General features: G+C 67.6%; 57 protein-coding genes (2 of these 57 running past the window's edge). 33 read left to right on the top strand and 24 right to left on the bottom strand.

Features of this window, described 5'->3' with window-relative positions:
- On the bottom strand, nt 1–377 hold the 5' portion of the coding sequence (dut, locus tag WDM91_05495) for a dUTP diphosphatase (GenBank protein ID MEI9994025.1). It extends 82 nt beyond the left edge of the window; only the first 377 of its 459 coding nucleotides appear in the window; it begins with the start codon at nt 375–377; its stop codon lies off the left edge, out of view.
- Between the two features lie 181 nt (nt 378–558).
- Nucleotides 559–1,758 (bottom strand): bifunctional phosphopantothenoylcysteine decarboxylase/phosphopantothenate--cysteine ligase CoaBC, encoded by a 1,200-nt coding sequence (gene coaBC, locus WDM91_05490; protein ID MEI9994024.1) that lies wholly within the window; start codon nt 1,756–1,758, stop codon nt 559–561.
- A 105-nt stretch (nt 1,759–1,863) separates the two neighbouring features.
- Here coaBC and WDM91_05485 point away from each other — a divergent pair, with 105 nt between their 5' ends.
- The 3 genes from WDM91_05485 (at nt 1,864) to WDM91_05475 (ending at nt 5,734) form a co-directional block, all read left to right on the top strand.
- Nucleotides 1,864–3,729, top strand: coding sequence for an AMP-binding protein (locus tag WDM91_05485; GenBank protein ID MEI9994023.1), 1,866 nt, complete (start codon nt 1,864–1,866; stop codon nt 3,727–3,729).
- 114 nt (nt 3,730–3,843) lie between these two features.
- Nucleotides 3,844–4,782, top strand: coding sequence for an alpha/beta hydrolase (locus tag WDM91_05480; GenBank protein ID MEI9994022.1), 939 nt, complete (start codon nt 3,844–3,846; stop codon nt 4,780–4,782).
- Nucleotides 4,783–4,792: 10 nt separating this feature from the next.
- Nucleotides 4,793–5,734 carry an alpha/beta hydrolase gene (locus WDM91_05475; GenBank protein MEI9994021.1) on the top strand — a complete coding sequence of 314 codons (942 nt, stop codon included), beginning with the start codon at nt 4,793–4,795 and terminating at the stop codon, nt 5,732–5,734.
- Nucleotides 5,735–5,863: 129 nt separating this feature from the next.
- On the opposite strand, the gene WDM91_05470 is transcribed toward WDM91_05475, so the two are convergent.
- Genes WDM91_05470 through WDM91_05460 form a run of 3 tightly spaced genes read right to left on the bottom strand, consistent with a single transcriptional unit; the run spans nt 5,864 to nt 10,102 of the window.
- The gene (locus WDM91_05470; protein MEI9994020.1) at nt 5,864–7,534 is read right to left on the bottom strand and encodes an FAD-binding oxidoreductase; all 1,671 of its coding nucleotides are present in this window, start codon (nt 7,532–7,534) and stop codon (nt 5,864–5,866) included.
- A 4-nt stretch (nt 7,535–7,538) separates the two neighbouring features.
- Nucleotides 7,539–8,477, bottom strand: coding sequence for a diacylglycerol kinase family protein (locus WDM91_05465; GenBank protein MEI9994019.1), 939 nt, complete (start codon nt 8,475–8,477; stop codon nt 7,539–7,541).
- On the bottom strand, nt 8,474–10,102 hold the full coding sequence (locus WDM91_05460; protein MEI9994018.1) for a glycerol-3-phosphate dehydrogenase/oxidase: 1,629 nt from the start codon (nt 10,100–10,102) through the stop codon (nt 8,474–8,476). The genes WDM91_05465 and WDM91_05460 overlap by 4 nt, the downstream gene beginning before the upstream one ends.
- A gap of 79 nt (nt 10,103–10,181) precedes the next feature.
- On the opposite strand from WDM91_05460, the gene WDM91_05455 reads away from it, so the two are divergent.
- Nucleotides 10,182–11,096, top strand: coding sequence for an alpha/beta hydrolase (locus tag WDM91_05455; protein ID MEI9994017.1), 915 nt, complete (start codon nt 10,182–10,184; stop codon nt 11,094–11,096).
- A gap of 129 nt (nt 11,097–11,225) precedes the next feature.
- Here WDM91_05455 and rpmG read toward each other — a convergent pair whose 3' ends face one another.
- The 11 genes from rpmG to WDM91_05400 all read right to left on the bottom strand — a co-directional run bounded on the left by rpmG (nt 11,226) and on the right by WDM91_05400 (nt 23,977).
- The gene (gene rpmG, locus WDM91_05450; GenBank protein ID MEI9994016.1) at nt 11,226–11,393 is read right to left on the bottom strand and encodes a 50S ribosomal protein L33; all 168 of its coding nucleotides are present in this window, start codon (nt 11,391–11,393) and stop codon (nt 11,226–11,228) included.
- Between the two features lie 60 nt (nt 11,394–11,453).
- Nucleotides 11,454–12,602, bottom strand: coding sequence for an MFS transporter (locus tag WDM91_05445; GenBank protein ID MEI9994015.1), 1,149 nt, complete (start codon nt 12,600–12,602; stop codon nt 11,454–11,456).
- Nucleotides 12,602–13,300, bottom strand: coding sequence for a hypothetical protein (locus tag WDM91_05440; protein MEI9994014.1), 699 nt, complete (start codon nt 13,298–13,300; stop codon nt 12,602–12,604). The genes WDM91_05445 and WDM91_05440 overlap by 1 nt, the downstream gene beginning before the upstream one ends.
- Nucleotides 13,301–13,372: 72 nt before the next feature.
- Nucleotides 13,373–15,586, bottom strand: a complete 2,214-nt coding sequence (gene rnr / locus WDM91_05435; GenBank protein MEI9994013.1) for a ribonuclease R — start codon at nt 15,584–15,586, stop codon at nt 13,373–13,375.
- 3 nt (nt 15,587–15,589) lie between these two features.
- Nucleotides 15,590–18,229 (bottom strand): type I DNA topoisomerase, encoded by a 2,640-nt coding sequence (gene topA, locus WDM91_05430; protein MEI9994012.1) that lies wholly within the window; start codon nt 18,227–18,229, stop codon nt 15,590–15,592.
- A gap of 447 nt (nt 18,230–18,676) precedes the next feature.
- Entirely contained in the window at nt 18,677–19,777 is a 1,101-nt protein-coding gene (dprA, locus tag WDM91_05425) for a DNA-processing protein DprA (protein MEI9994011.1), read from the bottom strand.
- A complete protein-coding gene (gene plsY / locus WDM91_05420) occupies nt 19,774–20,391 on the bottom strand; it encodes a glycerol-3-phosphate 1-O-acyltransferase PlsY (protein ID MEI9994010.1) in 618 nt (205 codons plus the stop codon). The genes dprA and plsY overlap by 4 nt, the downstream gene beginning before the upstream one ends.
- A gap of 247 nt (nt 20,392–20,638) precedes the next feature.
- Nucleotides 20,639–21,937: a dihydroorotase gene (pyrC, locus tag WDM91_05415; GenBank protein ID MEI9994009.1), complete on the bottom strand. Its 1,299-nt coding sequence runs from the start codon at nt 21,935–21,937 to the stop codon at nt 20,639–20,641.
- Nucleotides 21,934–22,905: an aspartate carbamoyltransferase catalytic subunit gene (locus tag WDM91_05410; GenBank protein ID MEI9994008.1), complete on the bottom strand. Its 972-nt coding sequence runs from the start codon at nt 22,903–22,905 to the stop codon at nt 21,934–21,936. Before WDM91_05410 ends, pyrC begins: the two co-directional genes overlap by 4 nt.
- Nucleotides 22,906–22,982: 77 nt before the next feature.
- Entirely contained in the window at nt 22,983–23,447 is a 465-nt protein-coding gene (gene ruvX / locus WDM91_05405; protein ID MEI9994007.1) for a Holliday junction resolvase RuvX, read from the bottom strand.
- Nucleotides 23,448–23,608: 161 nt separating this feature from the next.
- Nucleotides 23,609–23,977: a VOC family protein gene (locus WDM91_05400; GenBank protein ID MEI9994006.1), complete on the bottom strand. Its 369-nt coding sequence runs from the start codon at nt 23,975–23,977 to the stop codon at nt 23,609–23,611.
- A gap of 93 nt (nt 23,978–24,070) precedes the next feature.
- On the opposite strand from WDM91_05400, the gene gatC reads away from it, so the two are divergent.
- The 4 genes from gatC (at nt 24,071) to WDM91_05380 (ending at nt 28,208) form a co-directional block, all read left to right on the top strand.
- Complete coding sequence (gatC, locus tag WDM91_05395; GenBank protein MEI9994005.1) at nt 24,071–24,358, top strand: Asp-tRNA(Asn)/Glu-tRNA(Gln) amidotransferase subunit GatC; 288 nt, start codon at nt 24,071–24,073, stop codon at nt 24,356–24,358.
- Nucleotides 24,358–25,851 (top strand): Asp-tRNA(Asn)/Glu-tRNA(Gln) amidotransferase subunit GatA, encoded by a 1,494-nt coding sequence (gene gatA, locus WDM91_05390; GenBank protein ID MEI9994004.1) that lies wholly within the window; start codon nt 24,358–24,360, stop codon nt 25,849–25,851. The genes gatC and gatA overlap by 1 nt, the downstream gene beginning before the upstream one ends.
- Complete coding sequence (gene gatB / locus WDM91_05385; GenBank protein MEI9994003.1) at nt 25,848–27,365, top strand: Asp-tRNA(Asn)/Glu-tRNA(Gln) amidotransferase subunit GatB; 1,518 nt, start codon at nt 25,848–25,850, stop codon at nt 27,363–27,365. The genes gatA and gatB overlap by 4 nt, the downstream gene beginning before the upstream one ends.
- Before the next feature lie 570 nt (nt 27,366–27,935).
- Nucleotides 27,936–28,208 carry a hypothetical protein gene (locus tag WDM91_05380; protein MEI9994002.1) on the top strand — a complete coding sequence of 91 codons (273 nt, stop codon included), beginning with the start codon at nt 27,936–27,938 and terminating at the stop codon, nt 28,206–28,208.
- Between the two features lie 125 nt (nt 28,209–28,333).
- Here the strand turns inward: WDM91_05380 and WDM91_05375 are convergent, their stop codons facing one another.
- Nucleotides 28,334–30,454: a transglycosylase SLT domain-containing protein gene (locus WDM91_05375; protein MEI9994001.1), complete on the bottom strand. Its 2,121-nt coding sequence runs from the start codon at nt 30,452–30,454 to the stop codon at nt 28,334–28,336.
- A gap of 170 nt (nt 30,455–30,624) precedes the next feature.
- On the opposite strand from WDM91_05375, the gene dapA reads away from it, so the two are divergent.
- The 4 genes from dapA to WDM91_05355 all read left to right on the top strand — a co-directional run bounded on the left by dapA (nt 30,625) and on the right by WDM91_05355 (nt 33,283).
- The gene (gene dapA, locus WDM91_05370) at nt 30,625–31,515 is read left to right on the top strand and encodes a 4-hydroxy-tetrahydrodipicolinate synthase (GenBank protein MEI9994000.1); all 891 of its coding nucleotides are present in this window, start codon (nt 30,625–30,627) and stop codon (nt 31,513–31,515) included.
- 184 nt (nt 31,516–31,699) lie between these two features.
- Complete coding sequence (smpB, locus tag WDM91_05365) at nt 31,700–32,173, top strand: SsrA-binding protein SmpB (GenBank protein MEI9993999.1); 474 nt, start codon at nt 31,700–31,702, stop codon at nt 32,171–32,173.
- 4 nt (nt 32,174–32,177) lie between these two features.
- Complete coding sequence (locus WDM91_05360) at nt 32,178–32,588, top strand: hypothetical protein (protein ID MEI9993998.1); 411 nt, start codon at nt 32,178–32,180, stop codon at nt 32,586–32,588.
- Nucleotides 32,589–32,611: 23 nt separating this feature from the next.
- Nucleotides 32,612–33,283, top strand: coding sequence for a sulfite oxidase-like oxidoreductase (locus tag WDM91_05355; GenBank protein MEI9993997.1), 672 nt, complete (start codon nt 32,612–32,614; stop codon nt 33,281–33,283).
- Between the two features lie 154 nt (nt 33,284–33,437).
- Here WDM91_05355 and WDM91_05350 read toward each other — a convergent pair whose 3' ends face one another.
- The 5 genes from WDM91_05350 to WDM91_05330 all read right to left on the bottom strand — a co-directional run bounded on the left by WDM91_05350 (nt 33,438) and on the right by WDM91_05330 (nt 37,279).
- Nucleotides 33,438–34,076, bottom strand: a complete 639-nt coding sequence (locus WDM91_05350) for a uracil-DNA glycosylase (protein MEI9993996.1) — start codon at nt 34,074–34,076, stop codon at nt 33,438–33,440.
- A gap of 43 nt (nt 34,077–34,119) precedes the next feature.
- Nucleotides 34,120–34,701, bottom strand: a complete 582-nt coding sequence (locus WDM91_05345; GenBank protein MEI9993995.1) for a hypothetical protein — start codon at nt 34,699–34,701, stop codon at nt 34,120–34,122.
- Nucleotides 34,698–35,894 carry a M48 family metalloprotease gene (locus WDM91_05340; protein ID MEI9993994.1) on the bottom strand — a complete coding sequence of 399 codons (1,197 nt, stop codon included), beginning with the start codon at nt 35,892–35,894 and terminating at the stop codon, nt 34,698–34,700. The genes WDM91_05345 and WDM91_05340 overlap by 4 nt, the downstream gene beginning before the upstream one ends.
- Complete coding sequence (locus tag WDM91_05335; protein ID MEI9993993.1) at nt 35,891–36,592, bottom strand: hypothetical protein; 702 nt, start codon at nt 36,590–36,592, stop codon at nt 35,891–35,893. Before WDM91_05335 ends, WDM91_05340 begins: the two co-directional genes overlap by 4 nt.
- Before the next feature lie 105 nt (nt 36,593–36,697).
- Entirely contained in the window at nt 36,698–37,279 is a 582-nt protein-coding gene (locus tag WDM91_05330) for an NYN domain-containing protein (GenBank protein MEI9993992.1), read from the bottom strand.
- A gap of 101 nt (nt 37,280–37,380) precedes the next feature.
- On the opposite strand from WDM91_05330, the gene folK reads away from it, so the two are divergent.
- On the top strand, nt 37,381–37,872 hold the full coding sequence (gene folK, locus WDM91_05325; GenBank protein MEI9993991.1) for a 2-amino-4-hydroxy-6-hydroxymethyldihydropteridine diphosphokinase: 492 nt from the start codon (nt 37,381–37,383) through the stop codon (nt 37,870–37,872).
- Here folK and WDM91_05320 read toward each other — a convergent pair.
- A complete protein-coding gene (locus tag WDM91_05320; protein ID MEI9993990.1) occupies nt 37,856–38,416 on the bottom strand; it encodes a hypothetical protein in 561 nt (186 codons plus the stop codon). The two genes, folK and WDM91_05320, sit on opposite strands and share 17 nt — an antisense overlap.
- A gap of 161 nt (nt 38,417–38,577) precedes the next feature.
- Between WDM91_05320 and WDM91_05315 the strand changes: the two genes are divergently transcribed.
- The 18 genes from WDM91_05315 (at nt 38,578) to parC (ending at nt 53,680) form a co-directional block, all read left to right on the top strand.
- Nucleotides 38,578–39,096 (top strand): hypothetical protein, encoded by a 519-nt coding sequence (locus WDM91_05315; GenBank protein ID MEI9993989.1) that lies wholly within the window; start codon nt 38,578–38,580, stop codon nt 39,094–39,096.
- Nucleotides 39,097–39,148: 52 nt separating this feature from the next.
- Nucleotides 39,149–39,565, top strand: a complete 417-nt coding sequence (locus WDM91_05310; protein ID MEI9993988.1) for a PaaI family thioesterase — start codon at nt 39,149–39,151, stop codon at nt 39,563–39,565.
- 124 nt (nt 39,566–39,689) lie between these two features.
- Nucleotides 39,690–39,857: a hypothetical protein gene (locus WDM91_05305; GenBank protein MEI9993987.1), complete on the top strand. Its 168-nt coding sequence runs from the start codon at nt 39,690–39,692 to the stop codon at nt 39,855–39,857.
- A 121-nt stretch (nt 39,858–39,978) separates the two neighbouring features.
- Nucleotides 39,979–40,359 (top strand): DNA-directed RNA polymerase subunit omega, encoded by a 381-nt coding sequence (gene rpoZ / locus WDM91_05300; protein MEI9993986.1) that lies wholly within the window; start codon nt 39,979–39,981, stop codon nt 40,357–40,359.
- Between the two features lie 180 nt (nt 40,360–40,539).
- Entirely contained in the window at nt 40,540–42,786 is a 2,247-nt protein-coding gene (locus tag WDM91_05295; protein MEI9993985.1) for a bifunctional (p)ppGpp synthetase/guanosine-3',5'-bis(diphosphate) 3'-pyrophosphohydrolase, read from the top strand.
- A gap of 80 nt (nt 42,787–42,866) precedes the next feature.
- On the top strand, nt 42,867–43,364 hold the full coding sequence (locus tag WDM91_05290; GenBank protein ID MEI9993984.1) for a hypothetical protein: 498 nt from the start codon (nt 42,867–42,869) through the stop codon (nt 43,362–43,364).
- Nucleotides 43,365–43,548: 184 nt separating this feature from the next.
- The gene (gene pyrE / locus WDM91_05285) at nt 43,549–44,133 is read left to right on the top strand and encodes an orotate phosphoribosyltransferase (GenBank protein ID MEI9993983.1); all 585 of its coding nucleotides are present in this window, start codon (nt 43,549–43,551) and stop codon (nt 44,131–44,133) included.
- Entirely contained in the window at nt 44,133–44,564 is a 432-nt protein-coding gene (locus WDM91_05280; protein ID MEI9993982.1) for an SgcJ/EcaC family oxidoreductase, read from the top strand. The genes pyrE and WDM91_05280 overlap by 1 nt, the downstream gene beginning before the upstream one ends.
- A 263-nt stretch (nt 44,565–44,827) precedes the next feature.
- On the top strand, nt 44,828–45,439 hold the full coding sequence (locus WDM91_05275; protein MEI9993981.1) for a hypothetical protein: 612 nt from the start codon (nt 44,828–44,830) through the stop codon (nt 45,437–45,439).
- Nucleotides 45,440–45,580: 141 nt separating this feature from the next.
- The gene (locus tag WDM91_05270) at nt 45,581–45,895 is read left to right on the top strand and encodes a hypothetical protein (protein ID MEI9993980.1); all 315 of its coding nucleotides are present in this window, start codon (nt 45,581–45,583) and stop codon (nt 45,893–45,895) included.
- Entirely contained in the window at nt 45,892–46,620 is a 729-nt protein-coding gene (locus WDM91_05265; GenBank protein MEI9993979.1) for a pyridoxine 5'-phosphate synthase, read from the top strand. The genes WDM91_05270 and WDM91_05265 overlap by 4 nt, the downstream gene beginning before the upstream one ends.
- 2 nt (nt 46,621–46,622) lie before the next feature.
- Nucleotides 46,623–47,372, top strand: coding sequence for a hypothetical protein (locus WDM91_05260; protein MEI9993978.1), 750 nt, complete (start codon nt 46,623–46,625; stop codon nt 47,370–47,372).
- The gene (gene acpS / locus WDM91_05255) at nt 47,369–47,770 is read left to right on the top strand and encodes a holo-ACP synthase (GenBank protein ID MEI9993977.1); all 402 of its coding nucleotides are present in this window, start codon (nt 47,369–47,371) and stop codon (nt 47,768–47,770) included. The genes WDM91_05260 and acpS overlap by 4 nt, the downstream gene beginning before the upstream one ends.
- A 55-nt stretch (nt 47,771–47,825) precedes the next feature.
- Entirely contained in the window at nt 47,826–48,695 is an 870-nt protein-coding gene (lepB, locus tag WDM91_05250) for a signal peptidase I (GenBank protein MEI9993976.1), read from the top strand.
- On the top strand, nt 48,616–49,353 hold the full coding sequence (rnc, locus tag WDM91_05245; protein ID MEI9993975.1) for a ribonuclease III: 738 nt from the start codon (nt 48,616–48,618) through the stop codon (nt 49,351–49,353). Before lepB ends, rnc begins: the two co-directional genes overlap by 80 nt.
- Entirely contained in the window at nt 49,350–50,270 is a 921-nt protein-coding gene (gene era, locus WDM91_05240; protein MEI9993974.1) for a GTPase Era, read from the top strand. The genes rnc and era overlap by 4 nt, the downstream gene beginning before the upstream one ends.
- A gap of 228 nt (nt 50,271–50,498) precedes the next feature.
- Nucleotides 50,499–51,236, top strand: a complete 738-nt coding sequence (gene recO / locus WDM91_05235) for a DNA repair protein RecO (protein ID MEI9993973.1) — start codon at nt 50,499–50,501, stop codon at nt 51,234–51,236.
- Between the two features lie 206 nt (nt 51,237–51,442).
- Nucleotides 51,443–53,680, top strand: a complete 2,238-nt coding sequence (parC, locus tag WDM91_05230; GenBank protein MEI9993972.1) for a DNA topoisomerase IV subunit A — start codon at nt 51,443–51,445, stop codon at nt 53,678–53,680.
- Nucleotides 53,681–53,719: 39 nt separating this feature from the next.
- Here parC and WDM91_05225 read toward each other — a convergent pair whose 3' ends face one another.
- Nucleotides 53,720–54,646 (bottom strand): toll/interleukin-1 receptor domain-containing protein, encoded by a 927-nt coding sequence (locus WDM91_05225; GenBank protein MEI9993971.1) that lies wholly within the window; start codon nt 54,644–54,646, stop codon nt 53,720–53,722.
- A 112-nt stretch (nt 54,647–54,758) separates the two neighbouring features.
- Between WDM91_05225 and WDM91_05220 the strand changes: the two genes are divergently transcribed.
- Together WDM91_05220 and WDM91_05215 are read left to right on the top strand one after the other, a co-directional pair.
- Entirely contained in the window at nt 54,759–55,580 is an 822-nt protein-coding gene (locus tag WDM91_05220) for an enoyl-CoA hydratase-related protein (GenBank protein ID MEI9993970.1), read from the top strand.
- 99 nt (nt 55,581–55,679) lie between these two features.
- On the top strand, nt 55,680–55,998 hold the 5' end (the start) of the coding sequence (locus WDM91_05215) for an MFS transporter (GenBank protein MEI9993969.1). It continues 1,001 nt past the right edge of the window; the window shows 319 of its 1,320 coding nt (coding positions 1–319); its start codon is at nt 55,680–55,682; the stop codon falls past the right edge of the window.

Here is a 55,998-nt window from a genome sequence, read left to right as displayed (position 1 = left end):
TTCAGTTCGGCGATCTCGTGCCGCGCGATCACGACCTGCGCGATCTTCATCCCGCGCGTGACGGTGAACGGCGCTTCGCCGTGATTGACCAGGATGGCCTTGATCTCGCCGCGATAATCGCTGTCGACCGTGCCCGGCGCATTGAGCAGCGTGACGCCGTGGTTGAGCGCCAGCCCCGAGCGTGGCCGCACCTGCGCCTCGAATCCCGGCGGCACGGCGATGGCGATCCCGCACGGCACGGTGACGCGCGCGCCGCGGTCGAGCGTGAGGTCGGCTGGAATGGCGGCGAGCAGGTCGAAGCCGGCCGAGCCGGCGGTCGCATAGGCGGGCAGGGGCAGGTCCTGGGCGTGGGGCAGGCGGAGAATGGAGATTTTCACGGTTTTCCTCCCCCGTGGTTGCGGGCTTGGTGGCGGCAGCGTGCCAAGGGGACCGCATCGCGAAGCGATGTGATGGAGGGGAGAGCCGCCAGCGCCGGCCCCCTCCGTCTCGGCGCTGCGCGCCGAGCCACCTCCCCCGCAACCACGGGAGAGGAAAATACCGGAGCAGCTCCTCTCGCCATCACGCCACCTCCTTCAACGCCCGCGCGATCCGCGCCGCGAGCCGCGTGCCGACTTCGGTCTTCGGCATCTGCGGCCAGTCCTCGACCCCATCGCGCGTCACGATGTGCACCGTGTTCCTGTCGCCGCCCATGATGCCGGTGCCGGGCGACACGTCGTTCGCCACGATCCAGTCACAGCCCTTCTTCGCGAGCTTGGCCTGCGCATGCGCGATGACGTTCTCCGTCTCCGCCGCAAAGCCGATCAGCAGGTTCGGCCGCTGCGCATGGCGCGCCAGCGTCGCCAGCACGTCGGGATTCTCGACCAGCCGCAGCGTCGGCGCGGCCGCGTCCTGCTCCTTCTTGATCTTGTTGTTGGCCGCGACCTCGGGCCGCCAGTCCGCCACCGCCGCCGTCATCACCGCGACATCGGCGGGCAGGGCGCTCTCGCAGGCCGCGAGCATCTCGCGCGCCGTGGTCACCTTCAGCAGCTTCACGCCGGACGGCGGCGCGATCTCGACCGGTCCGGAGACCAGCGTGGTCTCCGCGCCCAGCCGCGCCAGCGCATCGGCGATCGCGTAGCCCTGCTTGCCCGACGAGCGGTTGGCGAGGAAGCGCACCGGATCGAGCGGTTCCTGCGTCGGTCCCGCCGTCACGAGGGCACGCAGGCCCTTCAAGGCACCGTCGCCGAAGAACGTCTCGACCGCCGCGGCGATTTCGGCGGGCTCCGCCATGCGGCCCGGACCATACTCGCCGCACGCCATGTCGCCGTCATTCGGGCCGACGAACCGCACGCCGTCCGCCTGGAGCCGCGCAAGGTTCCGCTGCGTGGCCGCGTGCTGCCACATGCGCACATTCATCGCCGGCGCCATCAGCACTGGCTTGTCGGTCGCGAGCAGCGCCGTCGAGGCGAGATCGTTCGCCAGGCCATTCGCCGCTTTCGCCATCAGATCCGCCGTCGCGGGCGCGACCACGACGAGATCGGCCGAACGCGACAGCTCGATATGACCCATCTCCGCTTCGTCCGTCAGGCTGAAGAGATCGCCGAAGGCCTTCTCGCCGCTCAGTGACGCAACGGAAAGCGGGGTGATGAATTCCGCTGCTGCTGCGGTCATGATCGCGCGCGTGCCGATTCCGCGCGATTTCAGCGCCCGGATGAGCTCAAGGCTCTTGTAGGCGGCGATCCCGCCGCCAATGATGAGCAACACGCTTTTGCCGCGCATGCGGAGACCTCGAACGATAAGCCTGGAATTATACCGGGACTCGCCGGGAAATATAATGAATTACGGACGCGATGTGTAGTTCGCGCCGTGCAGGGAGCCAAGGCCATGAATGTACAGGTGAAATCGACCGATCTGCCGCCGTTCCGGCCGCTGCCTCAGAAAGCGCCCGATATCGCGGTCCGGCGCGGCTCCGACGGCACGGTGTACATCGACTCGAACCACAAGCTCGGCACGCTGCACCGCTCCATCGCGCATCTCTTCGAGGCGCGCGCGAAGAAGCACCCCGCGCGCAATTTCATCGGCGAGCGCATTCCGCTCGAAGGCGGCAAGACCGGCGACTGGCGCTTCATCACCTATGGCGAAGCCTTCGCGCGGGCGAGCGCGATCGCGCAGGCGCTGCTCTCGCGCGGCATGAATGCCGACACGCCGCTGATGATTCTCTCGGGCAATTCCATCGCGCACGCCACGATGATGCTGGGCGCGATGCTCGCGGGCGTGCCCGTCGCGCCGGTGTCCGTCGCCTATTCGCTGATGTCCGGCGATCATTCCAAGCTCAGGCACGTCTTCGCGGTCGCCGAACCGAAGATGATCTTCGCGGAGCAGGGGCCGGTCTACGCCCGCGCGCTGGCCGCGCTGCCGCTGGACGGCGTCGAGATCGTCACGGTCATGCCGATCCCCGGCGCCACCGCCTATGACGATCTCATCCGCACCAATCCGGGGCCCGACGTCGCGGCGGCGCTGGACAGGATCGACCACGACACGACCGCGAAATACCTCTTCACCTCCGGCTCGACCGGCATGCCCAAGGGCGTGGTGCAGACCCATCGCATGATGTGCGCCGTGATCGCGGCGCAGGAAGCCCTGCGCACCGAGCCGCTCGATCCCGAGGAGATCCCGCAAAGCCTCGAATGGATGCCGTGGAACCATATCTCCGCCGGCAATATCGGCTTCAACGGCCAGCTCAATGCAGGCGGCACCATCTATCTCGATGCCGGCAAGCCGCTGCCCGGGATGTTCGACGAGACCATACGCAATCTGCGCGACATCACCCCGCTCGGCATCGGCACCGCGCCCATCGCCTTCGGCTGGCTGTGCGATGCGATGGAGCGGGACGAAAGCCTGCGCGACCACGTCTTCGCCAAGCTGCGCATGGCGGGCTATGGCGGCGCGACGCTCAGCCAGGACATCTATGAGCGCTTCCAGGCCCTCGCCATCGCCGCCGTCGGCAACCGCATCCCGATGACCACGATGTACGGCGCGACCGAAACGCAGGGCGTCACCGTGGTGCACTGGATCACCGAGCGCGTCGGGCTGGTCGGCCTGCCGCTCCCCGGCATCACGCTCAAGCTCGTGCCCAACGGCACCAAGCTCGAAGTGCGCGTGAAGGGACCCACCGTCACGCCCGGCTATCACAAGCGGCCGGACCTCACGAAAGCGGCCTTCGACGAGGAAGGCTTCTACAGCCTCGGCGACGCCGCCAAGTTCATCGACGACGCCGATCCCGCCCAAGGTCTCGTCTTCGACGGCCGCGTGACGGAGGACTTCAAGCTCGACAGCGGCACCTGGGTGAGCGCCGGCACGTTGCGGGCACAGGCCGTCGGCGCGGCGTCGCCCTTCGTCTTCGACTGCGTGGTCTGCGGCCAGGACAAGCCGTTCGTCGGCCTGCTGGTCTGGCCGACGCTTGCCGCGGCGAAGGAGTTGACGGGCAAGTCCGACCCGGCCGAGATCGTGAAGGATCCGGAACTTCGCGCCCTCATCCGGGACAAGTTCGCCGAGCACAACAAGGCCTCGGGCGGCTCCTCCAGCCGCATCAGGCGCGTGATCCTGATGGCCGAGCCGCCTTCGGTCGACGGGCACGAGATCACCGACAAGGGCTATGTGAACCAGCGCGCCACGATGGATCGCCGCCGCGCCCTGGTCGACAAGCTGTTCGCCACGACACCCGATCCGGAGGTTATCGAAATCCCCTGACCGCAGGCGCTGTCGCGGCGTCCTTTCTGCCGTGCGAACGCTTATGCGCGGCGCCATCTTGCGCCCGCCGCGCCGATGCCCTCACACTGCCGGGCAACCCCGCACCGGACTCCCATGCCGCTCGATCCCATCGTCAAAGGCTTCCTCGATCAGATGAAGATGGCCGGCGGGCCGAAGATGCAGGACGCCGGCGCCGAAGCCGGCCGGCTGCAGTTCAACGCGCTGATGCAGATGGTCGGCCCCAAGGACGTCCCGGTCGGCAAGACCGAGAACCTCGTGGTGCCGAGCCAGACCGGCGGTGTTCCGATCCGCGTCTACACGCCCGTCGCGGCCGGCCGCGATCCGATGCCGGCGCTCGTCTATTTCCACGGCGGCGGCTTCGTGATCGGCAATATCGAGAGCCATGACGGGCTCTGCCGCATGCTCGCCAATGAGGGCGGCCTGCGCGTCATCTCCGTCGAGTACCGCCTCGCGCCGGAGCACAAATATCCCGCCGCGCTCGACGACGCGTTCGCCGCGCTGGTCTGGGTCGCGGCGCATGCCGCCGAGATCGGGGTCGACGCCAACCGCATCGCGGTGGGCGGCGACAGCGCCGGCGGCGCGCTGGCGGCGGAAGTCGCCCAGCTCGCCAAGGCCAAGGGCGGCCTCGCGCTCGCCGCCCAGATGCTGCTCTTTCCCGTCACCCAGATCGGCGAGGAGACCGCCTCGCTGCGCGAATTCGCCGTCGGCTATTTCCTCGAGAAGGACACGCTCGACTGGTTCTATGCGAGCTATCTGCCGACCGACGCCGACCGGCACGACCCCAGCGTCTCGCCGCTGCGCGCCAAGGATCTCTCCGGCCTGCCGCCGGCCTATATCATGCTGGGCGGCTTCGATCCGCTGCATGACGAAGGCCTGCAATATGCCGACAAGCTGCGCGCCGCCGGCGTGAAGGTCACGGTCGCCGACCACAGCGACATGGTGCATTGCTTCGTCTATCTCCAGGCCGTGCTGCCCCAGGCCCATGACGCGCTCGCCGCCGCCGCGAAGACGGTGGCGAGCCTGCTGAAGTAGAGGAGTTCCCATGTCGCTCGACGTCCATGTCCGCAACCTCCTCGACCAGATGGCTTCGCTGAAGCTGCCGAAATTCTCCGAGATCGGGCCGCAGGCGGCGCGCGCCGCGATGCGCGCCAGCATCTTCCGCGGCGGCGACACCCAGATCGGCAAGAGCGAGGATCGCAAGATCCCGGGCCCCGCCGGCGAGATCGCCGTGCGCATCTACACCCCGCTCGGTGCGAAGGACGGCGAGACGCTTGCGGCGCTCGTCTTCTATCATGGCGGCGGTTTCGTGATCGGCGACCTCGACACCCATGACGATCTGTGCCGCTGTCTCGCGAATGGCAGCGGCACGCGCGTCGTCTCCGTCGACTACCGCCTCGCGCCCGAGCATCCGTTTCCCGCCGCGGTCGACGATTGCTTCGCCGTGACGCGCTACGTCGCCGCCCATGCCGCCGCGTTCGGCATCGATCCCGCGCGCCTCGCGGTGGGCGGCGACAGCGCGGGCGGCAATCTCGCCGCCGTCGTCGCACAGCTCGCGAAGATCGCGGGCGGCCCCGCCATCGCCTACCAGCTCCTGATCTATCCGGTGACCCAGCTCGGCGCCGCCGACACGCCGTCGATGCGCGAGAACGGCAAGGGCTATTTCCTCGAGAAGGAGGGGATGGACTGGTTCACCCGCTGCTACGCGCCGGACAAGGCGCATCGCACCGATCCGCGCCTCTCGCCGCTGCTCTGCACCGACCTGTCCGGCCTGCCGCCGGCCTATGTGGTCACCGCCGGCTTCGATCCCCTGCGCGACGAGGGCAAGGACTACGCCGACAAGCTCGACGCGGCGGGCGTCAGCGTGACCTATGTGAACTATCCCGGCATGGTGCACGGCTTCTTCAGCATGCGCAGCCTGATCCCCAAAGCCCGCGAAGCGGTCGCGGCGGCGGCGGCGGCGGTGAAAGAGGGTGTGACGGCCTAGGAGTCCTCTCCCGCGAGCGGGAGAGGACGCAAAATCTTACGTTTAGCGGAGCGGAGCGTTAGATTTTGCTTGGTGAGGGGTACCGGCACAGAACTCCAAAACTGTCATCCCACCCACCGCGCTCGCCGTCTACGGCACCAGCTTCCCCGGATTCATCACGCCCTTCGGGTCCAGCGCCATCTTCACCGCGCGCAGCACGTCGATCCCGAGCGCACCTTTCTCCGCCGCGATCCAGGGCAGGTGGTCCTCGCCCACGCCGTGATGATGGCTGATCGTGCCGCCATTGCCGACGATCGCATCCGAGGCCGCCGCCTTGATCGCACGCCACTGCGCGACCTCGCGCTCCAGCGCGCGCGGGAAGATATAGGTGAAATAGAGGCTCGCGCCGTCGGGATAGGCGTGGCTGACATGGCATTGCACCACGCCATGCGCGCCCTCGCGCGGCGCTGTCTCGCGGATGGATTTCTCCAGCGCGTCGCGCACCGCGACATAGAGGCCGTCGAGCTTGGTCCAGCTCGTCGCGGTCTCCAGCGTGTCGACGCCGACGCCGCGCTCCATCAGCGGGTCGCGCAGGTAGGGGCCGTGGAAGCGGCCCGCCTTCCAGCGGCGCCCCTGGCCCTCGCCGAGCGCCAGCGCGCGATGGCGCTTCGCCAGCGCGTCGAACGCCCTCCGGGCGCGCCCGACCGTCGCCGCATCGCCCTCGAAGCCCGCGATCAGCGCGCAGGCCTTATCGTCGAAGCCGCGGCTGTCGAGGAAGATCTGCGCCAGCCGGTCGCGCAGGCCGCGCCGCTTTCCGGTTGCGCCATAGGCCCGGTAGAACCGCGTCTCCGCCGCGTCCGACAGGCGCAGCATCGTCGCCGGCACGCCGTCCTGCACCGCGGTGCGGATCGCCGCCACGCCGCTCGCGAAATCGCGGAACAGATAGCCGCGATAATCGCTCGCCGCCGGCACCGGCCGCACGCGGATCGTCGCCTCGGTCACCACGCCGAACACGCCCTCGGAGCCCAGCGCGAGGTCGAGCAATTGCGGTCCCGCCGACGACGCGGGAAACCCGCCGACCTGGAGCGTGCCGCGCGGCGTCGCGAGGCGCGCGCCCACCAGCCAGTCGGCGGCGCGGCCATAGCCGCGCGAGCCCTGGCCCGCGCCGCGATGCGCGATCCAGCCGCCCAGCGTCGAGAACTCGAAGGACTGCGGAAAATGGCCGAGCGTGAAGCCCTGCGCCGCCAGCGCCTTCTCCAGCGCCGGGCCGTAGATTCCCGCCTCCGCCGTCGCGGTCCGCGAGACGGCATCGATCTCGACGATGCGGTCCATGTCCGACAGGTCGAGCGTCACGACCGCGGCGAACGGCCCCTTGGCCGCCGTCACGCCGCCGACCACGCTCGTCCCGCCGCCATAGGGCACGACCGCGATGCCATGCTCGGCCGCGGCGCTCAGCACGCCCGCGACCTCCTCGGCGCTGCGCGGATAGAGCACCGCATCCGGCGCCTGCGAAAGATCGCCGGCCCGCAGCCGCAGGATGTCGTGATAGCTTTTCCCGAGCGCATGGAAGGCCCGCTCGTAATCGTCGCCGCGCACGCGTTCGGCACCGAGAAGGCCGGTGAAGCGCGCCCGCGCGTCGGCCGTCAGCCGCGACGCCGGCAGTGCGATGCTCTCCAGCGGCCGCGCCGGCGTCGCGAGCAGCGACGGCATGCCCAGCTCGCCCGCCAGCCAGGTCCATAGCGGCTCGCGTCCGGCGAGGTCGTCGCTGTGCGACGCCCAGCCCCAGCCGTTCCAGCGGATCTTCGTGCGGTCGAGGGTCATGGCGTCAGCATCGCAAATTGAGGGCCCGCGGCAGGATTTCGAAGGTCGCGGGCAGGCGGCCGACCGCTTCGCCGTCCGCCTCGATCAGGACCGGCCGGCCCAGCGTCTCGGCCACCGGCGCGACGACGACCCGGCTGCCGCGCAGCACGCGGACATGCGGCTCGTGCACATGGTCGCCGCTATAGATCAGCTTCATCTTCGCCAGCGATTGTCCCTTGGGCGCGCCGCCCATGATCACCACGTCGAACAGCCCGTCGTCGATCCGCGCCTCCGGCGCCACCATCATGCCGCCGCCGAAATAGCGTCCATTGGCGACGGCGACGGTGGCGATCGTCGCGATCTCGTCATGCTGCCCGTCGACCAGGATGCGCAGCGGCAGGTTGCGGTAGCGCAGCATCGCCGCCGCGCTGTGGAAGGCGAAGGCGAACGGCCCGCCGAACAGCTTGGCGATCCGGGCCCGGTTCACCGAATCCACGATCACGCCGGACAGGCCGAAGGAGGCGATGTTGATGAAATGGCGCTCCGTCGGCGCGCCGCGCGCGGTCAGGCAGGATATCCGGCCTACGTCGCAGGGCCGGACCGCGGCGGTCTTCAGCCGCGCCACCGCCGCCTCGGCGCCGGCCTCGATCCCGAAGCTCTTGCGGAAATCCCCGCCCGTGCCGCTGGTGACGAACGCGAAGACCGCGTCGGGCGCGATCGCGCCCTGCGCGTCGAACATGCCGTTGACGGCTTCGCTGATCGTGCCGTCGCCGCCCACCGCGACGATCTCCTGATGGCCTTCGCACAGCGCCTGGCGCACCAGCGCGGCGGCCTCGCCGGGCGCACGCGTGAAGGCGACCGTCATCTGCGGATACACCGAGGCCAGCATGCGCGCGATGCTCGTCCAGCTGCGTCTCGTGCGTCCATTGCCGGAGCGCGGATTGACGACCACGAAGGCGCTCATGCCGCCTCGCGCGTCGCGAAGGCGGGCGCGAGGCCGGCGATCTCGCTTTGCTGCCGCTCCGCGCTCCAGCCGAGCTCGGCGGCCATGAGCTGCGCCACGGCGTCCAGCGTCTCGCGCGACGGCGCGCCGATCTGCCCGATGCAGGTCCGCCGCATCACCACGTCGGCCAGCGTCAGCGCCATTTCCTCGCGCATGGCGAACACGACCTGCGCCCCGATATCGCCCGCCGTGCCGATGGCGGCGCGCAGCTCCGGACGGTTGTTCGCCGCCGCCAGCATGTCGCCGAGCCGCGTCCCATACATATGTGCGAGATGCTCGATGGTGGGCAGGTCGCCATGTTCGGCGCGCTGGGCCCGCAGGAAATCGGCGAAGCGCCCGACATCGCCGCCCGCGGTCGGCTCCTCGTCGGTCTCGCAATCGGCGGCTCTCGCGCCCAGCTTCTCGACGATGGTATCGACGACACCCTGTGCCAGGTCGCGCGAGGTCGTCCACTTGCCGCCGATGGCCGAGAACAAGCCGTCCATGCCGTCGCTCGCGCCGTGATCGACCAGTTCCGCCCGCCGGCTCGCGCCATAGGTATCGCCCGAGCCGTCGTCGACCAGCGGTCGAAGACCGGCATAGAAATGCTCGACCTTGGCGCGCGTCAGCTTCGCGCCGGGCAGGTTCGCGTTGATGAAGGCGAAGAAGCCGTCGATATCCTTCTCGCTCACGCCCACCGCGTCCGGCGCGCTCCGGAACGCGGTATCGGTCGTGCCCAGCAGCGTGTGGCCGTGCCAGGGCAGCACGAAGAAATGCCCGCCGCCCGCCGCGACGGTCAGCGCGTTCGTCCGTGTCATCGCCGGCACCAGCACATGGATGCCCTTGGAGCGCAGCAGCTTGTGCGATGCCGGCTTGCCCAGCGCGCGTTCGAGGAAGATGTCCGCCCACGGTCCCGCCGCGACCAGCGTGACCTTGGCCCGGATGTCGAACCGCGCCCCGCCGAACACGTCGCGCACCGTGCAGCCTTGCACGCGCCCCTCGCGCACCATGATCGTCACCGCCTCGACATAGTTCGCGATGGCCGCGCCCTCCGCATCGGCCGCGATCAGGCATTCGAGCGCCAGACGTTCCGGCGCATACATCTGTGCGTCGTAATATTTGAACGCGCCCTCGAAGCCGGGCCCGTCCAGCACCGGCTCGGCCGCGATCGCCTTGCGCTTGTTCAGCCAGGAATGGTTCGGCAGCGCCTGGTCCGGATCGTCCAGCCAGCCCTTGTCGAAGGACAGGATGTCATACAGCGTCAATCCCGCGGCCAGCGTCGCGCGCGCCTTGAAGCCGCTATTGTAGAACGGCACGAGAAACGGCAGCGGATGGACGAGATGCGGCGCGATGCGCTGCCAGATGCGCCGCTCCTTCAGCGACTCCCGCACCAGGCCGAGCTCGAAATTGCGCAGATAGCGCAATCCGCCATGCACCAGCTTGGAATTGTGCGCGCTGGTGGCGTTTGCGAAATCGTTCTTCTCCACCAGCGCGACCGTCAGGCCGCGCAGCGCCGCGTCCCGCGCGACGCAGGCGCCGGTCACGCCGCCGCCCACGATCAGCAGGTCGAAGGTCTCGTTGGACAGTCGTTCGAGGGCGCGCCGCATGGGGTCAAACTCCGGCCCGCCCCGCCACTTGTCAAGGAAGCCCGCGCCGTTAAGCTTGCCGAAAAATGGGGAGCAAATCATGGCCCGGATCCGCGCCAACGGCATCGAGCTCGAATACGCCGACACGGGGCCGCGGGAGGGCGTTCCGCTCCTTTTCATCAGCGGCTTCGGCAGCCAGCTGACCGCCTGGCCGGAGCAATTCCACGAAGGTCTCGAAGCCGCCGGCCTGCGCGTCATCCGCTTCGACAACCGCGACGTCGGGCTCAGCCAGAAATGGCATGGCATCCTGCCCGACCTGCGCGCGGTGGGGCAGGCGATGCGCGAGGGCCGCAAGCCCGACGTGCCCTATGCGCTGAGCGACATGGCGGCGGACGCCGCCGCGCTGCTCGGCGCGCTGGGCATCGAGAGCGCCCATATCGCGGGCGCCTCGATGGGCGGGATGATCGCGCAACTCGTCGCGCTCGAGCATCCGGCCCAGGCGCGCTCGCTGATCTCGATCTTCTCCACCACCTCCGACCCGTCGCTGCCGCCGTCGACGCCCGAAGCGCTGGCCGCGCTGACGACTCCGGCGCCCGCGACCGACCGCGAGACGGTCATCGCCCATTCGCTCAAGGGCCGCCGCGCCTATGCCTCGACCGCCTGGCCGTTCGACGAGGATCGCCTGGGCAAGCTCGCCGGCTTCAACTACGACCGCAGCTTCTATCCCGAGGGCAGTGCCCGCCAATACGCCGCGATCGGCGCCAGCGCGCCGCGCACCGAACGGCTGAAGTCCTTGACGCTGCCCGCGCTCGTCCTGCACGGCACGGCGGACACGCTGATCCCGGTCGCGGCGGGCCGGCACACGGCGCAAAGCATTCCGGGGGCGGAGTATCGCGAGATCGAAGGCTGGGGCCACGACATGCCGCTGCCGGTGATCCCGATCGTGGTCGGGTTCATGACCGATTTCATCGCGCGGGTGGAAGCGGTGCGCGGCGTGAAGGCGGCCGCGGAGTAGTGCGTGCTTCGAGGCTCCGCCTTCGGCGGAGCACTTCAGCAGGACGAGAGCGGAAAATAATCGCGACCGAAAACCATCGTCATGCCGAGGTGCCCGGCGAAGCCGGGCCTCCAAGCACGACGACTCGAATTACTTGATCTTGCCTTCGTTGAACTCGACATGCTTGCGCAGGACCGGATCGTATTTCCGGATCTTGAACTTCTCGGTCATCGTGCGCGTGTTCTTCTTCGTCACGTAGTAGAACCCCGTGCCGCCGCCCGAGTTGAGCTTGATCTTTGCCGTGGTGGGCTTCGCCATGGGGCGGACTCCTGAAAACCTGTTCGAAGGGCCGGGAATTTAGCTTTCGCGGGGCCAAAGTCAAGCCGCGCGCGCTCGCCTAAACCCCAGGAATCCCACATAAATCAGGCTGATCGCCGCGAGGACCACCATCAGCCCGTGCGGATTCCACGCATCCAGCGCGACTCCCTCCACCGGCGGCCCGCTCAGCAAGCCGACCGCGTAGAGCATCACATAGGCGGCATTGGCGCTCGCCAGCTCCGGCCCCTTGAAGCGCTCGCCGACCAGGGTCAGGCCGACCGTGTAGACCCCCATGATCAGGCCGCCCCACAGGAACAGCAGAACATAGGTCGCGGCCGGCATCCCGATCACGAACGGCGTCAGCACCGCGCCGAAGATCCCGGCGGCGCTGCAGACGATCAACAGGGTACGCCGGTCGAAACGGTCGGCCAGCATGCCGAGCGGATACTGGAACGCCATGCTGCCCAGGGACGAGGCCGTGATCGCCAGCGCGGCATGTGCCTCGCTGAAGCCCGAGCGCACGGCGTAGACCGGAAACAGCCCGAACAGCCCGGCATCGAGCATGCCGAACACCAGGGCGGCCGACAGGATGGCCGGCGCGGCGCGCAGCGCGCCGAACACGCCCGCGCCCTTCTCCTCCTCCAGCCGCGGCGCCGCCTTGCGGGCGATGAGAACCGGCACGATGGCCAGCAGCAGCATCGCCGATCCCGCGGCGAACGGCGCGATGCCGCGCGTGCCCATGACATAGAGGATCGCCGGTCCGATCCCGAACCCGCCCGAAATCGCGATGCCGTAGAGCGCGACATAGCGGCCGCGGCTGCGCTCGTCGGCCAGCTGGTTGATCCAGAATTCCGACGCCACGAACAAGCCGTTCAGCCCAACGCTCAAGATGAAACGCAGCGGAAACCACAGCCATAGTGCGGGCGCGAGATAGAGCCCGAGCAGCGCCGCCGACGAAACCACCAGCGAGGCGCAGAGATAGGGCGCGGTGCCGAAGCGGCGGATCAGCCGCGGCACGTTCGGCGTGATGGCGAAGGCCGCCAGGCCGGCGGTCGCGAGGTTCAGTCCGTTCACGCTGCCGGGAAACCCACGCCGCTCCAGGATCAGCGACAGCAGCGGCAGGGTCAGCCCGATGCCGAGCGCGAACGCCGTGCAGGTCGACAAGATGGCGACCAGCCCCAACCGCTTCTCGCGCTCCGACACCTCCATCAGAGATGCACGCGCGAGGCTTTGCCGCGCGTATAGCGGTAGAACGGCACGGGCCGGTCGTGCTCGCCGCCGATCCGCGCCTCGATCTCGTCCAGCACGGTGCGGGTGATGCTCGGCAAGTCGAGTGCGCGCGCTTCCGCTATGGTGAGCCAGGTGGGCGTCAGCAATTCTTCGGTCTCCGCGCCGTCGAGCTGGTGCCCGATCGCGCCGGCATCGGCCATGAAGAAGCGGGCATCGAAACGCCGCGTGCGGTTGGGCGGCGTCACCGCGCGCGCGATCATCTCCAGCGCGTCGAGCCGCGGCATGATCTTGTGCGCAAAGAACTTCTTCCACGCCGGCGCACGGGTGCGCGGCATCTTTTCGGCGCGCTCGCCCAGCAGGATGCCGGTCTCCTCGAAGGTCTCGCGGATCGCCGCCAGCGCCAGGCCGCGCGCGCGCACCGGCCCGATCCCCAGTCCGGCCCGCGCCGCGACCTCGGGCTTGAGTTCGCTCGCGATGGCGATGCGCATGTCGCCGGGATCGAGGCGCCCGCCGGGGAAGACGAATTTGTTGGCCATGAACGCCATATCGCCGTGACGCTGTCCCATCAGGATCCGCGCGCCGCCGCTCCCGCGCCGCACCAGCACCAGCGTCGCCGCATCCTTGGGACGCAGCACCCGCTCGATGAGCTGCTCGTTGTCGGAATCGAAGACGGACATGAGGAGAGTTTACGGCACTTCGCTCAGATGTCATGGCCCGCGAATGCGAGCCATGACAACCACGTGCGGAACCTACCGCCGCCCGCGCTTCGGCCGCGTCTGCGTCTTGACGCGCGGCTTGTTTCCCCCCGGTGGCGCTTCGGCAAGATCGAAGCGCAGTCCGCCGGTCAGTGGCGCCGCCTCCGCCAGCCGCACCGCGACGATGTCGCCGAGCTTATAGGCCGTGCGCGTCCTGTCGCCGACCAGCGCATGCGCCTTCTCGTCATGCTTGAAGAATTCGGTGCCCAGCGCCCGCACCGGCAGAAGTCCCTCCGCGCCGCTCTCGGCCAGCCGCACGAACAAGCCGAAGCGCGTGACGCCCGTGATCCGCGCATCGAAGATCGCGCCGACGCGATCCTCCATATAGGCGGCGACATAGCGGTCGGTGGAATCGCGCTCCGCCGCCATGGCGCGGCGCTCGGTCATCGAGATGTGCTCGGCGATCTCGCCCAGGCGGCCCATCTCGCGGTCGGTCAGCCCGTCGTCGCCGAAATGGTGCGCCCGCACCAGCGCGCGATGCACGACCAGGTCGGCATAGCGCCGGATCGGCGAGGTGAAATGCGCATAGCGCGCCAGGTTCAGGCCGAAATGCCCGACATTGACCGGCGCATAGACCGCCTGCGCCTGGGTGCGCAGCACGACGTCGTTCATCACCGCCTCATGCGCGCCGCCCTTGGCCTGGCCGAGGATGCGGTTGAACACGCCGGGCTTGAGCACCTGGCCCTTGGCGAAATTGATCCCGATGGTGCGCAGGAAATCGCCGAACCCGAACAGCTTCTCCTTCGAGGGCTGCTCGTGCACCCGGTAGATCAGCGGCGTCTTCTTCTGTTCGAGGGCTTCCGCCGCCGCGACATTGGCGAGCACCATGAACTCTTCGATCAGCTTCATCGATTCCAGCCGCTCGCGATAGGCGATGGAGGCCACCTTGCCGTCGGCGCCCAGGATGATCCGCCGTTCGGGCAGGTCGAGGTCGAGCGGATCGCGCTGCCGGCGCTCCTGCGTCAGAACCTGGTAGCAGTCCCAGACATCCTTCAGCGTCGCCTTCGCGACGGCGGACATGTCCGGATCCGGCTTGCCGTCGAACGCCAGCTGGGCCCGGCGATAGGTCAGCCGCGCCGCCGACCGCATCACGCCGCGAAGGAACTCATGCCGCCGCTTCTTTCCGCTCTTGTCGAACACCATGCGCACCGCCAGGCAGGCGCGGTCGACGCCTTCCTTCAGCGAGCACAGATCGGCCGACAGATGTTCGGGCAGCATCGGGACGACGCGGTCGGGAAAATAGGCCGAGTTGCCGCGCTTGTAGGCCTCGCGGTCGAGCGCCGAGCCGGGCGTCACGTAATGCGCGACGTCGGCGATCGCGACCAGGGCGACATAGCCGCCGGGATTCTTGGGATCGTCGTCCGGCCCGGCCCACACCGCGTCGTCGTGATCGCGCGCATCGTCGGGATCGATGGTGAGCAGCGGGATGGCGCGCAGGTCGGTGCGGCCGCGCAGTTCCGGCGGCGCCGCCCGCTCCGCCTCCTCGACGACTTCCTTGGGAAACTCGGTCGGGATGCCATGCGCGTGGATCGCGATCAGGCTCACCGTCCGGGGCGCGTTCATGCTGCCCAGCCGCTCGACCACCTTGGCGCGCGGGAAGCCCTGGGCGCGGCCGGCCAGCGGCTCGGCGACGACGAGCTCGTTGTTCTCCGCCCCGCCGCGGTCGCGCTCGTCGACCGCGAACTCGGTGCGGCTCTTGCGGTCGATCGGCGCCAGCCGCAAGCCGCTCGGCGTCGCGGTCAGCACGCCCAGCACCTTGTGCGCGCTGGCGCCCAGCCGCTTGATGACGCGCGCTTCATAGCCGCCGTCCTCGCGCGTCAGTCGCGCCAGCACGCGCTCGCCGCGGCCCAGCGCCGCTCCGCTCGCATTGCGCTCCGGCACCACGATGATGCGCGGCGGCTCGTCGTTCGAGTCCCATTTCTGTGGTCGCGCCAGCAATTCGCCGTCGGCGTCCTGGCCGGTGATCTCGAGCACCGTCACGTCGGGGATGGCGCCCGGCGGGGCATAGCCGCGCCGCCGGTTGCCCGCGATGGAGCCGTCCTCCTCGAGCTCCTTGAGGATGCGCTTGAGCGCGATGCGATCGGAACCCTTGACGCCCAGCACGCGCGCCAGGTCGCGCTTGGTCGCGTTCGGCGTCGCGCTCAAAAGCTCAAGCACGCGCGCCTTGTCGAGACGAGGCGCGTTGGAGGACTGTGGTTTCTTCGCCAAGGTCTACTCGCCGGCCACCGGTTCGGGCTTCTTCTTTGCCGCCGGCTTCTTCTTGGGCGCGGCCGCGGCTTTCTCGGTCTTTGGCTCGCTCTTCGCCTTCGCGGCCTTCTTCGGCTTTGCCGCCGCTTTTGCCTTGGGCGCCTTCTTCTTTTTTCCGCCGCCCTTGGCCGCGCGATCGGCGATCAGCGCCAGCGCCTGCTCCAGCGTGATGGCCTCGGCATTGTCCGCGTCCGGCACCGTCGCATTGACCGAGCCGTCGGTGACGTAGGGTCCATAGCGGCCCTTCATCAGCTTGATCGGCGTGCCTGACGGGTCGGCGCCCAGCTCCTTGAGCGCCTGCGGCCCGCGCCGGCCGCGCGGATTGTTCTTCTTCTCGGCGATCAGGTCGACCGCGCGGTTGAGCCCGACGGTGAAGACGTCCTCCGCCGATTCCAGCGAGGCATAGGTCCCGTCGCTCGCCACATAGGGCCCGAAGCGTCCGAAATTCGCGGTGATCGGCTTGCCGGTCTCGGGATGGATGCCGACTTCGCGCGGCAGCGCCAAAAGCTTGCGCGCATAGTCGAGATCGACGGTCTCCATGTCGGTCCCCTTGGGGATGCCCGAGCGCTTGGGCTTCTCGCCCTCGCCGAGCTGGACATAGGGTCCGAAGCGGCCGCTGCGCAGCGAGATCTTCTCGCCCGTCGCCGGATCCTCGCCCAGCTCGCGCGGCTGCTGCGCCGCGGCGTCGGCATTGTTCTGGCCGAGCTGCCGCGTGAAGCGGCATTCGGGATAGTTCGAGCAGCCGACGAACGCGCCGAAGCGGCCCAGCTTCAGGCTCAGCTCGCCCTTGCCGCAGGTCGGGCAGACGCGCGGGTTCGAGCCGTCGGCATTGGCGGGGAAGATGTGCGGCCCCAGGATGTCGTTCATCGCATCGATGACGTGGCTGATCTTGAGGTCTTTGGTCCCGCCGACCGCCGCCGAGAAGTCGCGCCAGAAGTCGCGCAGCAGCTGCTTCCAGTTCAGCTTGCCGTCGGAGACCTCGTCGAGCTGTTCCTCGAGATCGGCGGTGAAGCCGTACTCGACATAGCGCGGGAAATACTGCTCCAGGAACACCGTGACGAGCCGGCCCTTGTCGTCGGGCGTGAAGCGCCCGCGGTCCAGCCGCACATAGTTGCGGTCGCGCAGCACCGAGAGGATCGAGGCATAGGTGGACGGCCGGCCGATGCCGAGCTCCTCCAGCTTGCGCACCAGGCTCGCCTCGGAATAGCGCGGCGGCGGTTCGGTGAAGTGCTGCGCCGGCGCGACGTTCTCGACCTTCGCGGCCTCGCCCGCCACGACCTTGGGCAGGCGCGAACCGTCTTCGTCGGACTCGTCGTCCTTGCCTTCCTGGTAGAGGGTCAGGAAGCCGTCGAACAGCGTCACCGTGCCGGTGGCGCGCAGCACGATCTTCTTGTCGACGCTGGCCACGTCCACCGTGGTGCGCTCGAGCTCGGCGCTCTCCATCTGGCTCGCGATGGCGCGCTTCCAGATCAGCTCGTAGAGCTTCGCCGCGTCGGCGTCGATGTACCTGGAAACCTCTTCCGGCGTGCGCTCGAACAGCGTCGGGCGGATCGCCTCATGCGCTTCCTGTGCGTTCTTGGCCTTTGAGGTGTAAAGCCGCGGCGCGCCCGGGACGTATTTCTGGCCGTAGCGCGAGCCGATCACCGACCGCGCTTCCGTCACGGCCTCCGGCACCATGGTGATGCCGTCGGTCCGCATATAGGTGATGAGACCCACGGTCTCGCCGCCGACATCGGCGCCTTCATAAAGGCTCTGCGCGATCTGCATCGTACGCTTGGCGCCGAAGCCGAGCTTGCGCGAGGCTTCCTGCTGCAGCGTCGAGGTGATGAAGGGCGGGGCAGGGTGCCGCTTGACCGGCTTGCTCTCGACGCTCTCGATCGCAAAGCGCTGCGCGTTGATCGCCGCGACCGCCGCCGAGGCCTCGGCTTCGGTCTTGAGCGAGAGCTTGTCGAGCTTCTCGCCGTTCAGCGTGGTAAGCCGCGCCTTGAACCCGCCATTCGGCACGCTCACATCGGCGTCGATGCTCCAATATTCCTGGGCCCGGAAGGCCTCGATCTCGATCTCGCGGTCGACCACCAGCCGGAGCGCGACCGACTGCACCCGTCCCGCCGAGCGGGCGCCGGGCAGCTTGCGCCAGAGCACCGGCGACAGGGTGAAGCCGACCAGGTAATCGAGCGCACGGCGCGCCATATAGGCGTCGACCAGCTCTTCGTTGATCTGCCGCGGATGGGCGATCGCCTCGAGGATCGCGGACTTGGTCACCGCGTTGAACGCGACCCGCTCGATCTTGACGTGCCCCAGCGCCTTGCGCTGCTTGAGGACCTCCAGCACATGCCAGGAGATCGCCTCGCCCTCGCGGTCCGGATCGGTGGCGAGGATCAGCTTGTCGGCGCCCTTCACGGCGTCGGCGATGTCCTTGATCCGCTTGGCGGCGCGCTCGTCGACTTCCCAGATCATCGAGAAATCGTCGTCCGGCTTGACCGAGCCGTCCTTGGAGGGGAGATCGCGGATATGCCCGAAGCTGGCCAGGACCTTGTAGTCCGAGCCGAGATACTTGTTGATCGATTTGACCTTGCCGGGGGATTCGACGACGACGACGTTCATGCGGGTTGGGATACTCTATCCAAGGTTCCGGCGCGGCATGGCGGTCTGCCGGCTCTCGAAAACGCGCCAAACCGGGAACAGACCCGGGCAGGCGGCGGGACCTTGATAGGACGAAGCGATGAGTGTCAACGCCGGATCGCTGCTTCGGCCGCCACTAATGGTTGTATAATATCGATCGATGGCCGTATGTTTAACCCTAGGTTGCAAATCTGCAATGACCGTTCTAGCCTTCCTTTCGCTCAGGGATCGCTCAAGGCCAATGGCTTCCTATGCTCGCGCCGGCCGGAATATGACAGGCGTCCCCCTGTCCCCTCTGACCCCCGCGGAAACCGCGCAGTATACGCGTGATCTCCTTGAATCCCTTCGGAAAATCGCATTGGGACAGGGGCAGGGCGTGCTCGCCCATCTGCTGAGTCTTGCCGCCATGGAGGCCAAACATCTGGCCGATCAGGCCCAGGAAACCTGATTGCCCGGATGCCGGGCGATTCGGCCCGCGAGTTCCAGTTCGAGCAAAATAATCTGGACGGCCCCCGGCGGCGCGGCGCAAAGCCGGACGATTTCGTCGACCGGAACCGGGGCCGGGCCCAGCGCCTCCTCGACTTGGCCGCGCAGCCGGTCGGCCTCCGCGTCGTCCGATAGGACGGGCGGAACGGGCCCGTCGCGGCCCGGCTCGCGGAAATCATGTCCCAGCATCGGCCGCAGCGCCGCCAGCACGTCGTCGGCGCTCTCGGTCAGCGTCGCGCCCTCGCGGATCAGCCGGTTGGTGCCGCGCGCCCGCGGATCGAGCGGCGAGCCCGGCACCGCGAAGATCTCGCGGTTCTGCTCCAGCGCATAATTCGCCGTGATCAGCGAGCCGGATCCTTCTGCCGCCTCGACCACCACGACGCCGCGCGACAGGCCGGAGATTATGCGGTTGCGCCGCGGGAAGTGCCGTGCCTGCGGCGCCTGGCCGAGCGGCATCTCCGACACGATGCAGCCTTGGGTGCGGATGCGCTCGTAGAGCGCGGCGTTTTCCGGCGGATAGATATTGTCGACGCCGCCCGCCACGACGGCACAGGTGCCGCGGTTCAGCGCGCCCTCATGCGCTGCCGCGTCGATCCCGCGCGCCAGACCGGACACGACGACCAGCCCGCCTTCGGCGAGATCGTGCGCCAGCGTGTTCGCGAGTTTGCGTCCCAGCGCCGAAGCGTTGCGCGCGCCCACCACCGCGATCATCTCGCGCTCCAGCAGTGTCGCATGTCCCAGCACGGACAGCAGCGGCGGCACCGGCTCGGCGGCGCGCAGCCCGCGGGGGAACGCCGCTTCGCAACTCGCGATCATCCGTCCGCCCAGCTTCGCCAGCGCCGCGATCTCGCGCGCGGCCTCGTCGTCGCCGGGAATACGCAGCGTATCGCCGCCGCCGCGCTTGACCAGGCGCGGCACCTCCTTCAGCGCCGCGCTCGCGCTTCCGAAGCGCGCGACAAGCTGCGCGAATGTGACCGGCCCCACATTCTGGGTGCGCGCCAGGCGCAGCCAGGCGCGGCGTTCGGAGTCGGAAAGGGCCGTCACGAGGTCGCGGGGCTCTTTCTGCCACCGATACGCGGCTCCTCGCCGCGCAACAGGCGGCGGATGTTTTCGTGATGTATGACGATGACGAGCACCGCGAGCGCCACGGTCAGCACCGTTTCATGCAGGCGGTGGAACAGGAACATGTAGATCGGCGTGACGACGGCCGCGACCAGCGCCGACAGCGAGGAGATGCGGGACAGCGCCAGCACCGCGCCCCAGCTCGCAAAGCCCAGCAAGGCGATCGGCCAGTAGATCGCCAGCAGGATGCCGAGCGACACCGCCACGCCCTTGCCGCCCTTGAAGCCCAGCCAGACCGGAAAGAGATGGCCGAGGAATGCGCCCAGCGCTGCCAACAGCGCTGCATCCAAGCCCCAGTAGTGCTGCGCGATCAGCACCGGCGCCGCGCCCTTCAGCGCGTCGAACAGCAACGTCAGCGCCGCCGCCGCATAATTGCCGGTGCGCAGCACATTGGTCGCCCCGATGCTGCCGGAGCCGATCTTGCGCACGTCGCCGGCACCGAGGAGCTGCGCGAAGATCAGCCCGAACGGCACCGAGCCGAACAGGTATCCGATGGCGGCCGCGGGCAGCATGGAGGACAAGGTCAATTCGGGCATCGGTTTCCTGCCTGCGAGGACATAGCGCACATTACGTCACTCCGGCGGCTTCGGGAATGCGCGACGATTTCCCTTTTCCTCCCTCGAGGTTACGACGGAGATGCCGGGCGAAGCGAGGCGGAGGGGGCCGCGCCGAACGTTCACCAGCGCGGCTGGTGATATTTCCGCGCGGCCCCTTCCGTCGCGCCGCTGCGCGGCGCGCCACCTCCCCCGTAACCACGAGGGAGGATAAAGGGAGAGCCGCTTGCTACTGCGCCCGCCGATTGAACACGCAAACCCCGCCCACGAACGTCTTCACCGCCCGCCCGTGGAATCGCCGCCCCTCGAACGGCGTGTTCTGCGCCCGCGAGCGCAGATCGCCATGCCGCAGCGTGAAGGGCTCGTCCGGATCGATCAGCACCAGGTCCGCCGGCGCACCCTTGGCCAGGGTCCCGGCGTTCAACCCCAGCAGCTTCGCCGGCGTCGCCGTCAACGCTTTGAGCAGATGACTCAGATGCGCCCGTCCGTCGTGGTGCAGCCCCAGCGCCACCGGCAGCAGCGTCTCCAGCCCCACGGCCCCGAACGCGGCCTGCGCGAAGGTCTGCCGCTTGGTGTCGGCGGCCTGCGGATCGTGGCTCGAGACGATCACGTCGATCAGCCCCGACGCCACGCCTTCGACCATCGCGGCCCGGTCGGCCTCCGAGCGCAGCGGCGGCTTGACCTTCACGAAGGTGCGGTAGGAACCGATGTCGAGCTCGTTGAGCGCCAGATGATGCGCCGCGACCCCGCAGGTCACGGCCACGCCGCGCCCCTTGGCCGCGGCGATGATGTCCAGCGCGGCGAGGGTCGAGATCTGGCCGAAGTGGTAGCGCGCCCCCGTCATCTCGACGAGCCTGATGTCGCGCTCGACGATGATCGCCTCGGCCGCGGCGGGCGCCGCGGGCAGGCCCAGCCGCATGGCGAACTCGCCCTCGGTCGCGGCGGCGCCCTCTGTGAGGTCGGGATCCTCCGCATGGCCCACGATCAGCGCGCCGAAGGTCGAGGCATAGGCGAGCGCCCGGCGCAGCACGCGGGTATTCGCGATGGTGCGGTCGCCGTCGGTGAAGGCCACCGCGCCCGCTTCCTGCAGCAGGCCGATCTCGGTCATAACCTGGCCGTGCAGGCCCTTGGTCAGCGCCGCCATCGGCGCGACGCGGACCTTCGCGGTGCCTGCGGCGCGGCGCAGGATGAAGTCGACCAGCGAAGGCTCGTCGATCACCGGATCGGTGTTGGGCATCACCACGATGGTCGTGATCCCGCCCGCCAGCGCCGCATGGCTCGCCGATTCCAGTGTCTCGCGATACTCGGTCCCCGGCTCGCCGGTGAACACCCGCGCGTCGATCAGGCCCGGCGCCAGCACCAGGCCCTTGCAATCGATCACTTCGGGGTCGTTGGGCTCGGCGTCGTTGAACAGGCGCGGCCCGATATCGGCGATGCGGCCGTTCTCGACCAGCAGCCCGCCCTTGACGTCGAGACCGCTCGCCGGATCGATCAGCCGCGCGTTGCGGAAGGCGGTCCTGCGGGTCATGGCGCGTTGCGTCCTTCGCGCGGCAGTCCGCGGGAGAGCGCGTCCAGCACCGCCATGCGGATCGCGACGCCCATCTCGACCTGTTCCTGGATCAGGCTGATCTCGATGTCGTCGGCGACGGCCGAGTCGATCTCGACGCCGCGGTTCATCGGCCCCGGATGCATCACCAGCGCGCCGGGCTTGGCCGCCTTCAGCTTCTCATGGTCCAGCCCGTAGAAGCGGAAATATTCCCGCGTCGAGGGCACGAAGGCGCCCGACATCCGCTCGAGCTGCAGCCGCAGCATCATCACGATGTCCGCGCCCTTCAGGCCCTGCGCCATGTCGTGGAAGATCTCGACGCCGAAGCGGTCGGCATCGCCGGGCAGCAGGGTGCGCGGCGCGACCAGCCGGACCCGGGCGCCCATCTTGAGCAGCAGGTGGATGTTCGAGCGCGCCACCCGCGAATGCAGGACGTCGCCGCAGATCGCCACGATCAGCCCTTCGAAGGTGCCGCGCCGCCGCCGTATCGTCAGCGCGTCGAGCAGCGCCTGGGTCGGATGCTCATGGCTGCCGTCGCCCGCATTGACCACGCAGCAATCGAGCTTGCGCGCCAGCAGCTCCGCCGCGCCGGAATCTTGGTGCCGCACCACCAGCATGTCGGGCCGCATCGCGTTCAGCGTCGTCGCGGTGTCGATCAGGGTCTCGCCCTTCGACACCGACGAGGTCTTGACGCTCATGTTCATGACGTCGGCGCCCAGCCGCTTGCCGGCGAGCTCGAACGAGCTCTGGGTGCGGGTCGAGGCTTCGAAGAACAGGTTGATGAGGGTGCGGCCCTTGAGCAGGTCCGTCTTCTTGCTGGCACTGCGGCTGAGCAGGACATAGCGCTCGGCCAGGTCGAGCAGCGCGGTGATCTCGTCCACCGATAGCGTTTCGATGCCAAGCAGATGGCTGGATTTGAGGAGAGGGTCGGCGGCGGCCGGGCTGGTCATCAAAGCGTGGGTATAGGCAAGGCGGAGGGAAGGGGCAAGGCACCCGACACAATTTCACCTCCCCGGAGGGAGGTGGATCACATCCGCCGCAACCGCTCCAGCGCCCCCTGGAGGATGTAGGCCGCCGCCATCTTGTCCACGACTTCGCCGCGCCGTTTGCGCGAGGCGTCGGCATCGAGCAGCGTCCGCGTCACCGCCGCGGTCGACAGCCGCTCGTCCCACAGAAGGACCGGCAGCGGCGAGCGTGCCGCGAAATTGCGCGCGAAGGCCCGCGCCGATTGCGCCGACGGCCCGTCGCTGCCGTCCATGTTGAGCGGCAGCCCGACGACAAGCCCGCCGGCGCCCTGCGCCGCGAGGATCGCCTCGAGCTTCGGCGCATCGGCGGAGAACTTCCCGCGCTTGAGCGTCTCCATCGGCGTCGCCACGGTGAGTCGCGTGTCGGACAGCGCAATGCCGATCGTCTTCTCGCCGAGGTCGAGCCCCAGCAGGCGCAGGCCCGTGGGAAGGGCGGTCTTCAATTCTTCGATCGAGACAACCGCCATCGTTTCACCTCCCCCTTGCGGGGAGGTCGAAAAATCGCGGAGCGATTTTTCGGGTGGGGGATCGCGCAGAACGCGCACAAATGGAGGGGCCGCCCCCCCACCCGGAGCGCTGACGCGCTCCGACCTTCCCGCAAGGGGGAGGTGAAGAAATAGTGTTCATCCTAAACACGCTGCCCGATCTCGATCCGGTTGCCCGCCGGATCGCGCACGAAGACGCGCGCCAGCCCCTCGGCGACGCTCTCTTCTTCGATCGTCACGCCTTGCGCCAGCACTGCTGCCTTCGCCGCGGCGAGGTCGGCGGTCAGGAAGCAAATATGGCGCTTGCTCCGCGGACTCGCCTCGGGGTCCACCCCGACATGCATCTGCAGCGCGCCGACCTGGAACCACGCGCCGCCGCGCGCTTTCAGCTCCGCCGGCTTCTCCAATTCGGGGAAGCCGAACACCTCGCGATAGAATGCCAGGCAGACGGTTTCCAGGGCACGCGGCACCGCGATCTGGACGTGGTCGATCCCGATGATACCGAGCGGCATGGCAGGACCTCGCTGGTTGCGGCCTTGTCTCGCTTGCCAGCCTGCCCCCCGGTTGCTAGCAAACAGGCTGATTTCCCAGATTTAGGCCGCCCCATGTCCGTGGACAAGGACACCGTTCGACGCATTGCCAAGCTGAGCCGCCTCGCGCTGCCCGAAGAGCGCTGCGAACCCATGGCCGCCGAGCTCGACGGCATCTTCAAATGGGTCGAGCAGCTCAATGAAGTGGATGTCGACGGCATCGCGCCGCTGACCAGCGTGGTCGCGCAGCGCCTGAAGATGCGCGACGACGTGGTGACCGAAGGCGGCGCGGCTGCCGCGCTGATGGCCAACGCGCCGGATGGCGAAGACGGCTTCTTCGTGGTTCCGAAGGTGGTCGAGTGATGTCCCTGCCGTCCAGCCTCACCGATTTCTCTCTCGCCCAGGCGCGCGACACCGTCCAGGCGAAGACGGTCTCATCCAAGGAGCTGACGGCCGCCTTCGTGAAGGCCGTCGCCGACGCCAAGCCGCTGAATGCCTTCGTGACCGAGACGCCGGAGAAGGCGCTTGCGATGGCGCAGGCCTCCGATGCGCGCATCGCCGCCGGCACGGCGCGTGCGCTCGAAGGCCTGCCGCTCGCGATCAAGGACCTCTTCTGCACCAAGGGCGTGCGCACCACCGCGGGCAGCAACATCCTGGGCAATTTCATCCCGCCCTATGAATCCACGGTCTCGCAGAATCTCTGGGACGCCGGCGCGGTGATGCTCGGCAAGACCAACATGGACGAGTTCGCGATGGGCTCGTCGAACGAGACCTCGGCCTTCGGTCCGGTGTTCAACCCCTGGCGCGCCCGCAACTCGAACGCCAACCTCGTGCCCGGCGGCTCGTCGGGCGGCTCGGCCGCGGCGGTCTCCGGCAATCTGTGTCTCGCCGCGACCGGCACCGACACCGGCGGCTCGATCCGCCAGCCCGCCGCCGTCACCGGAACGGTCGGCCTGAAGCCGACCTATGGCCGCTGCTCGCGCTACGGCATCGTCGCCTTCGCCTCCTCGCTCGACCAGGCCGGCCCGATGACCCGCACCGTCCGCGACGCCGCGATCCTGCTGAAGCACATGGCCAGCGTCGATCCGCGCGATTCGACCTCGGTGGACATTCCGGTTCCCGACTACGAGGCCGGCCTCGAATCCGGGGTGAAGGGCCTGCGCGTCGGCATTCCCAAGGAATACCGGATCGACGGCGCGCCGCCGGAGATCGAGGCGCTGTGGCAGAAGGGCGCCGAATGGCTGAAGGCCCAGGGCGCCGAGATCGTCGAGGTCTCGCTGCCCCACACCAGATACGCGCTCCCCACTTATTATATAGTGGCGCCGGCGGAAGCCTCCTCGAACCTCGCCCGCTATGACGGGGTCCGCTTCGGCCACCGCGCCAAGGGTGCCCGCGACATCACCGACCTCTATGAGAAGAGCCGGGCCGAGGGTTTCGGCAAGGAAGTCCAGCGCCGCATCCTGATCGGCACCTATGTGCTGTCGAGCGGCTATTACGACGCCTACTATGCAAGGGCCCAGAAGCTGCGCACCCTGATCCTGCGCGACTTCACGCAGGCCTATGAGAAATGCGACGTGCTGCTGACGCCCGCGACCCCGGGCCCGGCCTTCGGGGTGGGCGAGAAGACCGCCGATCCGGTGTCGATGTATCTCAACGACGTCTTCACCGTCACCGTGAACCTCGCCGGGCTGCCCGGCATCGCCGTCCCGGCCGGCCTCACCGCCGGCGGCCTGCCGCTCGGGCTGCAGCTCATCGGCAAGGCGTTCGACGAGGCGACCATCCTGCGCGCCGCGCGCGCCATCGAGATCGCGTCGGGCTTCGACGCCAAACCTGCAAAGTGGTGGAGCGCGGCATGAGCGCACCGGCGACGCGTTCGGCGAAGACGATCAAGGGCACGACCGGCGATTGGGAGATCGTGATCGGCATGGAGGTCCATGCCCAGATCCTCTCCGAATCCAAGCTGTTCTCCGGCGCCGCGACCGCGTTCGGGGCGGCGCCCAACAGCCAGGTCAGCTTCGTCGACGCCGGCATGCCCGGCATGCTGCCCGTCATCAACCGCAAATGCGTCGAGCAGGCGGTGCGCACCGGCCTCGGCCTCAAGGCGCAGATCAACCTGACCTCGGTGTTCGACCGGAAGAACTATTTCTATCCCGACCTGCCGCAGGGCTATCAGATCTCGCAGTACAAGAGCCCCATCGTCGGCGAGGGCGAGGTCACCATCGATCTCAAGGACGGCGAGAGCATCCCCGTCGGCATCGAGCGCCTGCACATGGAGCAGGATGCCGGCAAGAGCCTGCACGACCAGCATCCCGACCATTCCTATGTCGACCTCAACCGCTCCGGCGTGGCGCTGATGGAGATCGTGACCAAGCCGCATATGCGCTCGGCGGAGGAGGCCGCCGCCTTCCTGCGCAAGCTGCGCGCCATCGTGCGCTACCTGGGCACCTGCGACGGCAATATGGACGAAGGTTCCATGCGCGCCGACGTCAACGTCTCCGTCTGCCGCATCGGCGGCTATGAGAAGTTCCGCGCCACCGGCGACTTCAAGCATCTGGGCACGCGCTGCGAGATCAAGAACGTCAACTCGATGCGCTTCGTGGCGCTGGCCGTGGAGTACGAGGCCCGCCGTCAGGTCGATATCCTCGAGGACGGCGGCAGGATCGACCAGGAGACCCGGCTCTACGACTCGCGCGCCAACGAGACGCGCTCGATGCGCTCGAAGGAAGAAGCGCATGATTACCGCTATTTTCCCGATCCCGACCTGCTGCCGCTGGTCCTCGAACAGGCCTGGGTCGACGCGATCGCCGGATCCTTGCCCGAATTGCCCGATGAGAAGAAGGCGCGCCTGATAAAGGCGGGCCTTTCCGCCTATGACGCCTCGGTCCTGGTCGCCGAAAAGGAGAGTGCCGATTATTTCGAGGCGATGACGGCGGTCGGCGCCGAGCCCAAGGCCGCCGCCAACTGGCTCAACAACGAATATTTCGGCCGTCTCAACAAGGCGGGCCTTGGCGTCGCCGACGGTCCGGTCTCCGCGCAGGCCAACGCCGCCATCGTGAAGATGGTGGCGGCCAATACGATCTCCGGAAAGATCGCGAAGGATCTTCTCGACATCGTGTGGAGCGAAGGCGGCGATCCGGAACGCATCGTCGAGGCGCGCGGCCTCAAGCAGGTCACCGACACGTCGGCGATCGAGGCCGCGATCGATGCCGTGATCGCCGCGAACCCCGACAAGGTCGAAGAGGTGAAGGCGAAGCCGAAGCTCGCCGCGTGGTTCGTCGGTCAGGTGATGAAGCAGACGGGCGGAAAAGCGAATCCGGGCGTCGTCAACGCGCTCCTCAAGACGCGACTCGGATTGCCCGACGAGGGGTGATTCGCACAATTTCGCGAAATCCGACTCTCGCGGCGCAAAATCCGCAAGGATTGATCCGTATACAGAGTGATCAATCTAATGCAATGAAATCAAGGGTTTTGTGAACTTTGCGTGAAGTCGCGATTTTGCGCAAACCCCGCCCGTATTGCATTTGAAATTGCAACCCACTCATATTGCTTACGTTTTGGGGGTGATCTCGAATCATCCGACCCGAACGAAACGTTAGAGGAGTTGTTCTCATGCCAGCCAAGAAGAAAGCCAAGAAGGCCCCCGTCGCGAAGAAGAAGGCCAAGAAGGCGAAGAAGAAGAAGTAAGCTGTTCGCGGTTGCCGCCGCTTGACGCGGCGGGCAGACAACCGACGATCATATTCTGGCCGCGGCCACCCGATGCGAAAGCATCACCAGGTGCCGCGGCCAAGCTTTTTCCGGCGGGGGCTCGCGCAGGCGCTCCGGCCTAGGTTCTTAACCGTACATTAAAATCAAGGTTAACCCCGTTAACCCTGCCTTAGTCTCTCCTCCGTCACGATCGCCCCGCGCAAAACGGGATGACCAGCGCAACGAGGAGAGTGTCATGGCGTGCATAGATGTCGATGCCTTGGCGCAGTTCGAGACGGAGGCCAAGAGCGGCCGTCCGGACGCGATGTACAATCTGGGCCTGGCCTACTCGACGGGACAGGGCGTCGGCGTCGACTTCGTCGCCGCGCACAAATGGTTCAACCTGGCGGCCTTGCGGGGCAGCGACGAGGCCAAATCCTGGCGCGCGTCGATCGCCAAGGAGATGAACACCGGCCAGATCGCCGAAGCCCAGCGCCTCGCCCGCGAGTGGCTGTCGATCTTCCGGTGACCCACGAACTGTCATCCCGGCCCAGCGCTGCGTCGGCAGCGCACCGAGCCGGGACCCATTGCGACCGTGACGCCATAGGTCCCGGATCGCTCCGCTGCGCTACGCGTCCGGGATGACAATCGGGGCTAAGGCCCCAGCACCCCGACCTGCACCGCGCCCGGCGCATAGAGATCCTGCAGGATGCGCGTCTGCACATCGCGCCCCGCCAGCCGTCCGCGATAGATCTGCGCGTTCTCCAGCACCCGCATCACATAGTTCCGCGTCTCGCTGAACGGGATCATCTCGATCCAGTCGATGGGATCGACTCCGGCCGTGCGCGGATCGCCGTTCGCCGCCAGCCATTTGCGCACATTGTTGGGGCCGGCATTGTAGGACGCGATCGACAGCACCAGGGACCCGTTCCAGGTCCCCAGATAGGTCGCGAACTCCACCATGCCGAGCTGGATGTTGTAGTTGGGGTCCGTCGTGAGGTCGTTGGGCCGGTAGAGCAGCCCGGCGCGGTTGGCATCGGTCCGTGCCGAGCCCGGCATGAGCTGCATCAAGCCGCGCGCGCCGGCCTTGCTGACGGCATCGGGATCGAACTCGGTCTCCTGCCGGATCAGCCCAAGCACGAGCGCCGGCTCCGGTCCCGTGCCGGGACCCGGATAGGCCGGAATCGGAATGACCGGGTGGGTGTAGGGAAGAAACGTCGTGCCCGTATAGCTCGCGGTCTTCGCCACCCGGACCGCGATCTCGCGGAAGCCGAGCTCGGTCAGCGTCTGCGCCAGCACCTTGACCCGCTTGGGCTCGGGATGCAGCTCTTCCTCGCGCGCCGCGAAGACGCGCAGGAAATTCTCCTGCCCCAGATCCGCCAGCGCCCGGATCGGCCGGTTCAGCTCGTCGCGGGCGAAGTCGTCGACCGCATCGCGCGCGTCGACCTGCAGGTCGCCCACATGCAGAACCGGCGTCGCGTCGATCCGCGCCAGCGCCACCTGGCCGTAGAAGCTCTCCGGCGCCTGCGCCGCCAGCCGGTACTGCGCGACCGCCTCCGTCTTGCTGCCCATCGCCTCGTAGCAGCGCCCCTTCCAGTAGCGCGCCCGCGCCAGGCTGATCGGCCGCGACACGCCGGCCTCGAGCGCCTTGAAATGGCCCAGCGCCCGGGTCGGGCTGTCCATGCGGCGCAGGGCGATCCACCCGGCGAGGAATTCGGATTCGGAGAACTCCGTCCCGCTCGTCAGCCCCGTGTCGTCGATCACCGCATAGGCCGCGCGATACGAACCGCTCGCCACCAGGCCGCGCACGGTGAGGTTGGCTTCGCTCCACCAGCGCGTGGGATGCGCCGCCGCGAAGCTCTTCATGCCCGTGCGGTTCAGGAGCGAAGCCGCCGCCGCATTGTCGCCCGCCCGCCGCGCCGCCCTTGCGCGGTCGAACAACAGGTCGGGATCGCTCGCCACGCTCGCGGGCAGGGCGGCGGCCAGCCGCTCGCCGATCGTCCGATTGGTGCGCAGGGCCAGCCGCGCGCGCCCCAGCGCCTGCACGTCGTCCTCCACGCGCGACAGCTCGCGCTGCGCCCCCGCGACGTCGTCGCGCGAGATCAGGTTGGCCAGCCGCGCGCGGTCGACGTCCGGCGTCAGCAACCCGCCATCCTTGCGCACGATGGCGAGTTCCTGGTCGGGCTGGAACGCGCCGCTGATCCAGCCGCGCTGCACCATCGCGCGTCCGGCACCGGCCTTGCCCAGCGCGATCATCGCATCGCCCAGCCGCACCATGCCCAGCCCGGTGACCGGCGTGCGGTCGCCGAACCATGCGAGCGCCGCGCCCGGCGCCATCGCGGGATCCATCGCGACCTCCGCCCGCGCCAGCAGCGTGTCGCGCAGCGGCCAGGCCGGATTGTTCTTGAGGAACTGGTCGATCTCCGCGAAGGACGCGCCCGAATTCTTGTCCAGGATATAGCGCCAGGTGATCAGCCGGGTGGCCGTCGCGTCATGGCCTTGCCCGGCGAGCGCCCGCGCCGCGCCCCAGTCGCCGCGATCCGCCGCGTCGAATGCCCGCGTGTAGAGGTCGTGATCGGCGGCGCTCAGCGCGCGCACCGGGCTCGGCCGCCGCTCGCGGTCGAGCGTGAAGCCCGCATCGCTCGAACCGTCCGGGATCGGCTGCATCATGACGACCCCGCCCTGTTGGGTCAGCCCGCTCGGCAGGGTGGTCTGCGCGAAGGCCGCGGCGCTCGTGGTCGCAAGCAGGAACAGGGCGGCGCGCTTGTATGTCATGGGCAAATCACTCGAGGGCGGGTGAATCAGGGACCAGCCCTATGGCGAAGTCGAGGCCGGGGAGAGAATTTTGACAAAGTTTCACCTCCCCCGGCGGGAGAGGTGAATCAGCTTCCGAGTTTTCGTCCGGCCCTGTAGTTTGCGCCACCCAACCCTCAAAGCAGGCCGCCATGGCGTTCGCGCGCGACAGAATCAAAGGCTCCATTCCCGCCCTCATCACCCCCATGAAGGATGGCAAGGTGGACGAGGCGGCGTTCCGCAAGCTCGTCTCCTGGCAGATCGCGCAGGGCAGCCACGGCCTCGTCCCCTGCGGCACGACAGGCGAATCGCCCACGCTCAGCCATGACGAGCACATGCGGGTGATCGAGATCTGCGTCGAGGAAGCCAATGGCCGCGTCCCCGTCATCGCCGGCGCCGGCTCGAACGCGACCGCCGAGGCGATCTCGCTGACCAGATTCGCCAAGAAGGTCGGCGCCGACGCGGTGCTCTCGGTCACCGGCTATTACAACAAGCCGACCCAGGAGGGCCTCTACCGCCACTACGCGGCGATCGCCGAGGCGGTGGACATCCCGATCCTGCTCTACAACATCCCCGGCCGTGCCATCGTGGAGATCAGCGTCGACACCATGGCCCGCCTGGCCAAGCTGCCGACCGTGATCGGCGTCAAGGACGCCACGGCAAACCTGATGCGCCCGTCGCGCGAGCGTCTGGCCTGCGGCAAGGATTGGCGCCTGATCTCCGGCGAGGACGGCACCGCGCTGGGCTATATGGCGCATGGCGGCCATGGCTGCATCTCGGTGACCGCGAACATCGCACCCCGGCTGTGCGCACAGTTCCAGGAGGCTTGCATGCGGGGTGCTTTCGCGGAGGCCCTGGCGATCCAGGACACGCTGATGCCGGTCCATGACGCGATGTTCGTCGAGGCCAGCCCCGCGCCGGTGAAGTTCGCCGCCTCGCTGCTCGGCCTGTGCGGCGACGAGGTCCGCCTCCCGCTGGTCGCCGCGACCGACAATGCGCGCGCCGTGGTCCGCAAGGCGCTGAGCGGAGCGGGATTGGTGTAACCGCGTCCACCGTCTCCGCGCCGCCACCTCCGCTGTCATGGCCCGCCGGAGAGCGGGCCATCCAGGTGACGGCGGCACCGGCATTGAAGAACGGAACGGCGCTCCTTATTTCGCGACGGGAGTATGTTATCACCTGGATGGCCCGCTGTTGCGGGCCATGACAATCGAAGAAACACCTGTTCCCATGCCCAAGAAAAAAGACGACGGCACCAAGATCGTCGCGGACAACCGCAAGGCGCGCTATGCCTATGCCATCGACGAGACCATCGAGGCCGGCATCATGCTGGTCGGCTCGGAGGTCAAGTCGCTGCGCTCGGGCAAGTCGACGATCTCGGAATCCTACGCCTTCGCCAAGGACGGCGAGCTCTTCCTCGTCAACGCCTATATCCCCGAATACACCCAGGCCAGCCGCTTCAACCACGAGCCCAAGCGCCAGCGCAAGCTCCTGGTCCACAAGCGCGAAGGCGCCCGGCTCGCCGCCGCGATCCAGCGCGAGGGCATGACGCTCATCCCCTTGCGCCTGTATTTCAATCCCAAGGGCATCGCCAAGCTCGAGCTCGGCGTCGCCAAGGGCAAGAAGCTGCACGACAAGCGCGAGACCGAGAAGCAGCGCGACTGGCAGCGCGACAAGGCCCGCCTGATGCGCGACAAGGGCTGAAGCGATGGAGCGATGGCTGCGCACGCTCGGCCGGGTCGCCGGCTACGGCACGACCCAGGCGGCGGTCGCCACGCTGCTTCTGCTCGGCCTGATCGCCTCGCGCAATCCCATGCGGCCGGCGCCGACTACCCTGGTCAGCTTTGCGATGATCGCGGCGATCGGCGCCGCCGCCGGCCTCGGCTACGACACCGCGGCACGGCCCTGGCCCGCCGCCGCGAAGCTCTTCGCGCTCTACGCCCTCGCCGTCGTGCTCGCCTACAACGCGCTCTTCTTCGCCGTGGCGCTGCTCGCCGTTCCCGCGGCGCTCCATTTCGGCGCGATGGACCTTCTGGGCTCGGTCCTGCTGATCGCCATCATGGTCGGCCTCGCGCATGTCGGCCGCGGCCTTGCCGTGCTGCTGCGCTGGATCGCCTGAGGCATCGCGCCTACACTGCGGCGATGCGTGACGACGACCAGCCCGGCCTGATCGGCAAGATCAAGGACAAGCTCATCCGCTCCAAGCAGGAATGGGCGGAGCAGGGCCGCCTGATCACCGGCCGCCCCGACCTCGGCCATGTGAACCGCCTGCCGCCGGGCCAGAAGGAAGTGAAGAACTGGCCCGTCCTCGATCTCGGCGTGCAGCCCGACATCAAGCCGGAGAAATGGCGCCTGCAGGTCCTCGGCCTGGTCGAGAATCCCGTCGCGCTCACGCTCGAACAATTCCGCGCCCTGCCGCAGGCGGAGAGCGTCAGTGACATCCACTGCGTCACCTCCTGGAGCCGTTTCGACAATCACTGGCAGGGCGTGTCGTCCGCCACGCTGCGCGATCTGGTCAAGCCGAAGGCCGCGGCGAAACACATCGTCTTCCACGCCTATGACGGCTACACCACCAATGTGACGGCGGCGGTCTTCGCCGACCCCAACGTCCTGCTCGCGCATAGCTGGGAGGGCAAGCCCATCCCGCGCGAGCATGGCGGCCCGGTCCGCGTCGTGGTTCCCGACTGGTATTTCTGGAAGAGCGCCAAATGGGTGACGCGCATCGTCTTCCACGCCGACGACAAGCCCGGCTTCTGGGAGACCCGCGGCTACAACAACGAAGGCGATCCGTGGAAGGAAGAGCGGTATTCGTAGATCACCGCTGTCATCCCCGGCGAGCATCGGCGAAGCCGATGCGAGGGAAGGGGACCCAGGCCTCGACGACATGCACCGGAGTTGCTGAAAGACCTGGATCCCCTTCCCTCGCATCGCGCGGAGCGCGCGATGCTCGCCGGGGATGACAACGTCGTCACAGCGCGTGCAGCGCCGCGATCTTGGCCTCCTTCACCGCCGCGTCGAACATCGCCTCGGTCAGCACGCCGGTATTGGTGTTGTAGCGCGAGCAATGATAGCTCGAGATCAGCGTGATCTTCCCCGCCTGATAGGCGCCGCCATGCTTGAAGGGATGCTTCGATTTGCGCAGCCCCAGCGTGTCGCAGACGCTGTCATGCGCGATCTTGCCCAGCGCCAGGACCGCGCGCAGATGCGGCATCGCCGCGATCGTCGCGCCGAGGAATTGCCGGCAGGTCCGGATCTCCGCCGGCAGCGGCTTGTTCTGCGGCGGCACGCAGCGCACCGCATTGGCGATCGCGCAATGCTGCAATTCGAGGCCGTCATCGGGACTGCGCAGGTAATTTCCCGTCGCCAGGCCGTGGCGCAGCAGCGTGGCGTAGAGCAGGTCGCCGGCATAGTCGCCGGTGAACGGCCGTCCGGTGCGGTTCGCGCCATGCAGCCCCGGCGCCAGCCCGACGATCAGCAGTCTTGCGCCGAGCGCGCCGAAGCTCGGCACCGGCGCGTTGAAATAGTCCGGGAGCGCCCTGCGGTTCGCGGCGCGGAAATCGGCGAGACGCGGACAGAGCGGGCAATCGCGCGGCGGTTCGGTGGTCATGCCGCGAGGCTAGCACGCCCGCTGCGCCGTCGTCCGGAACCGGTCAATTGCCCGCGGTCTGGACCGAGCCGAAGATCTTCTCGACCGTCGGACCGTAGTGGTCGTAGTAATATTCGACCGGCGCGATGAAGAGGATCATGTCCAGCTTGCCGCCGCGCTGCGCGAAGATCGCCATCCCCTTCATGTCGAGGCCGTCGGCGCTGGAGAAGGTGAGATCGAAGCGGAAACCCGGCGCGGCGCCGAACGCCGCGGGCCGCAGGTTCGACGTCCGTATCTGCTGGTAGCCCAGCTTTCCGAAATTCGCCGAGAGCAGCTCCATGACGTCGTCCGGCACCATCGACGCCTGGTAGACCTTGACCTCGTTCTTCGGCACGCCGGCGACGTCGATCAGCGGCTTGCCCGGCTCGATGCCGGTGAAGAACATCAGCGAGTCCAGCGAGATGCCGTCCTCGGTCCACAGCGTTCCGGTGAAGCCGGGGAAGGGCGCCTTGCCCCAATTGATCTGCGGCGTGACCGTGACGTTGTTGCCCACCAGGACGGGCTTGCCGCCGTCGATGGCCGAATAGCTGGCACATCCGGCCAGTCCGAGAACGGCCGCCAGTGCGGCGGCGCGTGCGATCTTCATGTGTGGTCTCCCAGATGCGCGATGTAATATTCGACCATGGCGCGGTCGTCTGCGGCGGGTGCCGCGTCGAGATAGTGCTGGAAGGCGTCGCGGGCGCCCGCCGGGTCGCCTGATTTCATCGCCGTCAGCCCGAGGCCGCGGAACGCGCTCACCGGCGCGCCGGCCGCGATGGCGCTTTTGTATTCGTCGGCCGCGCGTGCGGCGTCGCCGGCTTCGTTGCGGCGGCGATAGACCTCCGCGAGATAGAATTGCAGCTCGCCCGATTTCGGATCGGCCGCGAGGAGCGCCTGCACCAGGATGAGGCTCTGGCCGTAATGCGAACGGTTCAGCTCCTCGCCCAGCCAGGCGGCGCGGAAGCCGTGCGTCGCCTGCAGCAAGGCCTCCGCGTCGACCTGCGGCGCCGCGGCGGGCGCCGGCAGCGCCGCGGCGCGGCTCTGCATGGTCGCCAGGCGTTCCTTGTTCGCGGGATGGGTGCGCAGGAAGAGGAAGCCGTCCTTGTGCTCCGGCTCGGCGTCTTCCTCGGCCATCTGCTCCTGCCACAGCGCCGCGCACTGGGCCGGGTCGTAGCCGGCCGCAGCGACCAGATCCTGTCCATGGGCGTCGGCTTCGCGCTCTTCGTCGCGCGAGAAGCTCATCATCGAGCCGAGCAGGGCGTAGTCGGCGGCCAGGCCGATCAACCCGACGCCTGCGCCGGCGGTGACGATGCCCAGCACCGCCATCGCGCCGGACGTGTTCACCGCCCGGCGCCACTCCGCCAGCGTGTGGCGCAGCGTATAGTGCGAGATCTCGTGACCGAGCACGCAGGCGAGCTGCGCTTCGTTCTGCGCCCGCAACAGCAGGCCGGTCCACACCTGCATCGCGCCGTTCGGCGCCATGGCCGCATTGAAATAAGGGATGTCGAGGATGTAGAGCCGCATATCGGCGCACTGGTCCTTCGCCAGCTTGCACATCACGCTCCGCACATAGGCGTTGAGCGCCGCGTCGCGGACCAGCAGGGGCGAGGTCTTGAAGGTGTCCTCCGCCTTGTCGTTCATCATCCACAACCCCGCCTCATCCGTGTCGGAGGCGGGGTGGTAGCCGGGCTGCATCGGATCGCCGGGCTTCGGCGGCGCCGTTGCCGGCTCGGCGAGCGCCGCTGCCGAAAGGAACAGGGCGCCGGCACAGAGAACCGAGAGGAGGTTCCTCAGGCTCAAAGCGGATTGCCCTTCAGGATGTCGTTCAGGAACGAGGTGGCGCCCTTCGCGTCGCGCAGGTCGCCATACTGGCTGAACAGCGTGTTGAACCACACGACATTGCCGGTGCGCAGGTCCACCACCGAGACGAAGGCGACCTGCACGCCGCCCTGGATGCCGATGCCGGCGATCGCGCCGAGGAATTGCACCGCGCGCCGCCCCGCCGTCGCGTAGCTGTCGCGCACATACACGAACATCGCATAGTCGGCATTGTAGCGCTGCCGCATGTCCTGCGTGCCCGGACCCAGCGTCCAGTCCAGCGCCGAACCCTTGGTCGGCAGCGTTGCGCCGCCGAAGCCGTGCTGCCGGATCTCGTTGCCCACCGCGCCATGCAGTTTCACGAGCTGGACGTCATGAGCATTGGTGAGTGTGTCGAGTTCCGTGACGCTGATGTTGCGCTGGTCCAGCGAACCGGCGATGCCCTTGGAGATCAGGTCGCGCGCGGTGTTGGTCCAGTCGGCGCGCGGCTCGTTCAGGCCGCCGGCCGTCAGCTCGGCGAGCACCACGTCGGGCTGGATCAGGACGATCCGCTTCTGCGGCCCGGACCAGTCGAAATTGGCGGCGCCGGTCGCCTTCATTTCCCGCGTCTGGGCGCATCCCGCCAGGCAAACGGCCAAAAGCGCAAGCGCGATCGCGCCGCGGAACGTCGATGATGTCATGTGACCAGCCCCAGTTAGTGGCGCTGACGATAGTCGAACAGCGGCCTGGGGCAAGAGCATACTGCTCAAAACCAGGGCAAAATCGTTTGGGTTAACGCCGGACTCTCACGCGGTCTGCGCGTAATGCGGCGACTGCGCCGCCTGTTGCGAGCGTGGCCCGCCCTCGCGGGCGATCTGGCTCTTGAGTTCGTCGAGCTCGATGAAATTGTCGGCCTGGCGGCGCAGTTCGTCGGCCGCCATCGGCGGCTGGGTGCGCACCGTCGAGACCACGCTGACCCGGCGGCCCTTGCGCTGCACCGCCTCGACCAGGCGGCGGAAATCGCCGTCGCCGGAGAAGATCACCAGGTGATCGACCTGCTCGGCCATCTCCATCACGTCGATGGCGAGCTCGATGTCCATGTTGCCCTTCACGCGGCGGCGGCCCTGCGCGTCGGTGAATTCCTTGAGCGGCTTGGTGACGACCGCGAAGCCGTTGTAGTCCAGCCAGTCGACCAGCGGCCGCAGCGGCGAGAACTCCTGATCCTCGGCGACTGCGGTATAGTAGAAGGCGCGCACCAGGATGCCCTTGCGCGCGAACAGTTCCAGGAGGCGCTTGTAGTCTATGTCGAATTGCAGCCCCTTCGCCGCGCCGTACAGATTTGCGCCATCGATGAACAGCGCCAGCTTTTCCTGGGGGTAGAACAACATATGTACTCCTATCCAAGTAAAGGCCGAACCGGCAATAGTCCCCCGCTCGCCCAGTGTTCTTCTAGTCCAACAGTCACGCTCCGCAACAGTGGAATCGACAGATGATCCTCATTGCGCTCGGCGGAAATCTCAGCTCGCAGCACGGCATGCCAGCGCTAACATTGGATGCGGCTTTACGGGCGCTCGCACAGCGTGGCGTAGCCGTCGTTTCCGTTTCGCCGTACTACGCAACGCCTGCCTGGCCGGATGCGTCCGATCCCCCTTTCGTCAATGCGGTTGCTCATATCCATACGGCGTTGTCGCCGGACGTCTTGATGGAACTCCTCCACGCTACGGAAACTGCCTTCGGGCGAGTCCGTTCCCGCCGCAACGCGCCGCGCACGCTCGACCTCGACCTGCTCGATTATGACGGGCGCGTTGAGCAGGGGCCGCCGGTCCTGCCGCATCCGCGCATCGCGGAGCGGGCTTTCGTGCTCGTGCCGCTCGCCGACGTTGCGCCCGACTGGATCCATCCCGCGACCGGGCAGACCGTCCGCTCGCTGATCGATGCGCTGCCGGAACGGCAGATCGAAAGACTTACTTCCCGAGCGTGAGCGTCGCGCGGATGCGGTCGAACGCGGCGAGGAGGCCGGCGCGATCGAACGCCTTCACCGTGCCCGGATCGAAATTCCCGATGGCCGCCGAATGGATGAAATACCGCACCGCGACGCAGGGCGAAGTTCCGTCGATGACGAAGATCTGCGTCTCGTAGCGATTGCCTGCGCCGGCGTCCTCGCTCGTCGCCGCCGTATAGATGCGCCCATCGGCATGCACCCTGTGGACATCGTCCGCCGGATCGACGAACTGCGAAGGCTGGCAGCCGGAGCCGGGCAGGCTCTCGACCGAAAGCTTGCTGTCCGTGCCGAGATTCGTGCCCGCCGCCGTCCCGGCCGGAATGGTGAACGCGACGCCGTGGATCTCGCGATCCGGCCCAAGCGCCGCCGAGACATAATGCGTGTCGATGCTCCAGCCCGGCGGATAGGCGATGGTATAGCCGAGCATTGCATCGGTGTAATGTTTCCAGCCATGTGGCGCAGCCTGCGCCGCGAGGCCCGTGGCGAGCAGCGCCGAAAGAACCAGACCGAGCCGCTGTGTCATCCCGTTCCCCTGCATGGCGTGTCGCGGCAGGCTAGGCCGTTGGAACGCGGCTTTCCATGAAAACATCGCGGCTTGCATGGCCGCGTACCGCCGAACGACTCGCCGATTCCCTTTGCGGCGATTTCCCTCTAGCGTCCGGCCGCCCTTGCCATGGACCCGTCATGCCCGACTACACCGCCCTGCTGCCGCCCGGTCTCGCGCTCCTCCTTATCGTCCGCCGCGGCATGAAGCCCACTCGGATCAAGCCGAACCGCCTCTGGGTCTATCCCGCGATCATCACGCTGCTGGTGCTGACCTCGCTCTCGCATGCAAAGGCGCCCGACCCGCTCACGCTGGCGATCTACGCCGCGGTCGTCGTCGCGGGCGGCGTGCTGGGTTGGTTCACCACCCAGCACATCGAGCTCACGCTGGACGAGAAGACCGGCACGGTGATGAGCCAGCCTTCGCTGTTCGGCACCGCGGTGACGGTGGCGGTATTCGGTGCCCGCTTCGCGCTCGACTATGTGATGCAGGTGCCGTCCGGCAAGGGCATGAGCCAACTCGCGGTCCAGCATGGCGCGAGCCTCGCCCTGCTTACCAATGCGGGTCTTTTGTTCGTCGCCGCCCGCGGCCTGTCGCGCGCCTGGCACATGTGGGCCCGCATCCAGCCGCTGCTGGCGCAGCACAAGGCGTCGCAATAGCTTTCGGGCGCGACGGAGGGGGCCGCGCCCCGACGACGAGGGGAGAACACGGATGTCCAACGACGAAGCCTGGGTCGCCCGGCTCAACGCGGTGAATCAGGACCGCCTGCCCGGGATGGTCGGAATGGTGGTGACGCATGCCGAGCACGGCCTGATGCGCGCCCGCATGGAAGCCAAGCCCGCGCTGATCGCGCCGATCGGCTTCCTCTTCGCGCCGGCGCTCATCGCGCTCGCCGATACGCTCTGCGCCTACGGCACGACGTTGCCGGAAGGCGCGAGCGGCTTCACGACGGCGGAGCTCAAAAGCAACTTCATGAGCACGATCCGCGAAGGCCATGTCCTGTGCGAGGCCCGGCGCGTGCACAATGGCCGCACGACGCAGGTCTGGGACGCGGAGCTGACGGCCGAAGCGACCGGCAAGCTGATGGCGCTGTTCCGCTGCACCCAGATCATTCTCTGGCCGAAATAGCAGGTGCCGCGGTCCGGCATGCGGCTTTATCGTTACTGGCGAGTTACCTTTGGGATATTGCACCTCCATCGGAACCGAGCAGATGTTGCCGAACGCGCGCTTTACGTCGAGGGATTATGAGCGCATGGCCAAGGAGTTGGAATCGCTGGCGCAGACCATTCGCCAGCACCCCGAGATGGACCATCACACCGCGGAGCGGCTCGCGATCATGGCATCGGAGATGCGTCAGGACGCCCGCACCGAATACCTCAAGACGGGTCTGCGTCCCACACCCGCCGACCCCGAAATCTGACCGCCGGATTCGCTGCCCTTGCCTCGCGGCCGCACAATCTATAGGTTCCGCGGCCTTCTGACCGGTTTTGGCCCGCTTTGCGCCCTCCGCGCGGCTAAAGCCTTGAAAGACAAGGATTTCCATGGCTCGCGTTACCGTTGAAGATTGCGTCGACAAGGTCCCGAACCGCTTCGATCTGGTGCTGATCTCGGCGTTCCGCGCCCGCCAGCTCTCCGGCGGCGCCGAGCCGCTGGTCGACCGCGACCGCGACAAGAACCCCGTCGTCGCCCTGCGCGAGATCGCCGCCAAGGAGATCAAGCCGGACGAAGCCAAGGAAGACTACATCAAGAGCATGCAGAAGCATGCCGATGTCGACGAGCCCGAGGCGCAGCCTTCCGAAGACGTGCGCGAGGATGCCGCCTTCCGTCAGGTGACCGAGGAAGAACTGCTCCGCGCGCTCACCAGCGAGGCCCAGCGCCGCGCCGAGCCGCAGCCCGAACCGGAAGCCGACTACGAAGAGTAGTTCCGTCCCACGCCTCCACCGCGCAGCGGATGGTGAAGGGGACAGCTACAAGCAAGACATCAAAAGGCCGGAGCGCAAGCCCGGCCTTTTTCGTTTGATGGACCGGCGATCACATCCTCCCCCGCGCGCGCGAAGACACATTTCTTCCGCATCGACGATTTCCACGCCTATATTGTGTGCATGAGCACGCCGACCGCGCCGGAGACCGAGGTTGCGGAGCAGATCGTTTCTGCCCCGGCGGCGACGGCTGCGCCCGCGGCCCCGAAGGCCAAGCGCCGCCTGATGCGCCAGACCGAGCTGGTCGACCGGGTCAAGGCCTATGACCCCGAAGCCGACGAGGACTTGCTCAACAAGGCCTATGTCTATGCCATGAAGGCGCATGGCAAGCAGTTCCGCGCCTCCGGCGATCCCTATTTCGCCCATCCCCTCGAAGTCGCCGCCATCCTCACCGACCTCAAGCTCGACGTCGCCACCATCGTGACCGCGCTGCTCCACGACACGATCGAGGACACGCTGGCGACCTTCGACGACATCAAGGCCAATTTCGGCGAGGAGATCGCCAACCTGGTCGACGGCGTCACCAAGCTCAGCCAGCTCGAGCTCTTCAGCGAGCGCACCAAGCAGGCGGAGAATTTCCGCAAGCTGATGCTCGCGATCACCAGCGACATCCGCGTGCTGCTGGTCAAGCTCGCGGACCGCCTGCACAACATGCGCACCCTGCAATTCATCAAGAAGCCGGAGAAGCGGCTGCGCATCGCGCAGGAGACGCAGGACATCTACGCCCCGCTCGCCGGCCGCATCGGCATGCAGACCATGCGCGAGGAGCTCGAAGACCTCGCCTTCGCCGAGCTCAACCCGGAGGAGCGCAACTCCATCGTCACCCGCCTGGCGCGGCTGGGCGAGACCTCGGGCGACCGCATCGGCCGCATCGCCGACCAGATCAAGCGCAAGCTCGCCGAGCACAACATCGAGGCCTGGGTCTATGGCCGCGCCAAGCGGCCCTTCTCGATCTGGCGCAAGCTCAAGGTCAAGCAGCTCAATTTCGAATCCCTCTCCGACATCTTCGGCTTCCGCGTCATCGTGCGCAGCGAGGACGACTGCTACCGCGCGCTGGGCGTGCTGCACACCACCTGGCAGATGGTACCGGACCGCTTCAAGGATTTCATCTCGACGCCCAAGACCAACGGTTACCGCTCCATCCACACCACGGTGATCGGCCCGGAGAAGCAGCGCGTCGAGGTCCAGATCCGCACCCAGGAAATGCACGACATCGCCGAGCGCGGCGTCGCCGCCCATTGGCGCTACCGCGAGCATGTCGCCTCGGAGGGCGACGACCGCGCCTATGGCTGGCTGCGCGACATGGTCGACCTGCTCGAGCGCGACAATGCCGAGGACTTCCTCGAGAATTCGCGCCTCTCGATGTACCAGGACCAGGTCTTCTGCTTCACGCCCAAGGGCGACCTGATCTCGCTGCCGCGCGGCGCCACGCCGATCGACTTCGCCTATACGCTGCACACCGATATCGGCAACACCACGGTCGGCGCCAAGGTCAACGGCGTGCACGTCCCGCTGCACACGCCGCTGCGCAACGGCGACCAGGTCGAGATCATCCGCACCAAGGAACAGACCCCGTCGCCGCTGTGGGAGCAGTTCGTGGTCACCGGCCGGGCCCGTGCCGAGATCCGCCGCTTCCTGCGCCACGCCCAGCGCGACGAGCACATCAGGTTCGGCCGCAACATCCTCAAGAAGGTCTTCGCCGACGAAGGCGCCGAGCTGACCGAGAAGGCGATCACCGGCGTCGCCAAGAAGCTGCATGCCGGCAAGGCGGAGGACGTCTATGCCGAAGTCGGGCGCGGCGCCCTGCGCGGCCATGAGGTGCTGGACGCGGTCTTCCCCGAGCTCAAGAAGGATCCGGAAAGCCGCAAGCGCGCCGCCTTCGCCGAGCCCAACGCCAAGAAGCCGATCTCGATCCGCGGCCTGACCGAGGGCATCGCCTACAAGCTCGGCCAGTGCTGCCATCCGCTGCCCGGCGACCGCATCGTCGGGCTGATGGTCCCGAGGGAGGGGGCCGTGATCCACACCATCGACTGCGCCGAGCTCGAGAAGGCCCAGGATTCGATGGAAGACTGGCTCGACGTCGCCTGGGGAACCCACGCCGCGGAGAGCGGTCCCTCGGTCGCGCGCGTGGCGGTGCGGGTGAAGAACGCGCCGGGCTCGCTGGCGGCGGTGATGAGCGTGATCGCCAACAATGGCGGCAACATCCACAACATGAAGGTGACGAACCGCAACCCGCTGTTCTTCGAGTTCACCGTCGACATCGAGGTCCGCGACCTCGCCCATCTGCAGAACATCCTGGGCGCCCTGCGCGTGAACGCGGCGGTGGAGAGCGTGGACCGGGTGCGCGAAAAGGAAGGCGCACCCGCCTGATCTCCGTTTCACCTCCCCGGAGGCGAGGTGGGGAGATGCCATCCCATGCTAGAATGTCACTGCACCCCGGGGATCGCGCCATGACCCGCAATCGAATCCTCTGCGCCCTCGGCTTCGCTTTGCTATCCGCAGCCGCAGCCGCTTCGCCCGCGGCCGACGATGCGGCCCTCACGCGCATGGTCACCTGCCGGGACTCCTGGCTCGACTGGCAGACGGCGGGCGATCCACGCCTGCCGCGCTTCGCCGCGCAATTGCATGCCGGCTATGCGGCCCATGGCAACGACGCCTATGTCCTGCCCAGGACGCGCAGCACGGTCGCGGGCTTGCCGGTCCTGCAGCTCTATCCCAACAGTGTGGGCATGGGCGTCGGCATCTCCGTTCTCGTCGCTGCGCCGTTCGATGCGGCGCGCAAGGCCATCGAACAAAACCTCGGCAGGCCGCTGGCGCATTGCGCGACGGAAGAGGGCATGACGAGCTGCGAGCTCCAGATCTCGGAGAAGCGCACCGTCACCCTGATGCAGGACGACCCGAAGGATGCGACGACGCTGGTCGCCTGCTATTACTACTACGAGAGATAGCTGCGGGCTGGCGCGAGGGTTTCTCCGGTGTCATGGCCCGCGAATGCGGGCCACCCAGGTGATACAAATCCTGTCCTCGCAAGGCGGGTTGCGCTCCAAATGTCGCAGCCGATCCGGTCTCAACTGGGTGGCCCGCATTCGCGAGCCATGACATTTTGAAATGGCAGGATTTAGAAGAAGAAACATGACCCCCGAACAAGTCCTCTCCGAATTCGAGAAAGCCGGCGCCCTGCTCAAGGGCCATTTCATCCTCTCGTCCGGCCTGCACTCCGACATGTTCCTGCAGAAGGCGCTGGTCTTCCAGGACGCCAGGCGCACCGCCAAGCTGTGCAAGGCACTGGCCGCCAAGGTGCGCGAAGAGGTGAAGACGCCCTTCACGGCCATCGTCTCGCCCGCCGTCGGCGGCATCGTTCCGGGCTATGAGATGGGCCGCCAGCTCGGCCTGCCCGCGATGTATGTCGAGCGGGTCGACGGAAAATTCCAGCTCCGTCGCAATTTCCAGCTCACCAAGAACCAGCCCGTGCTGGTGGTCGAGGACATCATCTCCACCGGCGTCTCCAGCCGCGAATGCATCGAGGCGATCAGGCACGCCGGCGGCAAGCCGGTCGCGGTGGCCTGCCTGATCGACCGCTCCAACGGCAAGGCCAAGACCGGCGTGAAGCTGGTGGCGCTGACCACGCTGAAGGTCCCCGCCTGGGACGCCGACAAGCTCCCGCCGCATTTGCGCAATATCCCCGCGGTGAAGCCCGGGAGCAGGGGACTGGCCTGATGTCCGACGATCCGTCCGACCGCGCCGCCATAGAAGCGTTGATCCAGGCCGAAGACGACGCCTGGACGCGCGGCGACGCCGCCGCCTTTTCGAAGGCGGTGCTCACCGATTGCGTCTTTACCAATATCTTCGGTGCCGTCTTCACCGGCCACGCCGCTTTCGAGACCCAGCACACGCGCATCTTCGCGACCGTCTTCAAGGGCACGAGCCTGCGCCAGCGCATCGCCCATCTGCGCTTCCTGCGCCCGGACGTGGCTGTGGTCGATACCGAGGCCGTGGTCTCAGGCCTCAAGGCCCTCCCACCCGGCACCCAAAGCCCCGACGGCGCGCTCCACACCAGGCTCCTGCAGGTGTTGGTCAAGCAGGACGGCACATGGTGGATCGCCGCCTATCACAACGTCGACGTGAAGCCGCCGCCTGCGCCAGCTTAACCACGCTGTCATCCCCGGCTGAGTGCGAGCGAAGCGAGCGCGAAGGGACCCCGTAGCGACAGCGTACGGGGACCCAGGCGTCAAAACCTGGGTAGCCTTAGCACCTGGGTCCCCTTCCCCTCGCACTGCTAACGCAGTGCTCGGCCGGGGATGACAAGTGTGGTGCGTTGCGCCAGCCGCGACACCGGCCATCGCCCTCTTGCGCTACGCCTTCCGCCGTCCCATCTCCTTCCACGGCACCACCCGCTGGAGGGGCGCGCGCGATGCTTCAGGATTCCCTGCCGAACGGCCTGCCCTCCGCCGCCGATCTCCCGCCCGGCGGTCCACGCGGCCTCGGGTGGCGCGTGCCGCTGTGGTTCGCCACGGTCTTCGTCGCGCTTCTGCTCTGGCACATCCTGACGGGGCGCCTTCTTCTGTTCGGCGTTCTGCTGTTCGACCTCGCGGCCTGCCCGGTCTTCGCGCTGTTCATGGCCTGGGCGTTCGGCCTGTTCGATCGCGGCGTCCATGGCGGCGTGCGCTTCGTGGCCGTGCTCGGGAGCTTCGCCGTCGCCATCCTCAGCTTCGCGGCGTTCCTGGTCTTGGTGATGGCCGGCGGCACCGGCCATCCTCCGCCGCGCTGGCGCAACGTGGCGGGTCTCTACGACTTGGTCGCCGACCTCGCGCTGCGCGACCGCTTTCCGGTGGGCATACGCGAGCGCGACATGATCGTCTCGTTGCGCGCCGACGGCTTCACGGTCGACCCCGCGGGGCATCGCGCCGTCTACCGCTGGTCGGTCAGCTATGCCTGCACCAAGACATTCGAGCTGAACTGGACCGCGCAGGACGGCCGCCTGCGCTCCATCCGGGGCCCGGGAAATCGCATGGAGTGTTTCTGAACGGCGCTCGGCCGGAGACGACAAGAGCCTGCGTGGACAAGCCGGCGCAGCGGCCCGCCGAACCCCGCCCTGCGCCGCGCGTTTGCGCGATATGCATCCGAACTTATCCCCGCCCGCCAAAACCGTCGTACACTCTCGCGCATGAGATCAGACCGCGACTCCTTTCCCTTCCCGCCCGCCATCGCCGCGGCGCATCTGCGACAGCCCCGGCACCGCCGCAACGCCGCGCGCAAGCAAAACAATTATATTGCCGAAAGTGTGGTAAGTACTGGACGCAAAAGGAAGAAACGCAACCGCCCCGGCGCGAAGCCCGGCAACGCCAACGCCCTGACCCACGGCGCCCATACGGCCCGCGCCAGGGCTTTGCGCGGCTATGTCCACGCCCTCGTCCGCCACGGCTATCTTCTTCTCAAGCTGCGCGCCATCGCCGCGCGCGCCCACAAGGATCTGTCATGAGCCATCTGCGTCTGGGTGTGAACATCGATCATGTCGCCACCGTGCGGCAGGCGCGGGGCAGTGCCTATCCGGATCCCGTCCGCGCGGCGCTCGCCGCGGCCGCCGCCGGCGCCGACGGCATCACCGCGCATCTGCGCGAAGACCGCCGCCACATCACCGACGACGACATCGGCCGGCTGTCGCGGGAGCTGACCATCCCGCTCAATCTCGAAATGGCCGCGACCGACGAGATGCATGTCATCGCGCTCAATGCCAAGCCGCACGCCGCCTGCATCGTTCCGGAGAAGCGCGAGGAGGTGACGACCGAGGGCGGCCTCGACGCGGCGCGCCAGCACAACCATCTGGCGCCCCTGGTCCGCAGCCTCGCCGCCGCGCGCATCCGCGTCTCGCTGTTCATCGAGCCATCCCGCGCGCAGCTCGATGCGGCGAAGGATCTGGGCGCCCCCGTCGTCGAACTCCACACCGGCGCCTATGCCAACGCCGCCGGCGCCGAGCAGGAGCGCATCCTCGACCGCCTGCGCGAAGCCGCCGCCTATGGCGCCGCGCTCGGCCTCGAGATTCACGCGGGCCACGGCCTGACCTATGACAACGTCAAGCCCATCGCCGCCATCCCGCAGATCCGCGAGCTCAACATCGGTCACTTCCTGGTGGGCGAGGCGATCTTCATCGGGCTCGATGCCGCGATCCGCCGCATGCGCGGCCTGATGGACGAGGCGCGGCGCTGAGCATGTGGACCTGGCTCCTCGTCCCCGCCGCCGCGCTCGGCTTCGCGCTCTTCGCCGGCCGTGCCCTGCCGCGCCGCGGCCTGTTCATCCTCGGCGGCCTCTTCGCCGTGATCGGCATCGGCGCGGTCGCAGCGCTCGAATGGCGCTACACGCCGGAACACACCACGCCGCTCACCATGCCGCTCGCGCTGGCCAAAGCCGGCCAGATCCAGACACCGCCCTTCGCGGTGACGATCCCGGGGCCGTATTCGGCCTGGCTGGTCTTCGATCACACCGACGCGGCGGACACCGATTTCGATTGCCTGACCGGACGGCCGGGCGCCGAAGCGCTCTGTCCGCATGCCGATCCGGTGATCGACCTCGCGTGGAGCGTCAGCGACGGCAGCACCAAGATTTCCCAGGGCCATACCGACTGGAGCGCTTGGCATGCGCGGCAGGCCGCTTTGTTCGCGCCCGACGCCGCGCCCCGTCCCAGGACGGTCCGCGCCAAGCCGTCGGACGGTTCCGACCGCTTGCCGCTGTTCTACGAGCTGGGTCACTTCACCGCCGCAGCGGGCCACCGCTACGCGGTCGCGCTCTACAATGGCGGCTCCGCCGGTCTGCTGGCGCAGCGCCATCCCCGGCTCGTGATCGGCCTGTCGGCCGCGGCCACCCGCGGCCTCGGCGCCATCGTGACGATCTTCGGGCTTCTCTGGGTGATCGCTGGCGCTATTCTGATCCTCAACGGAATCCGGCGCGGAGCAGCGGCATGATCATCGGTCTCGGCTCCGACCTCATCGACATCCGGCGGATCGACAAATCCATCGCGCGCTTCGGCGAGCGTTTCCTCGGCCGCATCTTCACCCCGCTCGAGCGCGAGAAATCCGACAAGCGGGCCCAGCGCAGCGCCAGCTATGCCAAGCGCTTCGCCGCCAAGGAAGCCTGCTCCAAGGCGCTCGGCACCGGCCTGCGCCGCGGCGTCTTCTGGCGCGACATGGGCGTGGTGAACCTGCCGGGCGGCAAGCCCAGCATGACGCTCACCGGCGGCGCCCTGAAGCGGCTGCAGGCGCTGACGCCGCCCGGCCACACCGCCCAGATCGACCTCACCATCACCGACGACTTCCCGCTGGCCCAGGCGATCGTCATCATCTCGGCCGTGCCGGCGCCTTAAGCAAGACACCGCCGCCGCCTTGACGTCCCGCCCTCCGCGCTAGAAAAGACCCGCCATGTCCGACGACGACCCCGAAAAGCTCATCGACGAGCTGACCCAGGAGCCGGCCCCGCCCGCGGCCCCCCGTGTCGCACCGCCCGCCGCCGTCGAACCGCCGGAGCCCGAAGCCGCGCCCGGACCGGCCGGTCCCTACGATTCCTGGATCGAGTTGGCCAAGACGATCTTCTACGCCCTGCTGATCGCGCTGGTGATCCGCACCATCCTGTTCCAGCCCTTCAACATCCCGTCGGGCTCGATGCGCGCCACGCTGCTGGTCGGCGATTTCGTGTTCGTCGAGAAGTTCTCCTACGGCTACAGCCGCTATTCCTGGCCGCAGGGCGGCTGGCCGCTCGGCAGCCTGTTCAACGGCCCGGGCCGGGTGCTGGAGCGCATCCCGCATCGCGGCGACGTCGTGGTCTTCAAGTTCCCGGGCGACAACTCGACCGATTACATCAAGCGCCTGATCGGCCTGCCGGGCGACCGCATCCAGATGAAGAACGGCGTGCTCTGGCTCAACGGCAAGCCGGTTCCCAAGCAGCGCGTCGACGATCTCGTCGAGACCGATGCCTTCGGCCTCGCGGTGCGCACGCCGCAATACCGCGAGACCTTGCCGGGCGGTAAAACCTATCTCACGCTCGACAAGGGCCCGTCGGAATACGACGACACCGGCGTGTTCGTGGTGCCCGCCGGGCACTATTTCATGATGGGCGACAACCGCGACGAGTCGGACGACAGCCGCGGCGATGTGGGCTATGTTCCCTCCGAAAACCTCGTAGGCCGGGCAGAACTCCGATTCCTCTCCATCGATGACAGCGCAATCTGGTACGAGCCCTGGACATGGCCGGGCGCCATCCGCTTCAGCCGGATGTTCACCTTCGTCGACTGACCTCGAAGCGCGTCTCGGCCATCGCTTCGCCGACCGCGACCTCTTGAAGCGCGCCCTGACGCATTCCAGCGCCGATGCCGTGATCTCCAACGAGCGGCTGGAATTCCTCGGCGACCGCGTCCTCGGCCTGGTCGTCGCCGAAGCCCTGCATGCCCGCTATCCCGACGATGCCGAAGGGGCGCTGGCGCTCAAATACAACGCGCTGGTCCGCCAGGACGCCTGCGCCCGGGCCGCCGAAGCCGCCGGGCTTGGGCCGCATCTCATCCTCGCCAATTCGGAATCGAGCAGCGGCGGCCGCAACAAGGCCGCGATCCTCGCCGGCGCCTGCGAGGCCATCATCGCGGCGCTCTATCAGGACGGCGGCATGGACGCGGCGCGCCGCTTCATCGACTGCTACTGGACCGGGACCTTCGCGACGCTGAGCAGCGACATGCGCGATCCCAAGACCATGCTGCAGGAATGGGCCCAGGCCCGCAAAGGCAATGCCGGCGCGCCGGTCTATGCGCTGGTCAAGCGCGACGGTCCGGACCATGCGCCGCATTTCGTCATCGAGGTCCGCCTCGGCGGCTTCGAATCCCTCGCCGGCGAAGGCCGCTCCAAGCGCGAAGCCGAGCAGGATGCCGCCAAGAAGATGCTAGAGAAAGTTCGCGAAGCATGACCACGCAAGCGGGTTTCGCCGCGATCATCGGCGCGCCCAATGCCGGCAAGTCCACGCTGGTCAACGCACTGGTCGGTTCCAAGGTCGCGATCGTCAGCCCCAAGGTGCAGACCACCCGCATGGCGGTGCGCGGCGTCGCGATGGCCGGCGAGACCCAGATCGTGTTCGTCGACACGCCTGGCATCTTCAAGCCGCGCCGCCGCCTCGACCGCGCCATGGTCAACGCCGCCTGGGCCGGGGCAGGGGATGCCGATGCCGTCGTGCTCCTGGTCGATGCCGCCGAGCTGACCGCCAATCCCCGGGGCCATGCCGCCAACGACACGCATGCCATCATCGAAGCGCTGAAGACCGGCAACCGGAAGGCCGCGCTCGCGCTCAACAAGATCGACGGCATGAAGCGCACCGACCTTCTGCCGCTGGTCCAGCAGCTCAGCGCCGAAGGCGTCTTCGAGGAGGTCTTCCTGATCTCCGCCCTCAAGGGCGACGGCGTCGCCGATCTCATGGCCTGGGTCGCCAAGCGGATGCCGGAGGGTCCCTGGCTCTATCCCGCCGACCAGGCCGCCGACATCCCCTCGCGCCTCCTCGCCGCCGAGATCACCCGCGAGAAAATCTATCTGCGCCTCCACGACGAGCTGCCCTATGCCTCGACCGTCGAATCCGAGAAATGGGAGGAGCGCAAGGACGGCTCGGTGAAGATCGATCAGATCATCTATGTCCAGCGCGAGGGCCAGAAGGCGATCGTGCTGGGCAAGGGCGGCCAGACCATCAAGCTGATCGGCGAGATGGCCCGCAAGGACATGGAAGAGCTCTTCGAGCGCCGCGTGCACCTCTTCCTGTTCGTGAAGGTCCGCGAGGACTGGGCCGAGCAGCGCGAGCATTACAAAGAGATGGGATTGGAGTACCCTCCTGACGAGTAACACACCGCTGTCATCCCCGGCGAGCACTGCGCGTAGCGCAGTGCGAGGGAAGGGGACCCAGGCGGCGCATCGCGGACGATGTCGAAAGAAATTTCGTGTTTTGCTCTCGATACCAACACCGAATCCACCACCTGGGTCCCCTTCCCCTCGCAGTGCTGACGCACTGCTCGGCCGGGGATGACAACGATGTTGTTATTGTCCAGGCCGTCTCGCAGATGGCTTGAGCCCATGGAATGGACCGACGCCGCCATCGTCCTCTCGACCCGCCCGCACGGCGAGACCAGCGCGATCCTCGAAGTGCTGTCCCGCGAGCATGGCCGCCATCTCGGCCTGGTGCGCGGCGGCGCCTCGCGGCGCGCCAAGCCCGTGCTCCAGCCCGGCAACAGCATCCATCTGCACTGGCGCGCGCGGCTCAACGAGCATTTGGGCAATTTCACCGCCGAGCCCGTGAAGGCCCGCGCCGGCGATCTGCTGGAAAGCCGCGAGGCGCTCGCCGGTCTCAACGCCTTCACCGCCGTCGCCGCCGCCGCGCTGCCGGAGCGCGAGGCCCACGCGCCGGTGTTCGAAGCCGCCAACATCCTGCTCGACGCCATGCAGGCCGACGGGATCGCCCATTGGGGCGCGCTGTTCGTGCGCTGGGAGGCCGGCGTGCTGGAGGAGCTCGGCTTCGGCCTCGACCTCACGCGTTGCGCCTCGACCGGCGACACCGACAACCTCGTCTATGTCAGCCCGCGCAGCGGTCGCGCGGTCTCCCGCGCCGCGGGTGCGCCCTACAAGGAGCGGCTTCTGACCTTGCCCGGCTTTCTGCTGGCGACCCAGAACGCGACGCCCGATGCCGCCGATGTCGCGGCGGGCCTGAAACTCACCGGACATTTCCTGCTGGAGCGCGTCCTGTCGCCCCATGGCAAGGCAATGCCGCCGGCGCGCCTGCGCCTCGACGAGATGACGCGCCGCGAATCGACGTAGGCTGCAACCGGGTCCATTTCCTCGTAGTTCCACGGTGTCATGGCCCGCGAATGCGGGCCACCCAGGTGATCGTAGAGCACCGATACAGCTTGTGTCGCGAGCTGGTACCGCGAACTTGCGGCATGCGTGTAGAACCCAACTGGGTGGCCCGCATTCGCGGGCCATGACAACTTGTTTTCGTGTGTGAAATCGCAAAGAACGACACCATGGCAGACATCAAAGACGACATCCGCCCCGAACCGCTGGGCAAGGCGCTCGCCGAGCGCTACCTCGCCTACGCGCTCTCCACCATCACCATGCGGGCGCTGCCCGATGCGCGCGACGGGCTCAAGCCCGTCCACCGCCGCATCCTCTACGGCATGCGGCTGCTGCGCCTCGACTCGACCTCCGCCTTCAAGAAGTCCGCCAAGATCGTCGGCGACGTGATGGGCTCGTTCCATCCCCATGGCGACCAGGCGATCTACGACGCGCTGGTTCGCCTCGCGCAGGATTTTTCCACGCGCTACCCGCTGGTCGACGGCCAGGGCAATTTCGGCAATATCGACGGCGACAACCCCGCCGCCTACCGTTACACCGAAGCGCGCATGACCGACGTCGCGGCGATGCTGCTCGACGGCCTCGACGAGAACGCGGTCGATTTCCGCCCCAACTATGACGGCCAGGACGAAGAGCCGGTCGTATTGCCCGGCGCCTTCCCCAACCTGCTGGCCAACGGCTCGTCCGGCATCGCGGTCGGCATGGCGACCTCGATCCCGCCGCACAATGTCGGGGAGCTCTGCGAGGCGCTGAAGAAGCTCATCGACAACCCCAACACCCGCGACAAGACGCTGTCCGACATCGTGCGCGGCCCCGACTTCCCGACCGGCGGCATCCTGATCGACGGCGCCGAGACCATCGCGGAGGCCTACCGCACCGGCCGCGGCTCCTTCCGCGTCCGCGCCCGGTGGAAGAAGGAAGAGGGTGCCCGCGGCGTCTACCAGATCGTCGTCACCGAGATTCCCTACCAGGTCCAGAAGTCCAAGCTGATCGAGCGCATCGCCGAGCTCCTGGAGCAGAAGAAGCTGCCGCTGCTCGACGACGTCCATGACGAGTCCGCCGAGGACATCCGCATCGTCATCACGCCCAAGAGCCGCACCGTCGAGGCCGAGATCCTCATGGAGCAGCTCTTCCGCCAGTCGGACCTGGAAAGCCGCTTCCCGCTCAACATGAACGTGCTCGACCACGGCACCGTGCCTAAGGTCATGAGCCTCAAGGAGGTCCTGCAGGCCTTCGTCGATCACCGCCGCGACGTGCTGGTGCGCCGCTCGACGCACCGGCTGGAGAAGATCGCCGCCCGCCTCGAGATCCTCGAAGGCTATCTCGCGGTCTTCCTCAATCTCGACAAGGTGATCCGGATCATCCGCACCGAGGATGAGCCCAAGCCCGTCCTGATCAAGGCGTTCAAGCTCACCGACAACCAGGCCGAAGCCATCCTCAACATGCGCCTGCGCAGTTTGCGCAAGCTGGAGGAGATGGAGATCCGCGGCGAGCACACCGCGCTCCTGGCCGAGCAGAAGGACCTCAAGAAGCTGCTGGGCTCCGACAAGCTCAAGGACGAGAAGCTGATCGACGAGATCAAGGCGATCGACGCCAGGTTCGGGGCCAGGAGCAAGCTCGGCAAGCGCCGCACCCAGATCGTCGAGGCCAAGCACATCGACAAGATCGAAGCGCTGGCCGAAGAGGCCGAGGCGCTGGCGACGGCGGTCGAGAAGGAGCCGATCACCATCGTCTACTCGCAGAAGGGCTGGCTGCGTTCGCTCAAGGGACACGTCGAGGAGAACGACAGCATCAAATACCGCGAAGGCGACCGCGGCCGCTTCTGGATCCACGCCCAGACGACCGACAAGCTGATGCTGTTCTCGACCGACGGCCGCTTCTTCACGCTCGATTGTTCCAAGCTGCCGGGCGGGCGCGGCAATGGCGAGGCGATCCGCGCCTTCATCGACCTGCCGCCCGACGCCGACGCGGTGACGATGTTCGTTCATGTCCCGGGCCGCAATCTGCTGCTCGCCGCCGAGACCGGCCACGGCTTCGTCACCCATGAGGACGAGGCCGTGGCGCTCACCAAGAACGGCAAGCGCGTGATGAACGTGAAGACCGGCACCGAAGCCAAGGCCTGCAAGTTCCTCTCCGGCGACACCGTCGCGGTGATCGGCGACAACCGCAAGCTGCTGATCTTCGGCCTCGACGAGGTGCCCGAGATGGCACGCGGGCAGGGCGTCTATCTGCAGCGCTTCAAGGATGGCGGCCTGCTCGATGCGACCACCTTCACCTGGAAGGAGGGTCTGAAGGACGAGAACAACCGTCTCTTCACTCCGGGCGAACTGAAGGAATGGCGCGGCGCCCGCGCCCAAGCCGGCCGCTTGCCGCCCAGAGGCTGGGCGAAGAGCGGCAAGTTCGGTTGAGGCTTGCCGGCAGTCCCGCCTGTGCGGGATTGCCGGGCATTAGTGCCCGCGCGTCTGGCCGACGTCGCCGCCGCTGTCGTCATCGCCGGACGGCGCCGGAGGGGGCGGCGTCGGGGCGGCTGCCGGCGCGGCGCTGCCGTGATGCGGATTGTTGCCGGCCTCGTCGGCGCCGCTGTCGCCGGCGGGCGGTGTGGCGGGAACGGATGGTGCTGCGGCGGGCGCGGCGGCCGGCGCCATCGTCTGCGGCTGCGCGGTGACAGGCGTCGCGGGTGTCGCGACCGCCGGTCCTGCGGTCGACGTCGTCGACGGCTTCGGTCCCGGACTGCCCAGCAGCGCCACGATGATCGTCAGCAGGACGACTGCCCCGACGACGCCGCCGACAATATAGGCCCACATCGGCACGGCGCGCCGTTCCGGCTGCGGCGGGGGCGGCGGTGAAGGCGGCGCGGTCCGAATCACCGGCTTCACCTCGGGCACCTTGGCCTCGATGACCGGCGCCGGCGGTGCCACGATTTCCGTGGTCGCTGGCGGTGCGGGCGCGGTGTCAACATGGCTGTCCGCGCTGTTCGCCGGGCGGCCGACGAGATGCGAAACGCCGCGCATCATGCGGCGGTATTCGCTGTGTGTGAGATCGCCGCCGGACCAAGTCGACAGCTCGGCGGTCTGGAGCTGGCGGAAGCCCGCCGGCGGCCGAACCGCTTCCTTAAGAATGGGTACTAAGATGTTGCGCTGCTGGGCTTCTTCGGCTTCGTCGCGCACGAAATCGGAATGCACCGAGTGCTGCGACCAGACCACGACGGCCGCCTTGGCATTGGCCAGCTCGGTCTCGATCGACTCGCGGTAGCGCTTGCCGACCAGCAGGTCGAAATCCCACCACACGCTGTAGCCTTCGCCCACGAAGGCGTTGGCCAGCTTTTCGACCCACTCGCGGTCTTCGCGTGCGTAAGAGATGAAGATGTCGGCCATAAGTCCCTCGCTCGGCAGACTTTATGGCAAACGCGCCGCCGTCCGACAACGCCCGATGGACCACGACCGGCTTTCCCGGCACGGTTCCCTCCAGAACACACGGGAGAAGACATTGGCATTTCAGGACATCCTCTATGCGACCGACGGTGCGGTCGCGACCATCACCATGAACCGGCCGGCCTATCGCAACGCGCTGGGCTATCGGATGCTGGACGAGATCGACGCCGCTTTCACCCTGGCCGGTGCCGACAAGGCGGTGCGTGTCGTCGTGCTGCGTGGCGCCGGTGGGACCTTCTCCTCCGGCCACGATCTGGGCACGCCCGAAGCGCTCGAATACCGCAAGAACCTCGGCGCCGCGCCCGGCACCATCGAGGCCTATGACGAGTTCAAGAAGTACAACCTCGACGTTCATCTGCGCTGGCGCAACTTCCCCAAGCCGACCATCGCCCTGGTCGAGGGCTATTGCATCTATGCCGGCTGGATGACCGCCGCCTGCTGCGACATCGTCTTCGCCTCGGCCACCGCCGAGTTCCTCGCCGGCTTCGTCGAGTACATGTCGATCCCCTGGGACATCGGCATCCGCCGGGCCAAGGAGCTCTGCTTCGAGAGCCGTTTCATCTCTGCGCAGGAGGCGCATGCGTTCGGCTTTGTGAACCGCGTCCTTCCGCCCGAGGCCTTGGAGGCGGAGACCTATGCCTTCGCCCGCCGGGTCGCGGAGAATTCGCCCGATGCCTTGCGCTTCGCGAAGATCCAGATGAACAAGGCGCAGGATGCCCAGGGCTTCACCAACGCCGTCGAGGACTCGCTCGGCGACTATCAGGCGATGATGTATCTTCTGGGCAGCGAGCAGATGCGGGTCGGCGGCCAGCGCCGGCTGCTGACCGTCGACCTCGCGGTGAAGGGTCGCAAGAAGGAACGTCACGGCCAGAAATAGACCCTCGCGCGCAAACGGCTTTCTGTTACGCTCGCCGATAACCAAACTGTCATGGCCCGTCGTTGCGGCCAGGACAAGTGGGGCAGGGCGGGGGACGCATTGTCTGACGAAAACATCAGCACCGCCGCGCGCGCCGGCGGTACCTCGCGCAGCTACATCCTGGTGATGCTGACGCTGGTCTATGTGATCAATTATCTGGACCGCAACATCCTCAACCAGCTGCTGCCGTCGATCAAAGCGGAGTTCCATCTCAGCGACGCCGATCTCGGCTTCCTGTCGGGCACGGTCTTCGCGATCCTCTATGCGACGCTCGGCGTGCCGCTGGCCTGGCTCGCCGACCGGGCCAACCGCCGCAACGTCATCGCGGTCTCCATGGTGCTGTTCGCGGCGATGACCGCCGTCTCGGCCTATGCACGGA

The sequence above is a fragment of the Rhizomicrobium sp. genome (assembly GCA_037200385.1).
Taxonomy (GTDB): domain Bacteria; phylum Pseudomonadota; class Alphaproteobacteria; order Micropepsales; family Micropepsaceae; genus Rhizomicrobium.
This window is presented reverse-complemented; position numbering and strand designations above follow the sequence as displayed.

Coding starts and splice junctions, on each gene's coding strand:
- coaBC (MEI9994024.1), bottom strand. CDS start 1,758: ATGCGCGGCAAAAGCGTGTTGCTCATCATTGGCGGCGGGATCGCCGCC.
- WDM91_05485 (MEI9994023.1), top strand. CDS start 1,864: ATGAATGTACAGGTGAAATCGACCGATCTGCCGCCGTTCCGGCCGCTG.
- WDM91_05480 (MEI9994022.1), top strand. CDS start 3,844: ATGCCGCTCGATCCCATCGTCAAAGGCTTCCTCGATCAGATGAAGATG.
- WDM91_05475 (MEI9994021.1), top strand. CDS start 4,793: ATGTCGCTCGACGTCCATGTCCGCAACCTCCTCGACCAGATGGCTTCG.
- WDM91_05470 (MEI9994020.1), bottom strand. CDS start 7,534: ATGACCCTCGACCGCACGAAGATCCGCTGGAACGGCTGGGGCTGGGCG.
- WDM91_05465 (MEI9994019.1), bottom strand. CDS start 8,477: ATGAGCGCCTTCGTGGTCGTCAATCCGCGCTCCGGCAATGGACGCACG.
- WDM91_05460 (MEI9994018.1), bottom strand. CDS start 10,102: ATGCGGCGCGCCCTCGAACGACTGTCCAACGAGACCTTCGACCTGCTG.
- WDM91_05455 (MEI9994017.1), top strand. CDS start 10,182: ATGGCCCGGATCCGCGCCAACGGCATCGAGCTCGAATACGCCGACACG.
- rpmG (MEI9994016.1), bottom strand. CDS start 11,393: ATGGCGAAGCCCACCACGGCAAAGATCAAGCTCAACTCGGGCGGCGGC.
- WDM91_05445 (MEI9994015.1), bottom strand. CDS start 12,602: ATGGAGGTGTCGGAGCGCGAGAAGCGGTTGGGGCTGGTCGCCATCTTG.
- WDM91_05440 (MEI9994014.1), bottom strand. CDS start 13,300: ATGTCCGTCTTCGATTCCGACAACGAGCAGCTCATCGAGCGGGTGCTG.
- topA (MEI9994012.1), bottom strand. CDS start 18,229: ATGAACGTCGTCGTCGTCGAATCCCCCGGCAAGGTCAAATCGATCAAC.
- plsY (MEI9994010.1), bottom strand. CDS start 20,391: ATGCCCGAATTGACCTTGTCCTCCATGCTGCCCGCGGCCGCCATCGGA.
- pyrC (MEI9994009.1), bottom strand. CDS start 21,937: ATGACCCGCAGGACCGCCTTCCGCAACGCGCGGCTGATCGATCCGGCG.
- WDM91_05410 (MEI9994008.1), bottom strand. CDS start 22,905: ATGACCAGCCCGGCCGCCGCCGACCCTCTCCTCAAATCCAGCCATCTG.
- ruvX (MEI9994007.1), bottom strand. CDS start 23,447: ATGGCGGTTGTCTCGATCGAAGAATTGAAGACCGCCCTTCCCACGGGC.
- WDM91_05400 (MEI9994006.1), bottom strand. CDS start 23,977: ATGCCGCTCGGTATCATCGGGATCGACCACGTCCAGATCGCGGTGCCG.
- gatC (MEI9994005.1), top strand. CDS start 24,071: ATGTCCGTGGACAAGGACACCGTTCGACGCATTGCCAAGCTGAGCCGC.
- gatA (MEI9994004.1), top strand. CDS start 24,358: ATGTCCCTGCCGTCCAGCCTCACCGATTTCTCTCTCGCCCAGGCGCGC.
- gatB (MEI9994003.1), top strand. CDS start 25,848: ATGAGCGCACCGGCGACGCGTTCGGCGAAGACGATCAAGGGCACGACC.
- WDM91_05380 (MEI9994002.1), top strand. CDS start 27,936: ATGGCGTGCATAGATGTCGATGCCTTGGCGCAGTTCGAGACGGAGGCC.
- WDM91_05375 (MEI9994001.1), bottom strand. CDS start 30,454: ATGACATACAAGCGCGCCGCCCTGTTCCTGCTTGCGACCACGAGCGCC.
- dapA (MEI9994000.1), top strand. CDS start 30,625: ATGGCGTTCGCGCGCGACAGAATCAAAGGCTCCATTCCCGCCCTCATC.
- smpB (MEI9993999.1), top strand. CDS start 31,700: ATGCCCAAGAAAAAAGACGACGGCACCAAGATCGTCGCGGACAACCGC.
- WDM91_05360 (MEI9993998.1), top strand. CDS start 32,178: ATGGAGCGATGGCTGCGCACGCTCGGCCGGGTCGCCGGCTACGGCACG.
- WDM91_05355 (MEI9993997.1), top strand. CDS start 32,612: ATGCGTGACGACGACCAGCCCGGCCTGATCGGCAAGATCAAGGACAAG.
- WDM91_05350 (MEI9993996.1), bottom strand. CDS start 34,076: ATGACCACCGAACCGCCGCGCGATTGCCCGCTCTGTCCGCGTCTCGCC.
- WDM91_05345 (MEI9993995.1), bottom strand. CDS start 34,701: ATGAAGATCGCACGCGCCGCCGCACTGGCGGCCGTTCTCGGACTGGCC.
- WDM91_05335 (MEI9993993.1), bottom strand. CDS start 36,592: ATGACATCATCGACGTTCCGCGGCGCGATCGCGCTTGCGCTTTTGGCC.
- WDM91_05330 (MEI9993992.1), bottom strand. CDS start 37,279: ATGTTGTTCTACCCCCAGGAAAAGCTGGCGCTGTTCATCGATGGCGCA.
- folK (MEI9993991.1), top strand. CDS start 37,381: ATGATCCTCATTGCGCTCGGCGGAAATCTCAGCTCGCAGCACGGCATG.
- WDM91_05320 (MEI9993990.1), bottom strand. CDS start 38,416: ATGACACAGCGGCTCGGTCTGGTTCTTTCGGCGCTGCTCGCCACGGGC.
- WDM91_05315 (MEI9993989.1), top strand. CDS start 38,578: ATGCCCGACTACACCGCCCTGCTGCCGCCCGGTCTCGCGCTCCTCCTT.
- WDM91_05310 (MEI9993988.1), top strand. CDS start 39,149: ATGTCCAACGACGAAGCCTGGGTCGCCCGGCTCAACGCGGTGAATCAG.
- WDM91_05305 (MEI9993987.1), top strand. CDS start 39,690: ATGGCCAAGGAGTTGGAATCGCTGGCGCAGACCATTCGCCAGCACCCC.
- rpoZ (MEI9993986.1), top strand. CDS start 39,979: ATGGCTCGCGTTACCGTTGAAGATTGCGTCGACAAGGTCCCGAACCGC.
- WDM91_05295 (MEI9993985.1), top strand. CDS start 40,540: ATGAGCACGCCGACCGCGCCGGAGACCGAGGTTGCGGAGCAGATCGTT.
- WDM91_05290 (MEI9993984.1), top strand. CDS start 42,867: ATGACCCGCAATCGAATCCTCTGCGCCCTCGGCTTCGCTTTGCTATCC.
- pyrE (MEI9993983.1), top strand. CDS start 43,549: ATGACCCCCGAACAAGTCCTCTCCGAATTCGAGAAAGCCGGCGCCCTG.
- WDM91_05280 (MEI9993982.1), top strand. CDS start 44,133: ATGTCCGACGATCCGTCCGACCGCGCCGCCATAGAAGCGTTGATCCAG.
- WDM91_05275 (MEI9993981.1), top strand. CDS start 44,828: ATGCTTCAGGATTCCCTGCCGAACGGCCTGCCCTCCGCCGCCGATCTC.
- WDM91_05270 (MEI9993980.1), top strand. CDS start 45,581: ATGAGATCAGACCGCGACTCCTTTCCCTTCCCGCCCGCCATCGCCGCG.
- WDM91_05265 (MEI9993979.1), top strand. CDS start 45,892: ATGAGCCATCTGCGTCTGGGTGTGAACATCGATCATGTCGCCACCGTG.
- WDM91_05260 (MEI9993978.1), top strand. CDS start 46,623: ATGTGGACCTGGCTCCTCGTCCCCGCCGCCGCGCTCGGCTTCGCGCTC.
- acpS (MEI9993977.1), top strand. CDS start 47,369: ATGATCATCGGTCTCGGCTCCGACCTCATCGACATCCGGCGGATCGAC.
- lepB (MEI9993976.1), top strand. CDS start 47,826: ATGTCCGACGACGACCCCGAAAAGCTCATCGACGAGCTGACCCAGGAG.
- rnc (MEI9993975.1), top strand. CDS start 48,616: ATGACAGCGCAATCTGGTACGAGCCCTGGACATGGCCGGGCGCCATCC.
- era (MEI9993974.1), top strand. CDS start 49,350: ATGACCACGCAAGCGGGTTTCGCCGCGATCATCGGCGCGCCCAATGCC.
- recO (MEI9993973.1), top strand. CDS start 50,499: ATGGAATGGACCGACGCCGCCATCGTCCTCTCGACCCGCCCGCACGGC.
- parC (MEI9993972.1), top strand. CDS start 51,443: ATGGCAGACATCAAAGACGACATCCGCCCCGAACCGCTGGGCAAGGCG.
- WDM91_05225 (MEI9993971.1), bottom strand. CDS start 54,646: ATGGCCGACATCTTCATCTCTTACGCACGCGAAGACCGCGAGTGGGTC.